This window comes from Flavobacterium sp. R1_16 (assembly GCF_057652095.1).
On sequence record NZ_JBYFCG010000007.1, the window covers coordinates 57672 to 115342 of the forward strand.

The following is a 57671-nucleotide window of genomic DNA, read 5'->3' on the forward strand; positions in this document are numbered from 1 at the left end:
AAGCACATAAAATAGAAGATGTTAAATGGCTTGCGCAAGGGACCATTTACCCCGATGTTATTGAGTCGGTTTCAGTAAAAGGGCCTTCTGCAACCATCAAGTCACATCATAACGTTGGTGGATTACCTGATTTTATGAAGTTAAAAATAGTGGAACCTTTACGAATGCTTTTCAAAGATGAGGTGCGAAGAGTAGGCGCAACATTAGGAATTGACCCAGAATTATTAGGTAGACATCCTTTTCCAGGACCAGGATTATCAATTCGAATTTTAGGTGATATAACTTTAGAAAAAGTTCGTATATTGCAAGAAGTTGATGCTGTGTTTATTGACGGATTAAAATCTTGGGGATTGTACGATAAGGTTTGGCAAGCTGGAGCAATTTTATTGCCTGTAAATAGTGTAGGAGTGATGGGAGACGAACGTACTTATGAAAAAGTAGTAGCACTCAGAGCCGTAGAATCAACAGATGGTATGACGGCCGATTGGGTTCATTTACCGTATGATTTCTTGATGAAGGTGTCAAATGATATTATCAATAAAGTAAAAGGAGTGAATAGAGTGGTGTATGATATTAGCTCGAAACCACCAGCAACAATTGAATGGGAATAAATTCCAGTTGTTACAAAAAGTGTAATTGCAAAATTGGGTAAAACAATAAATATCAATATATGAAGATAAAACTGTTGTTTTTTTTTGTAATTTGTGTCTCTCAATTCAGTCTTGGTCAGCATAAAGATCACGAGGTAGAAATTGTTAATCACGAGGTACAGTCTTATGACTCCGTTAGAGCACTCTCAAAAAAGTACTCTGTAGATCCAGCAGATATTTACAAATTGAATAGATTTGCAGTTAATGGTATATCTGAAGGTATGGTGTTGCAAATTCCTATCCGAAAAAAAGAATCTTTTTCCAAACAGGATACACCATCTGATAATTTGTCACAAGAGGTTGCATTTGTCAATAATGATGCAGAAGAAGATAAGAAGATTGCAATTGAGTTAGAAATAAATAAAGAATTGGAGAGTACTTCTGTTGAAAGTGAATCAGATGTAATTCAGCATATTGTTGAACCAAAAGAAACCATCTTTGGACTGTCAAAAAAGTATCATGTTACAGTTGAAGAAATACAGTCGGTAAATCCTAAAATTCAACAAACTGGACTGCAAACGGGAGAGGTAATTATTATTCCATCACGAGTTAAAAAAGATAAAAAAGAAACTCCAGTCACAATTGTAACTACAAATCAGAAACTAGAGGCAAAAAAGACAGAAGAATATATTCAGCATAAAGTTTTGCCTAAAGAAACGTTATTTGGTTTGTCTAAAAAATACAATGTTAGCGTAGACGAGATAAAAGAAAAAAACGAAGTAGTAGTAAAGAACGGTCTTCAAATTGGGCAAATATTGATTATTAGAAAGAATTAACTTAAAAATGATTTACATTGAATAATTTAATCGTTACTATGGCAAAAAATATAAATAGGAATGGAATTTTGGTTGCTTTTTTTGTCCTATTTTCTTTGTCTTGTTCTCTTTTTGCGCAAGATAAAAATTTCACAAAACATACCGTTTTAAAAGGAGAAACTATCAAGCAAATTGCAAGTAAGTATAAGGTCACTCCTTTTGATATTTACAAACTGAATCCAGATTCACAAGCTGGCATTGCCGAAAATGATATTTTACTCATTCCGGTTTCAATTCAGAAAGTTGAAGAAATAAAGCCAGCAGAAATCGAAAAAATAACCTCAAAGCCCAAAAGCACAATCGCCAGTACAAAGACTCATGCTGCTAAACCTAAAGAAACATTTTATAGTATTTCTAGAGAGTATAATGTTAATGTTGACGATTTAAAAAATCTAAACCAAGAGATTTTAAAAGAAGGTTTAAAAGTAGGACAAGTAGTTAAAATTCCTGCCAATGAAGGAACTTCTGTTGCCGAAGTAAAAGAAGCCAAAGCTACCCCAGAGCCTGTTGAAAAAGAAGTTGTCAAAAATGCTATTTCAAAATCTGATAAAGTAATTTATCATGTAGTTGAACCTAAGGAGACAAAATTTGGAATCTCAAAAAAATATGGTATTACAGTACAAGAATTAGAGCTAAATAATCCAGGTATAGTTGCCAATTTACCAATAGGGTATAAACTAATAATTAGTGGTAAAGGGCAAATAGAAGAACCGAGCACACCACAAGTTCAAAAACCAAAACCCGTTGTTAAAGAAATTGTTCAAGAAGAAACAGTAGTGACGGAGGTAATTAGGAAACCCGTTTTTAATGGATTTGCAAATTATGAAGTAAAACCAAAGGAAACGCTCTACAGTTTGTCACAATCATTTGGAATTACGCAAGAAGAGTTGATAAGTTTAAATCCAACACTAAAAGATGGAGTTAAAGTAGGAATGATATTAAAAGTTCCCGGAAAAGGCTCTATCAAAATGGTTTCAGATTCAGGAAGAAAGGTAACAGATTTGTCTCAAACCATAAAAAATAAAGATAAAAAACAGCTCGTTTTGTTGCTTCCTTTCAATGCTACAAAAATTCAAAACGACACTCTAAAAACTATTGCTGTTCGTTTGAAGAAAGATGCTTTTTTAAACATGACACTCGATTTTTATTCAGGAGCACTGATGGCAATAGATTCGGCAAAAACACTAGGATTAAATGTAGATGTTAAGATTTTCGATTCAGAAGAAAGTAAATTATCTTCTAATGTTGTCAACATTGTTAAAGACAATAATCTTCAGAATGCCGATGCTGTGATTGGACCTTTTTATCAACAATATGTAGAGAAAGTTGCAGAACTACTAAGTGATAAAAATGTGCCGGTAATTTCCCCATTATCAAAAGAGTTAGGAAAACCTTATAGCAATTTGTTTCAATCGATGCCGCCAAGTGATTACGCTAAAGCGGCGATGTTCGATTTTATGATGGCTAAAAACGGAAATATAATTGTGGTCAATGATCCTAAAAAGATTTCAAATAAAGAGTTTATAACTAAGAAATATCCTTCCGCTCAATTCGTTCCTTTTACTGAAAATGGAGCTATTGATATTTTAGCTTTAAAAGGACTTCTTGTTAAAGACAGAATGAATTATGTAGTCTTAGATTCAGAAAAAACAGGGATGATTCTAACAACTACCAATGCTCTTTTGAACGAATTGGCTAATTTTCAAATTCAGTTAGTAATAATAGAACCAAATGACACTCTTGATTTTGAAGAGATTTCCATGAAGCGATTAACGATTCTTAAAATGCTTTATCCTTCATTAACTAGAGACAATACCTCTTCAGAAGCCGCTATTTTTGAAAATAATTTTAAGGCTAAAAATAAAATTTTCCCGAATCAATTTGCTACTCGCGGCTTCGATATTACATTTGATACTTTACTGCGTTTGTCTCAAGGAAAATCATTTGAATCTTCTGCAAAAGAAGATAAAACGGAGCAAGTAGAGAGTAAATTTGAATATGTTAAAAAGAATGCTGAAGGATACATCAACAAGGGGATTTATATCATGGAATACCAAGAAGATTTATCAGTAAAACAAGTAAACTAAATGACCTCAAAAGTAACCTATCTCGGTGATTTAAGAACCACATCAACACATTTACAATCAGGCACTGAAATCCTTTCGGATGCACCTTTAGATAATAACGGTAAAGGAGAAGCTTTCTCTCCAACAGACCTTGTTGCCAATGCATTGGGAAGTTGCATGTTTACCATAATGGGAATCAAAGCGAGAGATATGAATGTTGCTATTGAAAACTCTACAGCTTCTGTTACCAAAATCATGCAGGCGGAACCTAGGAAGATAAGCGCTATCGAAATTGTATTTGATATGAATTATGCTCCAGATGATAAAACCAAAACCATTCTTGAGAGAGCCGCTATGACCTGCCCCGTTTTTTTAAGTTTGCATCCAGACATTGATAAGCGAATTACTTTTAATTGGAAATAAAGTCATTGCGAGGAACGAAGCAATCTAAAGTTTTCAAGAGGTATCCCAAATTTCAAATACAATTTATTATATTTGATTTACAAACAATTACAAACGACTATAAAGGTTGTAAGTAATTAAATGAGGGACATTCGCCAATAAGCGGGTTGGGCAAAAGGCGCAAAGCACCTATGCCCAATAGGTGAGCCCTTCGCCCATCTCCGCGTTTGAAGAAATCAAACAACTTCGTCAAGCGCGCGCCTATTACCTGCAACCCTATTACAGATCGCATAAACAATCAACTGAGAGACAAAACAAATGAAAGCAACTAAATTATTTAAAGATTTTTTCAACAGCGAAAAAGCAGGTGGACTTGTTTTAATTGCTTGTACAATTTTGTCGCTTTTACTTGCCAACTCAAATTTTGGAACAAGTTATCACGACTTTTTTCAAACTAAATTTGCAGAGCATAGTTTTGAGCATTGGATAAATGACGGACTAATGACAATTTTCTTTTTGCTCATTGGTTTGGAATTAGAAAGAGAAATTTATCAAGGCGAACTTTCAAATTTCAAAGACGCCTTGTTACCAATTTTTGGAGCATTAGGCGGAATGTTTATACCAGCAGGAATATTTTTACTATTCAATTATGGAACTATATCACAATCAGGAGCAGGTATTCCTATGGCGACAGACATCGCCTTTGCTTTGGGAATATTGTCATTGCTAGGCAACAAAGTTCCTACTTCACTAAAAGTTTTTTTAACAGCATTAGCAGTTATTGACGACTTGGGAGCAATTATCATTATTGCCATTTTTTATACCAAAACTTTGCTTTGGACAAATCTTTTTATTGCATTGGGAATTTGGCTTTTATTATTTATCATCGGAAAACTAAAAGTAAGAAATTTAATTCCCTACTTAATAGGTGGAGTTGCAATGTGGTATTTTATGCTTAATTCTGGCGTTCACGCCACCATTACGGGTGTTTTATTAGCTTTTGCTATTCCATTTGGAAATGGAGGAGAAAAATCAACTTCCTTTATATTACAACATTTTTTACATAAACCAGTTGTGTTTATCATTTTGCCAATTTTTGCCTTGGCAAACACAGCAATTGTTTTTAGTGGCGACATATCACAAACATTGACGGAAAACAATAGTTTAGGCATTGCACTTGGACTAATCGTAGGCAAACCATTAGGTATATTTATTTTTACTTTTTTAGCCGTGACGTTTGGTCTTTGTAAATTACCAACAGACCTAAATTGGAAATCAATTTTTGGTGTTGGTCTTTTAAGTGGAATTGGGTTTACTATGTCCATATTTATAACATTACTTGCTTTTGACAATGAACTAATAATAAACAACTCAAAATTAGTAATACTAACTTCGTCATTAATATCAGGATCATTAGGATTTTTTACATTGATACTAACATTAACAACTGAATATACAGAAGATGAAGAATAAGTTATTTGATTTTATCAATTTACATAATGGGGAAGAACAAAAAGAAAAAGTATTAGAAAACATTAAATCTAACATTTCTTTTAGAGGTTCTAACTTATGGATATTAGCTTGTGCAATTGTTATAGCTTCTGTTGGCTTAAATGTAAACTCAACGGCAGTAATAATTGGAGCAATGCTTATTTCACCACTTATGGGACCTATAGTAGGTGCAGGTTTTGCATTAGCAATTTATGATTTTGAATTGCTTAAAAAATCAGGAAAAAACTTATTTATTGCCACCATAGTAAGTTTATTTATAGCTACAATCTACTTTTATTTTAGTCCTTTTAAAGAAACTCAATCAGAATTATTAGCAAGAACTTCGCCAAATATATACGATGTATTAATAGCCTTTTTTGGTGGGTTAGCAGGTGTAATTGCACTTACTAGAGTAGAAAAAGGAAACCCAATACCAGGTGTTGCTATAGCCACTGCTTTAATGCCTCCACTTTGCACAGCAGGTTATGGTCTAGCCATTGGAAAAATGACCTATTTTTTTGGTGCATTTTATTTATACACAATCAATTGCTTTTTCATTTGTACTTCAACATTTTTCATTGTGAAATACTTAGAATACCAACCTGTAAAAGCATTAAATATAAAGTTTGAAAAACAAATACGATATAGTATTACCGTTTTAATTTTAATAATGATAATCCCGAGCTTTTACTTGGCTTATAATCTCCTACAAGAAAACAAATACAATCAAAAAGTTGAACAATTTTTAGCCAACGAATTTACGAATAAAGGTTACAACATAATTTATAAGCGAACAAAATTCAACACTAGTCCTAAAATAGTTGAAATAGGATGTTTAATGAAAAAATTTAATGAAAATGAGATAACATTACTTAACCAAAAACTTTCAACATACGGTATTAACAACACTTTAGTTGAAATTATTCAAGACACAAAAGATTTAAAAGGTGAAATTTTGAATGAAATAGGAATGCAAAACAAAGTACTAAACGAAAAGGATATTATAATAAACAATTTGCAGAAAGAATTGAATGAATATAAAGTCATAAATACTGAAACAATAAAAGAAATTTCAATACTATTTCCTGAACTAAGAAATGTTTCATTTGGCAAGCATCAAATAAATACCAATACAGACAGTTTAAAAGTCATAACAGTTTTACTATATCAATCTGACAATAAAATAAAAATTGACACCGAAAAAATTGAAAAATGGTTAGTCCAAAAACTAAAGACAAAGGACATTGAGTTAGTAAAAAAACAATAAGGGCAGCAGGTAACAGGGTTTGGAAAAAGTGGCGGTTCAATTCTCCGCAGACAGATTTGTGGTTAATCAAACATTGGTTCTCCTCATCAACATTAGTGGTAGTAATTACCACCTTCGCCAAGCTGCATTCCAAGATCAAATCCAAATTTTTAAGCACAAAATTTACTCATTTCTACATAAGGTGTTCCTCTGTTTACCGTTGCAAATACTCTTGATACAATTTTGTTTCTGATGATGTTTAAAACTACCATTTTAGGTTTGCCTTCTTCCACTCTTTTTTGATAATACAGTTTGAGTTCTTTGTCGTGTTGAATGGCGCTTATGGCTGACATGGACAATAGACTCTTCATCTTTCGATCACTAATTGGGTGAGTTTTATTACGTCCATTGATGCTTGTCCCTGATTGATAAGGATAGGGAACTAATCCACAATAGGCGGAGAACTGTCGAGGACTCTCAAAACGCGTGTAATTGTGCGTGTGCAGGAGCATTTGAACTGCCAGTACCATGCCTACTCCTTTGACTGTTTTGGAGAGTTTGTAGTTATTTATCATGGTTTCGTCTTGTTTTATAAGCTCATTAATGCTTTTTTCTGTTGTGAGAATTTGCTTTTCCAATTGGCTCATATTTTCTTTCAATATTCCCAAGGAAACATCATTTAATTCATCGATAACTATTTCTTGCATCCCTTTGTAAAGATTCTTGCTCGCGGTAAGCTGTTTGACTAATTGTTCACGTAAACTCATCATCCTTTGTAATTCTATTAGCTTCTTTGCTGGAGGGACGGATGGTATCAATTCTTCCCTTCTTAGCCAAGCATAGTTGGCTATTTCCCATGCATCTGCCTTATCACTTTTACCTCGCTTTAATCCCATTGAACGCTTAATCTCTATGGCGTTGATACAACAATAACGATGCTTGTTCTCAAACAAAAAATAACTTAATAGTATACAATACCAACCGGTATGCTCAAAGCAAAATAAGGCTTCTTCTAAATTGATTTTTTGCTTGATGGTCCAACTAATAATTTGTTTAAAGCCTTTTACATCATTGCTAAATTGTTTGTGAACTTTAGTAGTTCGTACATAAACATCTAGTGTTAATTTGGAAACATCAATTCCAATAGTTTCTGTTACTTTTTTCATACATTTGTTTTTAGGATAAATAAATACCTTGCTGTGCTATCGCCTTTAGCGGGTCTAAAAACCCATCATTCCAACTAGTACTGGCAAGTCCGAAAGTAGAAACGGGTCTTATGCAGCTTATAGGTCTCAACCCTACGAAACGTTTTAGTTCACCCGTTTCTTCTTCGGAAAAATAACTATTTATTTGATTATGCAAACTAAAGGCCGAACGTTATAATCCTTAATTTTTGCAAAAAAAAAAAACATTGTATTCTTTGCGATAAAACATCAACCTTGAATCCAGACCAAAAACAACTCATTGAACTTGCTCACACTAAAATGCCTTTTGGTAAATATGAGGGTAGGCATCTAATAGATTTACCCGAATATTATATGGTTTGGTTTAGCAATAAAGGTTTTCCAAAAGGCAAATTAGGGGAACAATTGCAACTCATTTATGAACTCAAATTAAATGGATTAGAGGAATTAATTCGCAACATCAGAAAGCAATATCCAAAGCCATAAGTTATTTCTAGGTAATTGTAAAATATCAATTTATAATCGTATTTTTGCCACGTTTTTTACAGAACCACGACTCAACAACAACACAACAGCAAACAACAACAAGTAATGAATCAAACGAAATATATTTTTGTTACAGGTGGTGTAACTTCTTCCTTAGGTAAAGGAATTATAGCAGCTTCTCTAGCAAAATTATTACAAGCAAGAGGTTATCGCACTACCATTCAAAAATTTGACCCTTATATTAATGTCGATCCAGGAACATTAAATCCCTATGAACACGGAGAATGCTATGTTACTGATGATGGTGCCGAAACCGATTTGGATTTAGGACATTACGAGCGTTTTTTAAATGTTCCCACTTCACAAGCTAATAATGTTACCACAGGTAGAGTCTATCTTTCTGTAATTGAAAAGGAGAGAAGAGGAGAGTTTTTAGGCAAAACAGTTCAAGTAGTGCCACATATTACCAATGAAATAAAAGAGCGCATGCAATTGCTCGGAAACTCAGGGGATTATGATATTGTCATTACAGAAATAGGCGGAACAGTTGGAGATATTGAGTCTTTACCTTACATTGAATCCGTTAGACAATTGGTTTGGGAATTAGGAGAAAACAATAGCATCGTTGTTCATCTAACTTTAGTGCCGTTTTTGGCTGCAGCGGGTGAGTTAAAAACAAAACCTACGCAACATTCCGTAAAAACTTTGATGGAAAGCGGAATAAAAGCTGATATCCTAGTTTGTAGAACAGAGCATGAACTTTCAGAAGAATTGCGTCACAAGTTGGCCTTGTTTTGTAATGTAAAACGTGAAGCTGTTATACAATCTATTGATGCTTCTACTATTTATGAAGTACCCAATTTAATGCTTGAGGAAGGTCTTGATGTAGTAGCACTGAAAAAGTTGAATTTATCCAAAAAAGCAGCGCCAGATTTAAAAAATTGGAATACCTTTTTACATCGATTAAAAAATCCAAAACATACCGTAAGCCTAGGATTGATAGGAAAGTATGTAGAGTTACAGGATTCCTATAAATCCATTTTGGAAGCTTTTATTCATGCTGGAGCTGCAAATGAAACCAAAGTTAATATTGTTTCTATACATTCAGAATTTGTAGATGGTGATAACGTTGCATCAAGATTATCTGGTTTAGATGGAATTTTAGTAGCGCCAGGTTTTGGAGAGCGAGGAATAGAAGGTAAAATTCAATCCGTTCGTTATGCCAGAGAGAACAATCTTCCTTTTTTTGGAATTTGCTTAGGAATGCAAATGGCTGTTATCGAGTATGCTAGAAATGTATTGGGCTTTAGCGACGCCAACTCAAGCGAAATGAATCAAGGTACATCTCATCCTGTTATTGATTTGATGGAAGAACAAAAAGGCATTACTGATAAAGGGGGAACAATGCGACTTGGTGCTTGGAAATGTTCGATTTCACCCAATTCGTTAGCGCATAAAATATACGGCAAAATCAATATTTTAGAGCGTCATCGTCATCGTTATGAGTTTAATGGTGATTATTTAGAACGAATGGAAAATGCGGGATTGAAAGCTTCGGGAGTTAATCCAGATACAGGTTTGGTCGAAATAGTTGAATTAGAAAATCATCCGTTTTTCATTGGAGTACAATATCATCCAGAATATAAAAGCACGGTTGCAAATCCACATCCTTTATTTGTTAACTTTGTCGCCGCAATGGTAAAAAATAAAAAAACTATAGTAAAATAATATTTGACTATCACTTTGAGAAAATTCAAAGGATAAAATTTTAAATAATGGAACAAAAAAAATTAGACCTCAATTCAATTATTGGATTCATATTAATCTTCGGAATTTTGATTTGGATCATGTATCAAAATCAACCGACTCAAAAAGAAATTGATGCTGAGAAAGCCAAGAAAGAACAACAAGCTAGTGCTAAAATACCTACAAAATCAACAGCTGTTGCGACCCTGGTTAGTAATGGCTCTGTGGTAAACGATTCATTACAGCTTACAAAATTGAAAACGGCTTTAGGAAGTTTTGCTTATTCGGCTTCGCTTCCTTCTGCAAAACAGGCTTTTACCACTATAGAAAATGACTTGGTACTAATTAAAGTTGCTAATAAAGGAGGATTTATTGTTGAAGCTACTTTAAAAAAACATCAAAAGTTTAGTAAAAATTCAGGTCAATTGGTGTCTTTAATTAAAGATAATAACTCGGATTTGAATATCAATTTATTGACTCAAGACAATCGAGTTCTTGAAACGAAGAATTTGTTTTTCGAACCTATATTGACTAAAGAAGGTGAAAATCAAGTCTTGTCCATGAAATTGAAAGCAGCAGATAATCAGTTTCTAGAGTACAGATATGTATTGAAACCAAATGATTATATGTTGGATTTTGATGTACGTTCACAAGGATTAAGTAAGGTCTTAAATACTTCAAAACCATTGGACTTAGAATGGAATTTGAAATCGTATAGAAATGAGAAAAGTGTTTCTTATGAGAACAGATATGCTGAAATCTATTTTGAGTATGAAGATGGAAAGTTCAATTATACTGGGCAAGGGCATGACAAGGAAGAAAATCCAGAAAAAGTTGGATTTGTGGCATTCAAGCAACATTTCTTTTCTTCAATTTTGATAACCAATAATCCATTTGCCAAAGCCAAATTATATTCTAACAATCTAGTAAATGATGAGAAAGTAGATACCATTTTCACTAAGCAGTTTAGAGCTAATTTGCCTTTAGTCTATACCAACGGAGAAGTAGATTATAAAATGAATTGGTATTTTGGTCCAACTGATTATGCTACTTTGAAGGCCTATGATAAAAATTTAGACAAGATAATTCCTCTAGGTTGGGGAATATTTGGCTGGATTAACAAGTTTATTTTTATACCTCTGTTTGGGTTTTTAAGCTCATACATAGCGTATGGAATTGCCATTATTGTATTTACAATTTTGATTAAAATTGCCATGTCGCCAATAACGTATAAATCATTTTTATCTCAAGCAAAAATGAAGGTTTTACGACCTGAAATAACTGAGTTGGGAGAGAAATTCAAAAAAGATCCGCTAAAAAAGCAACAGGAGACAATGAAATTGTACAACAAAGCTGGAGTGAATCCCATGGCAGGTTGTATACCAGCCTTGATTCAAATTCCGTTTATGTATGCTTCATTTCAGTTCTTTCCGTCAGCATTCGAATTAAGACAAAAAGGTTTTCTTTGGGCTGATGATTTGTCCTCTTTTGACCAAGTGGCAAAATTACCTTTCCACATTCCTTTGTATGGAGACCATATAAGCTTGTTTCCAATTCTTGCTGCTATTGCTATTTTCTTCTACATGCAGATGACTTCTGGTGACCAGCAAATGGCTACGCCACAACAAGAAGGAATGCCAGACATGGCTAAGATGATGAAAATCATGATATACGTCTCACCAGTGATGATGTTAATATTCTTTAATAGTTATGGAGCAGGGTTGAGTTTGTATAACTTTATTTCTAACTTAATCACTATAGGAATTATGTTAGTAATTAAGAATTACATTATCGACAGTGATAAAATTCATGCTCAAATTCAAGAAAACAAATTGAAAGAGCCCAAAAAGCAAGGTAGATTCCAACAAAAATTACAAGAAGTAATGCAGCAAGCTGAAGAGCAAAAAGCATTGCAACAGAAACAACAGAAGAAAAAATAAAAAAAGCTCCCAAATTTGGGAGCTTTTTTATGCTTTGTATTGAACTTAGTCTGCCAAATTAGGTAATAAGACTTTGTCAATAGCGTGTATAATTCCATTTCCACATTGCACATCTGTTAGGACGATGTTAGTGTTTCTTCCTTCTGCGTCAGTTATTACTGTACCTGCAATAGTAACGGCTTGTCCTTGAAAAGTGTTGATAGGCGTTGTAGGTATGCCACTTGATACTACATTTGCTCCAGTAACTACATGGTATTTCAAAACAGCTGATTTCCCATCAGAATTTAATCCTGTGTATAAATCTAGTGTAGCTGAATCAAAAGCAGAATTTAGAGGAGCAAATACTGTAAAAGGTGAACTTGCAGTTCCAGCTAAAGTAGGCACTAATCCTTGAGCTGTCAATAGGCTAGCTAGAGTAGAAAAATTAGGATTGGCTGTAGCGTGTGTTGCAATTGTAGGGATACCTATAATTGCATCAACAACATGAACAACTCCATTTGAAGCTTCAACGTTTGGAGTAACTACGTTAGCCACTCCATTGAAAAGTTTCGTACCCTCTGCAGTAGAAGTATTTACATACATATCTATATTGTTAGTTGTGGTTCCGAAAGTAGCAAGTGTTTTAATGTAACCAGTTGTCAATTGAGTTGATAATACTTTACCACTAACAACGTGATTTAGTAGAACTTGTTTTAGGGTCGCCTCAGGAACATCGTCTAGGGAGTCGAAACCATTAGCATCTAAAAAAGTATTAAATGCGTCATTTGTAGGGGCAAAAACGGTGTACGGACCACTGCCTTGTAGCGTAGATGCTAATCCAGCTTTACCTAAGGCTTGAACTAAAATAGACAAATTAGCATTTCTAGAAGCTAAACCAGTTATTGTATTGTCAACTGGTGTTTCTGTAGTGTCATCATCACTGCAAGAAGTACTAAGAATAGCAATAAATGCTATCAGCATAATTTTTGATAATTTTTTCATAAGTCTTTTAATTTAATTGTTTTTGTTTTGACATTACCCAAAATTATTAAACACAATTGATATTTTGTTTAAATTTTTATTAAAATTATTAAACAAAATAAAACTTTATATTCTTTTTAAGAGTTATTAAAACTTGAATTTTATTTTGCGTAATTGTCTTCTTAAAGATTATTGACTTATTCATTCTTTTTTTGGTAAATACAGATTTTATAAGTTAAACAAAATTTTGATGCATCAAAAATTCCTCATTTTATTTTCTACTAATCAAAAATTATACTTCAAAAAAAGAACTACATTTCTAGTTCTAATTAATAACTGTATTTTTGTAGAAATAAAATCAACCTAAAGCCGTTATCGTTATCAGTAAGTTTTTTTAATATGATAAAAAATAAAATGAGTTACCGTCTGCTATTTTTTGTTTTGATGTTTAATGTTGTAGTTACTGCTCAAACAAGTTTCAATCAACTGGATGACAAAGGGAAGAAGCATGGCGTTTGGAAAGGTTTTTATCCTGATTCAAAAAGAATACGTTATGAAGGGACTTTCAATCATGGAAAGGAAGAAGGTGTTTTTAATTATTATGATGATACAAAAGCTCAGTCAATAATAGCAACTAGAGATTTTAATGCAAAAGATAATTCTGTTTATACGATATTCTATGATCAGAGAAAAAATAAGGTAAGCGAAGGGAAACAACTCAATAAGTTATTTGAAGGGCAATGGAAATACTACCATAAAGAATCTAAGGAAGTAATGACTATTGAAAATTATAAAAACGGGAAATTAGAAGGATTGCGAACGGTTTTTTATCCAAGCACAAAGATTGCTGAGGAAGCAAATTATTCCAAAGGATTAAAGAATGGGCTGTATAAAAAGTATTCTGAAAAGGATGCTGTTGTTTTAGAAGAATCCAATTATAAAAATGGCGAGTACGACGGATGGGCTATTTACAGAGATCCATTGGGTAATATCGCAGCTCAAGGTAAATATGTTAATGGGAAAAAGAAAGGAATTTGGCAGTTTTATGAAAACGGAAAGTTGGTTAGTGAAGAAAACATGTCAAAGGTTAAGAAAGTTGTAAAACCAAAAACCAAATAAATTTAAAATTGTACTTTTGCACGTAAATTTTTTAAAATGAAACGTGTAGTTGTTGGACTATCAGGAGGAGTAGATTCTAGTGTTGCCGCATATTTATTGCAGCAACAAGGTTATGAAGTCATAGGTCTTTTTATGAAAAATTGGCATGATGATTCTGTAACTATTTCTGATGAATGTCCATGGCTAGAAGATAGTAATGATGCACTATTGGTAGCTGAAAAACTTGGAATTCCTTTTCAAACTATAGATTTGAGTAAGCAATATCAAGAAAAAATAGTTGACTATATGTATAGCGAGTATGAAAAAGGACGTACTCCCAACCCTGACGTTTTGTGCAATCGCGAAATCAAGTTTGATGTATTTATGAAAATTGCGTTAAGTCTAGGAGCCGATTATGTAGCCACTGGTCATTATTGCAGAAAAGATGAAATTAACGTTAATGGGGCTCCAGTATTTCAATTATTGGCAGGAATAGATGGAAACAAAGATCAATCTTATTTTTTATGTCAACTTTCACAGGAGCAATTAGCTAAATCACTATTTCCAATTGGAGAATTGACAAAACCTCAAGTTCGTGAAATTGCCTCAAAAATGGATTTGGTTACCGCTGATAAGAAAGATTCACAAGGGTTATGTTTTATAGGCAAAGTAAGATTGCCTGAATTTTTACAACAAAAGTTACAGCCAAAAGAGGGTTTAATCTTTGAAGTTGATGCCAATGAAAAAATTTACTCTTCTAAGCAACATAATTATAAGTCTCAAGACGAGACTCTTATAGCAGATGCAACCCCAATTCAATACACTCCAACCATGGGAAAAGTTGTTGGAAAACACCAAGGTGCACATTATTACACCATTGGACAAAGGAAAGGTTTGAATGTTGGCGGAACTAAGGAAGCATTATTTGTCATTGCTACAGATGTAGAAACCAATACTATATATACGGGTCAAGGAAATCGTCACCCTGGATTGTTTAGAAAAGCACTTTTTATAAAACAATCAGAAGTACATTGGATTCGTCAAGATTTGGCTATAAAAAATAGAGAAACTCTGAGGGTAATGGCTAGAATACGGTACCGTCAGGGATTACAAGCGGCTACTCTTTATCAATACGAGCAAGGAATGTATGTTGCATTTGATGAACTTCAATCTGCAATAACATCAGGGCAATTTGTAGCATGGTATCTTGATGATGAATTAGTTGGTTCAGGAGTAATTTCGTAAGTTTACTTCGACAGAAAGCACTATGAATAGAATCACCCAACTTTTCAATATTAAATATCCAATAATTCAAGGTGGAATGATTTGGAATAGCGGATATAAATTAGCAAGTGCAGTTAGTAATTCTGGGGGGTTAGGTTTGATAGGTGCAGGTTCTATGTATCCTGAAGTATTGAGGGAACATATTCAAAAATGTAAGAAAGCTACAAGTAAACCTTTTGGAGTGAATGTGCCTTTATTGTATCCCAATATTGAAGAGATTATAAATAGTATTGTAGAAGAAGGGGTGAAGATTGTTTTTACCTCTGCAGGTAATCCTAAGACTTGGACTTCATTTTTAAAAGATAAAGGGATTACGGTTGTACATGTTGTTAGTAGCTCCAAATTTGCAATTAAAGCCCAAGAAGCAGGAGTAGATGCAGTTGTTGCTGAGGGTTTTGAGGCAGGAGGTCACAATGGAAAAGAGGAAACCACTACATTTACTTTAATCCCTATAGTAAAAGAACAAATTTCGATTCCATTAATAGCTGCTGGTGGAATTGCTTCAGGAAAAGGAATGTTAGCCGCCATGGTTCTTGGCGCTGACGGAGTTCAAATAGGCAGTCGTTTTGCAGCTTCTTATGAATCTTCAGCACATGATAATTTCAAGAATAAAATTTTAGAGACCAAAGAAGGGGATACTCAATTAACATTAAAAGAATTAACACCAGTTCGATTGATAAAAAATAAATTTTATCAGGATGTTGAGAATTTATATGCAAAATGTGCCAAAGTTGAGGATTTGAGAGAATTACTGGGAAGAGGTAGAGCCAAAAAGGGGATGTTCGAGGGTGATTTGGATGAGGGCGAACTTGAGATAGGACAGGTCGCGGGATTAATCCATGAGATTAAATTTGTTGATGAAATAATGACTGAAATAATTCAAGATTTTGAATCGTCAAAGAATAATGTAAAAGATATATTTTTTTAATTTAATACTATATATAGCAAAACATGGATATGATGAAGTATTTTAGAAACATATTTATAATTGTAAGTCTGTTTGGAATTACCCAGCATGCATCGGGTCAGATGTATAAATTTCAAACAACTGGATTTACGGTTTCTGAGAAAGATGAAAAAGGGGCTTGGGGTAAATGGTCTGATTTTCAAGAAGCATCATTAGTAGTAACTTTGGATACCAACAAAAATAGAATCATAATATATTCTCAAGAAATTCAGTTGTATGAGATTGTAAATTATGAAGAAAAACAAGAAAATGAGAATGATGAAATATATCCTTTTTCTTGTAGGAATGATGATGGAGAACCCTTTTTAATTTCTATAATAACCAGAAAAAAGCAAGGCAATAGAAAACAGTTGTACATCAATCACAAAGATGCCATTGTTGCTTATAGCATCATTAATCTAAAATAAATATTTCTTTAGGACAATTTAACTATTCTTATCGTATCTTGAATTGCTATTTAAAGTGATTTTAAGTCTTTTTTAAGAAGATTTTCCTTATTTTTTTGTTCCTTACAGTTAGTTTATTAAAATCTTAAAAAGAGATGGTTTGAGTTTTTCAGCTATTCTCTTTTTAGTTTTAGTATATGTAAATCAGGTCGTTGGATTTTAAATTTTACGGTTTTTGACTATTAATAAATTGTTAATGATTTTGTTCATAATATTAAAACCATTCAAAATTTTATGATTGATTTATTAACTAATATTATCTATTAAATTTAGGCAAGTTTTTTTTGTTGAGTAAATAAATTTTCAGGTTACCGTAAAAGTTTTTATTCGCTGTTGTCTATTTTGTCTTGTTAATTTGTCAATATAGTTATGCTTATGAGAATTAGTACTCTTGGTAGAAAAAAAATATTTCAAGTCTTTGCATTTTTAGCTTTTTTTGCTGGCTTGACAAAATCCTTAGCACAGTGTCCTACTGTTACAAATCCGATTCAAACTTTTTGCGATATTCAATCTCCAACAGTTGCAAATCTTGTTGCGACTAATAATGGAGGAGGTGTTAGATGGTATGCAAATGCTACAGGAGGCGCTGCTTTATCAAATGCTTCGGGGTTGATTAATAACGAGGATTATTTTGCTGATGATAATACTGGTTCGTGTGGAGTTAGGCAAAAGGTTACGGTTACTATTTATTCTGCCCCAACTGGACAGAACTTTCAAGGAGTATGTGTTGATGTAGCTGCGGATGCAAAAATATCAAGTCTAATAGCAGCAGGAAATAATGTGAAATGGTATGATACTCCTAATGGGGTAGTGGCTTTATCTCCTTCGACTGTTTTGACTGATAACAAAATTTATTATGCAAGTCAGACAAACCCGAATACGGGTTGTGAAACTTCGAGACTTAATGTTTTTGTAAATGTTGGGGTGGTGCCTTTACCAACAGGTGACCCAACTCAAGAATTTTGTAATATACCTGGTAGTCCACCAACGCTTGCTGATATAGTAGCTACAGGTAGTAAAATATGGTATCCAACATCCTCATCAGCTTCGCCTTTGCCGCTATCGACGATTTTAGTTGATGGTCAGAGTTATTTTGCTACGAGTACAGATCCACCTTGTGAAAGTTTATCAAGATTTGAAGTTGCTGTTACCTTACTTAAACCTAATGATGCAGGTACAAATGGAAGCAGAAGTATTTGTGTGTCAAATTTAACAACAACTCCACCTTTTGATTTGTATAATTTGTTGGGTGGAACTCCTGACAAAACAGGTACTTGGTCGGGTCCATTGTCAACGGTAAATGGTTATCAGGGTACAGTAAATGTTTCATCGTTAACATTGGCAGGTAGTCCATACACTTTTACTTATACTGTTACTTCTGCTTCGTGTGCGCCTGCTACATCAACGGTTGTAATTACTGTACTTCCATTACCTACTGTGAGTATAGCTTCAAATTCAACGTTGTGTTCTGGTTCTAATGGCACAATAACCTTCACTGGAACTCCTAATGCGACAGTGACATATACGGTCAATGGTGGAGCAAATCAAACAATAGTTTTAAATGCATCAGGAACTGCAACCATAAATAGAACTTTTTCTTCTACAACGACTTATTCTTTAGTTAGTGTGGCTTCCTCAGGTTCACCTAGTTGTAGTCAAGTACAATCAGGTAGCGCTACAATTACAGTTTTACCCTTGCCAACAGTAACAATTTCTTCTAACTCAACAATTTGCACAGGTTCTTCGGCCTCAGTTACTTTTACGGGTACGCCAAATGCAACTGTAACTTACACTGTTAATGGTGGAAACAATCAAACAATTGTATTGAACAGTTCAGGTACAGCTACAGTTACAAATACGTATAATGCTACAACTACTTTTTCGTTAGTGAGTATTGCATCGGCTACAAACCCAATTTGTAGTCAAGTACAATCAGGTACTGTAGTAATTACAGTTATACCGCAACCTACAGTTACGATATCGGCTAATCAAAGTATATGTCCAAATGGCTCTGCAACGGTTACCTTTACGGGTACACCAAATGCTACTGTTACCTATACTATAAATGGAGGTAGTAATCAAACTATTTTGTTGAATGCTTCCGGTTCTGCAAGTATAACAAATACTTATGCGGTAAATACTGTTTTTAGTTTAGTTAGTATAGCTACAGGGACTACGCCTGTTTGCGCAAGACCTCAATCAGGAACCTCTACAATAACTATATTACCGTTACCATCTGTTGTAATTTCATCAAATTCGACAATATGTTCAGGGTCAAGCGCTACTGTAACATTCACAGGGACTCCTAATGCTACAGTAACGTATAAAGTTAATGGAGGAAATAATCAAACTATAGTTCTGAATGCTTCTGGTACTGCATCTTTAGTAAATACCTATAATGCATCTACAACTATTTCTTTAGTTAGTATAGCTTCTTCGGGTGTTCCTAGCTGTAGTCAACCTCAAGTAGGAACAGTAACAATTACGGTAATTCCATTACCAACAGTTACACTTTCTAATAATGTTAGTGTTTGTCCTAATGGTTCAGCTACGGTAACTTTCACTGGAACTCCAAATGCTACTGTAACTTATACAGTAAATGGAGGAGCTAATCAAACAATTGTATTAAATAATACGGGAACTGCAACTATCACAAATACATATTCTTCTACTACAACTTATAGTTTAGTTAGTATTACCTCTGCAACTAATCCGGTGTGTTCACAACCTCAAACTGGTTCTGTGACAATAACCGTAATACCTTTGCCTACTGTTGTAATTTCTGGAAACACGACTGTGTGTCCAAATGGATCTGCAACGGTTACTTTTACTGGTACACCAAATGCTACCGTAACTTATAAGGTTAATGGTGGTAGCAATCAAACCATACTTTTGAATGCCTCAGGAACAGCAACTTTAACTAATACGTATTCAACAACTACAGTATTTTCATTGGTAAGTGTCTCAACATCTGGAATTCCTTCATGCAGTCAATCTCAAACAGGTTCTGTGACGGTGACGGTAAAGAATTTGCCAATTGTTTCGATTGCAGCAAACACCGATATTTGTGTAGGAGGTTCAGCAACAGTGACTTTTACAGGAACTCCAAATGCCACTGTAACTTATACAGTAAATGGTGGAAATAATCAGACTATTGTATTAAACAATTTAGGAACTGCAAGTATAACAAATACCTACTCATCGACAACAGTTTTTGCATTAGTTAGTGTTGCTTCAAATGGTACACCAAATTGTAGTCAGCCACAAACAGGAACGGCAACAATTAGAGTTTTACCTTTACCCACAGTTACAGTATCCTCTAATGCAACAATATGTTCAGGTTCAAGTGCGACAGTAACTTTTAATGGAACACCTAATGCAATTGTAACTTATACAGTAAATGGTGGTAGTAATCAAACAATTGTATTAAATAATACAGGAATTGCAACAATTACAAATACGTATTCCTCGACTACGATATTTACTTTAGTAAGTGCTACTTCGCTTGGCTCACCAGGATGTGTGGTACCGCAAACAGGTTCGATAACAATTACTGTGAAACCTATACCAATAGTTAAAATTTCTTCAGATACAACTATTTGTTCAGGTTCTCCTGCTACGGTAACTTTCACTGGTACACCCAATTCAACTGTGACATATAATGTTAATGGAGGAGCTAATCAAATAATAGTATTGAATAATTTAGGAACTGCTACAATAACTAATACTTATTCTGTAACTACCACCTATAATTTGGTAAGTTCGACTTCTCCAGGTAATCCTGCCTGCCCGCAACCTCAATCTGGAAAAGTGACAATTACGGTTTCGCCTCTTCCTATTGTGACTATTTCTTCAAGTCAAGAAATTTGTTCAGGTTCAAGTGCCACTGTAACATTTACGGGTACACCAAACGCTACGGTTACTTATTTAGTGGATGAGGAAGATACAGCAACAATAGTTTTAGATGCTTCTGGTAAAGCTGAAATCACAAAAACATATACAAAAGGCTCTTCATACACATTAGTCAGTGTTGCCTTCTCTGGTGGTTTAGGTTGTACTGTGCCTGTATCAGGGGAAGTTATTATTGATGTTGTTCCTTTGCCAGTTGTTAGTATAGAATCTGATGTGACTACCATATGTTCTGGTTCTAGTGCAACCGTTACTTTTATAGGTACACCCAATTCAATTGTTACTTATACCGTTAATGGAGGAAGTAACCAAACGATAACCTTAGATGATTCTGGAACTAATTCAATTATAGGTACATATACAGCTACTACAACTTTTACATTAGTAAGTGCTGCTTTATCTGCAAATTCTAGTTGTAGTCAACCTCAAACAGGAGAAATTATCATTAATGTTGAACCTCTCCCTTTTGTAACAATCTCGTCAAACACAACAATATGTATAGGTTCAAGTGCTACTGTGACATTCACAGGAACTCCTAATGCTACAGTTACTTACACCGTTAATGGTGGAAGTAATCAAACTATAGTATTAGATAGTCAAGGTGTTGCTACTATAGTAGATACCTATTCTGTTAATACTGTATATTCTTTGGTAAGTGTGGCTTCTGCTTCTACACCAGTTTGTATTCAACCACAAACAGGTTCTATGACTATTACGGTTTCTCCTCCTCCAACAGTTAGCATTTCGTCAAGTCAAACAGTTTGTTCAGGATCGACAGCTACAATCACTTTTACGGGCACACCTAGTGCTACAGTTACTTATTTGTTGGATGAAGAAGATACTGAAACCATAGTTTTAGATGCCTCTGGTACAGCTACGATTACAAAAATATTTACAAAAGGTTCCTCATATACATTAGTTAGTGTTACCTCTGCGGGGAGTTCAGGTTGTACATTACCAATAGTTGGTGAGGTTATTATTGATGTTGTTCCGTTGCCAGTTGTTAGCATTGAGTCTGATGCAACAACAATATGTTCTGGTTCTAGTGCAACTGTTACTTTTATAGGTACACCAGATACAATTGTTACTTATACAGTTAATGGAGGGAATAGCCAAACGATAACCCTGGACGATTCTGGAATGAATTCAATTACAGGCACTTATACTGCTACTACTACTTTTACATTAGTAAGTGCCGCTTTATCTGGAAATGCAAGTTGTAATCAGCCTCAGTCTGGAGAGATTACAATTAATGTTGAACCACTTCCTACAGTTACGATAGCATCAAACAAAACAATTTGTTCAGGTGAAAATGCATCAATAACTTTTACAGGTTCGCCAAATGCTACGGTAACTTATACTGTTAATGGAGGGAGTAATGAAACTATTCTTTTAGACAATTTGGGTTCAGCAACCTTGAGCAATACCTACACATCAACTGTAGTCGTTTCTTTAGTAGCTATTGCCACTACTGGTACTCCAGGTTGTAGTAATCCTCAAATAGGCTCAGTAACAATTACTGTATTACCATTACCGATTGCTACAATTTCAGCTGATGCAAGCGTGTGTTCTGGTTCCGATGCGAAAATTACTATTTCTGGAACTCCAAATGCTACAGTAACTTATACAGTAAATGGAGGAAGTAATGAAACAGTAGTTTTAGATTCTAATGGTACTGCAATAATCAGTTCGCCAATAACAGCTACAACAATATATGGTTTAGTTAGTGTAAAGGATTCAGGAACTCCAAGTTGTAGTAAACCATTAACAGACGCTGTTACAATTTCTGTAAATCCGTTGCCTACTGCAACAGTTACTTCAAGTCCAACCGTTTGCTCAGGTACAAATACTACTGTAACATTTACTGGGACACCAAATTCAATTGTTACCTATACTATCAATGGAGGTAGTAATCAGACGATTGCTATAGGACCATCTGGTAGTGCTGTTTTAAATACTTCATTAAACGTAACTTCAACTTATAATTTGGTAAGTATCACTTTAGCAAGTCCTCCAAGTTGTACACAATTGTTGTCGACATCAACAACATCAACCGTTACACAACCTCCAGTTGCTGGTAGTAATGCTAGTCTTTCAATTTGTAGCGAAAGTAGTCCACAAGATTTATTCTTGTTATTAGGTTCAAATGCACAGCCAGGAGGAACTTGGTCTCCAACTTTAGCAAGTGGAACAGGTGTTTATAATCCATCACTTGATAGTGCAGGGTCGTATGTGTATACTGTAGCGGGTACTCCACCATGTGTGAATGATACAGCTTTAGTTACTGTTACTATTGTGCCTGCTGCAAATGCGGGAACCAATACACAAGTTGATTTGTGCTCAAATGCGGATAGTGTTGATTTAATAACCCTTTTAGGTGGTACACCTCAATCTGGAGGTACATGGTCACCAGCTTTGACAAGTGGAACAGGAATTTTTGATCCTTCAAAAGATAAAGCGGGAACATATACATACACAGTTGGTGGTTCGGCTCCTTGTTTGAATGCTTCTTCGACTGTTACAATTACAATTATTCCCGGACTGAATGCAGGAAATTCTGGAAGCGCTACATTTTGTTTAGATAGTACACCAAAAGATTTGTTTTTGAGCTTAGGTGGTACCCCACAAGTAGGAGGAACATGGTCTCCAGCTTTAGCTAGTGGAACAGGAGTTTTTAATCCAGCAATTGACAAAGCAGGAATTTACACCTACGCTTTTAGTGGTACTGATCCTTGTTCAAATGATTCAGCTACGGTAACTGTTACTGTGAATCCGCTTCCAGATGCAGGTGAAAATGCAACAGCTAGTATTTGTTCAAATAATGACCCACTGGATTTATTTACTTTTCTTGCAGGAACTCCACAAGTTGGAGGTACTTGGACACCCTCTTTGGCTAGTGGAACAGGAATATTTAATCCTGCAGTTGACAAAGCTGGAGATTATACTTATACGGTAGGTAACCCATTCTGTAACCCCGATTCAGCAGTTTTAACAGTAAATATTGTTCCTGGACCAGATGCAGGAGTTTCAGGAAATGTTACTTTTTGTGTTAATAATGCACCACAAGATTTATTTTTAAGTTTAGGGGGTATACCACAAGTCGGGGGTACTTGGTCACCAGCATTGGCGAGTGGAACGGGATTATTTAATCCTGCTGTAGATAAGGCTGGCGTTTATACCTATACTTTTGCTGGGAATCAACCTTGTGATGATGATACAGCAACAGTTACAGTAAAAGTAGACCCAATTTCAAATGCAGGAACTTTTGTTGGAACACAAAATGTATGTAATTCTGCAGGAACTTTTGATTTATTTACCTTACTTTCTGGAAATCAAACAGGAGGAGTTTGGACAGATGTTAATAATCAGACGATTTCAAGTCCTATAGATGTTTCAAAATTGAGTCCTTCTACTTATAGCTATACCTATACTGTTACAAATTCATGCGGGTCTGATAGTGAGACAGTGCAATTTACTATACTTACTAACCCAGTTTTAGCTGCTGCTAATATTGCCGTTTCTTCATCCAATTGTAAAGGGAATAATGTAACGGTTACCTTGTCTAATATGGTGGATGGTAACTATACTATTAATTACAATTTATCATTAGCGAATGTTTTAGCCAATCAAAATGCTAATGTAAACATTGTTAATGGTTCTGGTGCTTTTACTATCAATGCTACAGATATTCCAAATATTGGTACCACAAGAGTAACTTTTTTAAGTATAACAAATGTCACCACAACTTGTATTACTTTAATTAATCCGAATGTAAGTGCCGATTTTATATTAAAACCAAGTTCAAATTTGGAAAATAAAAACATAGTTATTTCCGATATATGTTTAGGAAGTCCACTAAAAGTTGATATTTCGGGAGCAACTTCCGGATTAGCGGATGGTAATTATCAGTTTGTTTATAGTATTCCTAATGCTACTCCAGCTACTGGAAATTCAGGAATAGTGACAATTGCAGGTGGTACAGGTCAATTTACGGTTCCAGCTTCTTATTTTACAAACGCAGGTGATTATACTTTTACGATTACTTCAATTACAAATCTTACTTCAGGATGTAATAATCTTAATGAAGACGCTACTACTGCTTTTCAAGTATTTCCAATTCCTGATGCATCCGGGGCAACACTTAATGCAGCTTCAGCTTGTTTGAATTTTTCTAATGAAGTATTCATTACAGGAGCTACTAATTTAAGTGATGGAATATATACCATTGCTTATCAGTTATCTGGAGCTAATAGTTCGAATTCAACTGCTACAGTTACTTTTGCGAATGGAAGAGGAAGTTTTATACTACCAGCTGCCGATTTGAATGCTTCTGGAAATGTAACCATTACTGTGACTCAGCTTACTTCAAATGTCAGTCAGTGTGGGTCATCGGCAAGTACCATTAGTCCATTTACTTTTGCTGTTACTGAATTAGAAACTCCTGAAATTGTTCCAAACGGTAATGAATTTTGTGACGCTGATAATCCAACCATTGCTGATTTATCTGACAATATTACTTCTGACGGAACGGTTGTATGGTACGATGCTCCTTCAGATGGACAACCATTTAATAGTACAGATTTACTAGAAGATGAAAATACCTATTATGGAGCCATACGCTCAGCATCAGGTTGTGAAAGTACAAATCGACTAGCAGTAACTGTTGACTTAAATAAATGTGATGATATTTTAATTCCCGATGGATTCTCTCCAAATGGAGATAAAGTAAATGACGAATTTGTAATTAAAAATATTGAAAATAAATATCCAAATTTCAGATTAGAGATTTACAACAGATACGGTGCTATTCTTTATAAAGGAAATAGAAACACACCAAATTGGGATGGAACTACCACACAAGGGGGAATTAAATTTGGAGATTCTAAAGTTCCAGTAGGTGTATATTTCTATATTTTAGAATTCAATGATGGTAGCACTAAACCAAAACAAGGCCGACTTTATTTAAGTAGATAAATGAAATACAAGATGAAAAGAAGAAATTTTAAATATTATTTTGTTCTCATAGGCATTTTTCTAGTTTCTACTCTAGTAAAAGCGCAACAAGATCCACAATATACACAGTATATGTATAATATGAATGTAATAAATCCTGCCTATGCTACAGATAATTCTGGAGTCATCAATTTGGGAGGATTATATAGAACGCAATGGGTAGGCGCTGTAGGTGCACCAAAAACAGCAACCTTATTTGCACATTCGCCTATTGCCAAAAAAGTTGAAATGGGAGTGTCTTTTATTAACGACGCTATCGGAGATGTAGTAAATGAGAACAATATCTACGTGGATTTTGCCTATGTGTTGCCTGTTTCTGATAAAAATAAATTATCATTTGGTTTAAAAGGAGGAGCAACTTTCTTCAATACTAATTTTAGTGGATTTCAATTTACAGATCCAGATTTTGATTTTGCTTTTGAAAATAATATCAACGAAGTTTTTCCGAACATTGGAGTTGGAACATTTTTCTTTGGAGAAAATTATTATTTAGGATTATCAGCTCCAAATTTGCTAACCACAAAACACATTAATAGTAAAAATGGAATTAAAACGACAGGGGTTGAAGAAATACATTACTTTTTTACAGGTGGTTATGTGTTTGATTTAAATTCCAATTTAAAATTCAAACCAGCATTCATGACCAAAGCAGTTTCAGGGGCTCCTTTATCTGTAGATGTAACAACTAATTTCTTGATAAATAATAAATTAGAATTAGGTGCGGGGTATCGATTTGATGATTCGGTTAGCGGATTAGTAAATTTTTATGTTATGCCGAATTTACGTGTTGGCTATTCCTACGATTATACTCTGTCTAATTTAGGAAGGTATAATTCAGGAACTCATGAGATATTTTTATTATTTGATTTAGATACGTCAAGTTTATCATCCAAAGGATTCGAAAAATCACCAAGGTTCTTCTAATAGCGAAAAAAATGAGAAAATACTGTTATATACTTTTTATATTTTGTTTTAGTTTCACCTTATTTGCCCAAAAAGCAACCGAGAAAAAAGCTAATGCACTATTTGAAAAAAGAGCTTACGTTAAAGCTGCAGAAATGTACGAGCAGCTAAAAGAAAGTCAGGAGATATTGCAAAATTTGGGGGATTGTTATTATAACAATTCTCAGATGATTGATGCCGTTCGTGTGTACGGGAAACTATTTTTAACCTATAAGGATAGTGTAGCCCCAGAATATTATTTCAAGTATGCTCATTCTTTATTAGGAACTGCTGATTATACTAAGGCTGATAACATAATGGGTGAATATTTGAAATATGAGATAAGCACTCCCAAGTTTATCGCCAATCTTGTTACTAATGTTCCTTACAACTATGAAATACAATTGATGTCTAAAAATACAACCAATGGTGATTTTGGAATGTCATTTTATGGAGATAAAGTAGCATTTGCTTCCTTGAGAAGCTCAGAATCTAAATCATTTGGTTGGAATGAAAAACCCTATTTAGATTTATTTAGTGCTAATGTTAGTGACAAAGGGTTATTGGCCAATGTCGAACCCTTTCCAAAGGAAATCAATACCAAAACACACGAAAGTTCAGCAACTTTTAGCTCCGATGGTAGAATTATGTATTTTAACCGTACAAATGATAAAAAAGTTAAGATAGGTGATGAAAAAATAGCTGTAATTAAAATTTTCAAAGCAGAATTTGTAGATGGAAAATGGACTAATGTAAAAGAGCTACCGTTTTGCAGTGATACCTATTCGACAGAGCATCCCGTTCTGAGCAAGGATGGAAAGAAATTGTATTTTTCTAGTGATATGCCAGGAACATTAGGTTCATTTGATATTTTCGTGGTTGATGTTAATGAAGATGGAACTTTTGGACAACCACAAAACCTTGGTAAAGCTGTGAACACGATTCACAGGGAACAATTTCCTTTTATATCAGATGACGGAACGGTTTTATATTTTGCCTCTGATGGACATCAAGGAATGGGAGGACTGGATATTTTTATGAGTAAATCCTATGATGGTGTTTTTGCAAAACCATTAAATTTAGGCGAAACAATAAATAGCAATCTTGACGATTTTGCCTACGTCGTAGATGAAAAAAAGAACAAAGGGTATTTGTCATCAAATCGCAAAGGAGGGGATAACTTATACAGTTTTACAAGAACAGAAAACGAAAATCGTTTTGTAGTTGAAGGTGAAGTAAAAGACAAAAACACACAAAATCCATTACCAGGTACTCTAGTGGCACTGTACGATGAAAATAACATATTAATTGGGCAGATGGTTGTAGGAGCTGACGCAGACTATATTTTTAGTACAGAGCCTAACAAAAAATACAGAATCGAAGCAGTAAAGGATTTTTACATTCCTCACAGTGAAGAATTTGTTACCAATGAAGATGGAAAACTTCGCTACACCATAGAATTATTCATGGAATGTTATGATGATGCCGAAGAGATTATAACCAAACGTCAAGATGGTAAAGTACAAATTGTACTTGAAAATATTTATTTTGATTTGAATAAATGGGATATTAAAGATGATGCTGCAAGAATATTAAATGTGTTAGTAGATTTATTAAATAAATATCCAGTGATGGAAATCGAAATTGATGCGCATACAGATTCACGTGCTTCAGATACTTATAATCTAATGCTTTCAAATAAAAGAGCTGCTTCATCATTAGAATATTTAGTTAAAAGCGGTATTAAACGAAAAAGACTGCGCTCTAGAGGTTTTGGAGAATCCGTTCCTCTAATCAAATGTGGTAAAACAAAAGTTTGTACAGAACAAGAACACTCCATTAATAGACGATGCGAATTCATAATCTTGAAATAAATAAAATGCCACTTTCAAAGTGGCATTTTAATTTTAATTTAACTTCGATAAAGCTCAAAGCAAATACTATATCATAATATTTCTATTATCTTTACAACCAATATTTCCTGATTCATATAATTTAAACTGTCTTATGAAAAAGTTTTTCATCTATTTTTTTTGTCTTACATTCTTAACTAACTATGCTCAAAATAAACCAAAACTGGTTGTCGGAATTGTAGTTGATCAAATGAAAATGGAATATTTATACCGTTTTCAAAACGATTTTTCAGAAGGTGGTTTTAAGCGATTACTGAATGACGGCTATACATTTCATAACATGCATTATAATTATATGCCAACGTATACTGCCCCAGGGCATGCTTCAATTTATACAGGAACTACACCTTCAGTTCATGGTATAGTAGGGAATGAGTGGTTCAGTAGAAAATTAGGTAAAGAAATGTATTGTACCGATGATGATTCTGTAAGTACTTTGGGTAATGCAAAAGAAAAAGAGGGAAAAATGTCTCCTAAAAACTTACAAAGTACCACCATTACTGATGAGTTGAGAATGGCGACAAATTTTAGAGGAAAAGTAATTGGAATAAGTATCAAAGATCGTGGTGCTATATTGCCAGCTGGACATTTCGCAAATTGGGCTTTTTGGTACAGTAAAACAGGAGATTTTATCTCAAGTACTTTTTATGGTGATAAATTGCCTGATTGGGTTACCGAATTTAATCAAGAAAAGCGTTACATGTCCTATATTAACAAAGGTTGGGATTTGTTAAAACCTAAGGCAACATACGATGAAAGCCTAGTTGATGATAATCCGTATGAAGGAAAATTATATAATAGTTCAGCACCAGTTTTTCCTTATAATTTAAAAGAAATGTACGAGAAAAATGATGCTGGAGTAATACGTACCACACCATTTGGGAATAATCTTTTAGCAGATTTTGCTGTAAAAGCTATTGAAAAAGAAGAGTTAGGTAAAGATGAGATTACTGATTTTCTTGCAGTTAGTTTTTCTTCCACAGATTACATAGGACATCTCTTAGGACCTCGTTCGATGGAGTTGCAAGACACCTATTTGCGTCTAGATCAAACTATAGCGGATTTTCTTATATATCTTGATAAAACAATCGGAAAAGGTAATTATCTTGTTTTCTTAACTGCTGACCACGCTGGAGCTGAAAATGTTACTTTTTTGAAAGATCATAAATTAAATGTAAAGAGTGTTGAGCCTAAAGAAATAAGAAAGGCGTTGAGGAAATTTTCAACTGATACCTTTGGAGAAGATGTGTTATTGAATTATTCTAGTTTTAATCTCTTTCTTAACAAAGAAATTATTAAGAATAAAGGATTAGACGTATCAAAAGTAAAAAGTGCATTCAAAGATTTTTTAATGACCCAAGAACAGGTAAAAAGAGTATATACAGAGGAAGAAGTTGTAGCTTCAGGTACTGATTTTTATCTTAATGCCATTTCAAATGGATACGATGTGACTCAAAATGGTGATTTGGTTGTACTCGATAAACCAGGCTATATCGAATATCAGGGAACGGGAACTTCACATGGAACGATTTATAGTTATGACACACATGTTCCTTGTATTTTTTATGGATGGAATATCAAAAAAGGAGAATCTCATGACAGAAAAGTAATTACAGAAATTGCTCCAACACTTTCACAATTGCTTAAAATTCCTTTTACTAACGGAACAGAAGCTAAGGTTATGACGGAGGTTTTAGGAAAGTAATTTAGATTTTTTTACTTCAATTCATTTCTTCATGAAAAAAATCGTAGTAGGTATCCTTTGTGTGCAATTCCAAATTACATTCGCCCAAAGTTGGCCTTCAGTGAGTTGGTCGTCGGCAGTCAATTTAACAAATATCTTGGGCTCATCTGCAGTTACAGATTTCAGTGGTTTGCATTGGAATCCTATTAACAATCGTTTGTATGGCGTTCAAGATAACGGAGTTGTAAGAGTTTTGCAATTAGACATCAATACGAATTGTTTTTCACAAATTGCGAGTAGGAGTATTTCTGGTGGTCCAGAGGGTATTACACAGGCAAATCTTTATGCAAATGAGTTTTATACTGTTGATGAAACTAATTATGAAATTAGACGCTATACCCATTCTTCTACTTTTTCAAATATATCTCTGTACAAACATTGGAATTTACTAGCTTTTCCCTCGCCAATGCAAGACACGGGAAATACAGGCCCAGAAGGTATAGTATTTATTCCTGATGCTATTTTGAGTTCTGCAGGATTTATAAGTGAACAAACGGGACAACTGTACACCTCCGTAAAAGGATTAGGCGGATTATTTTTTATAGCCAGTCAAGACGGAGGATTTATTTGGGTATATGATATTAATCCCAATTCTAATGATGATTTCGCATACATTGGTAAATACAGAACAAACAGAACAGAGAGTTGTGATTTATCTCTTGATAGAAGTACTGGTTTACTCTACATTTTGCATAATCTGTCAGGAAATAACAAATTAGAAGTTACTGATTTGTCAACTACTAGTGTTGATGGAAATGAAAGAAAGTTTATTGTTAAAAATGAATATTTTGTTTCTAATCCTGGAGATACAAATGATAACATTGAGGGTTTTGCCATCACATCAAAGTGCTCTAATCCTGATAGTGTTAGTGCGTGGCTTTGTAGAGACGTAAAAAGTAGTGAAAGTACAGCAATTCAACAAGACGTTTTGAGGTGGTTTAATCCATTTGTTGCTGACGGAAGTTGTACACCTCTAGCCACATCAGAGTTCAGTTCTAGTACCCTACAAATTCATCCTAATCCAGCCAATGATTTCATTGTTATTTCATCCGAGAAAACTACAATTTTGACAATTGAAATAAGCAATAGTTTAGGACAAAAAGTGATAAAAAAAGAAAATATAACCAATGTATCGGCACAAATTGATATTTCAAAATTACAATCAGGAATTTATTTTATAGAGGTTAATCACGGAGAAGGGATTACCAAAACTAAGTTTTTGAAGAATTAAAGTGCAAAGAATTATAGAACAGAACTAATTGATTTCCAAATCAAAAATCCCAAAACTAAGTGCTTTGGGATTTTTTGTTTGTTGTGTTTGTTTTGTTTAGTTAGGTGTTATGATAGTAATGCTTCTACTTCTGTGGGCAACATAATTTGGTTCTTTAATAAATCTTCGAATGTTTCACGTTCGCGAATTAAAATACCTTTTCCGTCTTTCCATAAAACTTCGGCAGGTTTGTATCTGGAATTGTAGTTGGATGACATGGAGAAGCAATAGGCTCCTGCGTTTCTAAAACAAAGTACATCTCCTTCATTGATTTCAGCAATTCTGCGATTGTTGGCAAAGGTGTCTGTTTCGCATATATAGCCTACTACGGTATAGAAACGCTCTTTCCCTTTAGGATTGGAGATGTTTTCTATATGGTGTTGAGAACCGTAAAACATTGGTCGTATCAAATGATTGAATCCACTATCAATACCTGCGAATACCGTTGAGGTGGTTTGTTTTACTACATTCACTTTTGCTAAAAAGAAGCCTGCTTCACTCACCAAAAATTTACCTGGTTCGAAAGCTAATGTCAATTCACGACCGTATTCTTTTTCAAAGGCAAGGAATCTTTTAGATAATTTTTTTCCTAGTTCTTCAATGTCAGTTTCAATGTCTCCTTTTTTGTAGGGAACTTTAAAACCACTTCCAAAATCAAGAAAATCCAAAGTTTTGAAATTTTTAGCAGCATCAAAAAGAATTTCAGCAGCATAAAGGAAAACTTCTATATCTAAAATATCAGAACCAGTATGCATGTGAATACCATTGATATGCATTTTAGTATTTTCTACTATGCGAAGAATGTGTGGCATTTGGTGTATCGAAATACCAAATTTACTGTCAATATGACCCACAGAAATGTTGGAGTTTCCACCCGCCATAACATGTGGATTGATGCGGATACAAACTGGAATATTAGGATGTTTTGTTCCAAAATGTTCCAATACAGAAAGGTTATCAATGTTGATTTGTACACCCAATTGTGCAACTTCCTCTAATTCTTCAAAGGAAACACCGTTTGGGGTATATATTATTTGTTGTGGTTGAAAACCTGCATGCAAGCCCAATTGTACTTCTTGAATAGAAACGGTATCTAAATTGGATCCCATTTGTTTCAACAATTGTAAGATGGCCAAATTGGATAAGGCTTTTACGGCATAGTTAATTCTCAAACGTTCTACTTTTGAGAATGCTCCTTTTAAACGAAGGTATTGTGATTGTATTTTTTCGGCATCATACACATATAGAGGGCTACCGAATTGTTCTGCTAATTGTACTAAATCTTTGGGTTGCATTTCGCTTATTTTTTTTGCAAATCTATTGTAGAAAACTGTTACATCAAAGAAAATAATGAAAACTAACAAAATGTAACATTGTGTTATATATATAACAATTAATTTTTAAGTTTACTACTAATAGTGAAGAGAAAGAATGTGGTTGTTGCTATTTAGTAAGAAATAATAACACAAATTAGGCATACAAGGCTGTGTATCCACATTTAATTATTATTTACAAACGACTTTAAACGGTTGTAAGTAATTATATAAGAAACATTCGTAAATAAATAATTTAGATGTGATTTTTCAGGAACATTTGGCTTTTATGAAGATATTGATAAGCATAAAAATAATTACCTTTATACAGAATCTACTGATGTTAAAATAATTGACTACCATATTGATTAATATTGAGAAAGTTATATATTTGCAGTATGAAAAAAAGCATCACAAAAGAATCAGTAATGAAATCTATAACCAAAATGGTTGCAGATAAAGCTATTGTTCGTTCTTTTTTGAAAGGAAACACTACTATTGAAACAGTAACTCAAAAAGGTATTAAGTTTGCTAAACCTTTATAACTACACTTTTAACGAAGTTACAAGCACTTACAATTTTACTACTAAAAACAATATCGAATATAAAGTTGTATTTATAATTGATGAAACTCTTGATTCTGTATCTGAAGATACTATTGAAAATGTATATCAAGTAATTATTGAAAAAGTTAGTGACACTATTGAACCTTTTGATAGTGCGGTAGCGAGAACAATTGACGACATAATTAAATCTTTCTTTGAAAATGCTCAAAATTCTTTAATTTATATTTGTTCAGAAGATGAAGAAAAGGCAGAAATTAGATTTAATGTATTTGATAGATGGTATTTAAATAGCACTTTCAATGAATTTGTAACTAAAATTGATAATGTTATTAATTGTGAAGCTAATGGAGAAGTTTACTTACTTTATACTTCTTTATTATACCATAATGACAACCCAAATATTGAATATGTTCTCACTGCATACAATAGTATTGAAGAAGTTTTAAATTCAAAATAAAAACCACGACTAATAGTTATTTCAAACCCAATAGTGGTTAACAATCCGTTCCCATAAAGTTAAACAATCAAAGACAACGCAAAATAAAAAGGATTGCTATAAAAGATTTACTAATTATTTCAGGCACGAAAACTATCTAGACAGCATACAACTACTAGTTCAAAATCCCTTCCCAATACTGAATTTGAGCGGCTAATCCCGCTTTTTTTTCTTCCAATTTTTGAATCGCCAATCTTGTTTCGCCAAGATCAAAGGTACTTCTGCGGGACAGTAAGCTACACCAAGATAGTAGGTTTTCTGAATTTTGTAAAGGAACAGGAAGGTATTTTGGATACTGTTCTGAAAGATGCAACCGTTGGAGTAATCGGGTTTCTTTTTGTTTGAGTTGATCTAATGCTAAATTGTTTTTTTGTGCAACAACCCGCAATTCCCGTAAGGCTTTTGTCTTTTGGGTTTCTAAAAGTATGCGGTTCTTGGTTTCCCATTTTGAATAAGTAGTTTTTAACTCTTCCGCATTTTGTTGCTGCTGATAGAGTTCTAATCCTGAGATATAACCAGAATACTCAGTAGGAATAGTACTTTGTCTAGCAAACCAAGAATATAAGGTTTGTTCCGGAACAAGAATCAAGTCTTTCAAATCAGCTACCCGAATACCTAAAAGTGATAGTAAATGGTTCATAGTAATTAAAATTTTCAGTCCCACTTTTTTATATCAATCGATGCTACTTTTCAATTGCATAATTTTATTATGCATAATTTATTTTTTATGAGTTGAAGAATTATGCAATTCAAGTCTAAAAAAAACACCAGAAAAATGGGCTGGTGTTTAAAAATTATTGGAGCTACTGCCTACAACGCTGCTTTTCTCAGTTCTAAGGCTTCTTTGAAACGGGTAAAATACAACAGGAGCAATTGTGCTTCGCCAGTATCTGTGTTTTTATCTACTAACGAAAGTGCACTTAGCGTTTCCGATTTGCGGAAATTTAATCGTCGCAAACTGGCTCTCGCACTATCGAGGTCGATGGCTACATTTTCGTGTGCTCGTGTGCCGGGTGTTAAGGCGGCAAGTTCTGTTTCTTTTGAGGTTACAATCGCTTGCACTTCGGCGATTTCTAGGTCTAAATTTTCGCTGCGGTACACCGATTTGTCCGATTGCAACTCGCGGCTTCCTAATTTTACTTCAAATCCTTTGATTTGAAGTGCTTGTTCCTCTAGCAGTTGATCCACTTCTGCTACTGTTGTCAAAGTGTCTACTTTGAAATCAAAATTGGCTAAGGTAAAATCCATGGTAATTCAATTTAATGGGTTAAAAACTTTAATAATAACAGCCATTCAAAAAATTTATTTTGCTAGTAGTGTACATTTATAGAATATTTAACATGGGTGACTTATAGTTGGCGTATTCTGATAATAGGATATGTTTTGCGTATGCAAAGAGGGTTTCGAAGATTTGGAAGATTTTTATATATATTTGTACAGCTATAAAGCGAAACAAACCCTCGATCTAAGCAGTTTAGAGAGTATATAACTAGGTTTCTTTCGCATAGATCAAGTTCTAGCAATTTTAGAAATCTAACAAAAATATATAATCAAAATAGCTGAAAATGTCGGATGATTTAAGAAGGGTTGTTTATTATTCTAATGATGATTTAAGTAGTGGAATAAATTTAGAAAATGCAGAAAAAATAATTCAATTATTTGATAAAAATAATTCTTTTTCAATAAATGATTTACTAGAATTATATAACATTCAATTATACTTTAAAAATAATCTTCGCTTACCTACTTGGTCTGATGAACAATACCAAAAATATAAAACTATAGTAAGCGGGTTTTGGGAGTTAATAAAAAACTTTTTTTTATCAATTGAAAACTCAAATTTCACTCAAGTTTTTACAGAAATAAATTTCCAGTATACCCATAATTTTTGGGAATTATTCAACAAATTAAATATATTTAAAAAAATTGATTCTAGTTTAATATCAACTTTATTGACTTCTAAAAAATATATATTCCAAGAAGTTTTGTATAACGAGCAATTAGTAAATTACTATTCAAAGGTAATTCTAGAGCATTTTGAAAAAAATCCCGAAACTGCCGAAATAATTTTATCTTACTACGAGGAAATTTCATTACGAGAAAAGAAAAAAATTTACATACCTAAAATCTTTTCTTTAGATAAAATTGAAATATTGATCAACCGCTATATTTCACTCTCGGAACCGAACTTAAATTACATTAATCTTATCATAAATTCTCAAAATTTAAAACTTGATTATAAAACTAAATTTCGAGCTTCTAAAAAAGAACGTGAAATTACAAAATCATTTTTCAAGAAAAACAATGGAATATCATATGGTATTGAAATTGGAATTTCTGGAGAACAATTAGAGCCTAAATCATTAAAATACAATGAAGAAAACAATAGATTAAGTTACATTTATAGTGAAAATTATCTTGATGAAACAAGAGATTTTTTTTCGATATTCAAAAACTTCACTTACTTATTTGAATATGTCAACTTTCAAGGTTGTATGAATTTAGTGCAACGAAATTGCGAGATGGACGCTATGGATATGATTTTTATGCGTTCTAAAGCAGAATATCTAAAATATATAAAATTTAATCAAAAAGAGCTTCTCTCTAATGGACAATTTGCTATATATAAGTACTATTTAAAAAATAATAATATTGACATTGAAGATGTTATTTCTTTTGTAGTATTAGAGACACTACAAAAAGTCTATGGAATTGGAGGACTAAAAATATCACTTCCCTCAAAAGAAACTGAATTTTTTGAAAAGGTACGTATTCTAGCACCTGAGTTAGAATTTCTACTAAAACAGTATAATGCATTTATAGAAGATGGAGAGATAGATTTTGAATTATTACGGTTTAACTCATCTCCTATCTATTTCAGCAAACTAAAAAGCAGAGTAGAGATTAAATATGTATATGCTAAAGGCGAAAATATTTATCGCATAAAAAATTGTTTGTTTTCGACACAATCATCTTTAACTTATATTGAACCATTTAAGAATAAATACAATAATCTGTATGAACTCCTTTTAAAAGAAAATGTCACTTATGATTTATTTGAAGGTTTTCAACAACGAGAAATTGATTATCTATTAGAGAAAAAAATCATTTTTTTTGATATCGAAAACTTTATTAGAGTAGATCGAATTATGTCTCTTATTTTTAGTTCATTTCATTATCAAGAGGTTATTAGTTTTTGGCACTTCCCTTTGGAAATAAGAAATATTTTAATTGATTTTGAAAAGCAGAATGAAGTAATATTTGAAAATTGTTTGTTTACTCGAGAAGAAATTCGCTATTTAAACTATAATTTAAATAAAAAAGAATTTTCCAACGGTTTAGATTTACGCAATAAATATATTCACGGCTCAAACTCTGAATCAAAAGATGTTCAAGAAAATGATTACAATATACTTTTGAAAATTTTGATATTAATTCTTCTAAAAATTGAAGACGATATATTAATAAGTTAAAGAGAAAACTAAAAGCAAAAACTGCTTTAACAATCGCTACAAGCAATTTGGGTATTAGGCTTAATTTAAAATTGGTGTTGTATTTGGTAAGATTTGGCAAATCCGAAAATAGGGCTTAATTTAGTACCAAACTCGCTTCTAGTGTCAGATTATAAGCGCAAGCCTAGTGAACCACAAAACAATCATCGAAAGACTGACAAAACATAGAAAAAAGAATGGCATTGAGTTGGAACGAAATAAAAGATAGAGCATTAAAATTCTCAAAAGAATGGGCGGACACTTCAAACGAAGAAGCTGATGCAAAGCCATTTTTAGTTGAGTTTTTTAATGTTTTTGGTATTAGTAGTAAACGTGTTTCGACCTTTGAACACAGAGTGAAAAAACTGGACGACAAAGACGGTTACATTGACTTGCTTTGGAAAGGCACCATTTTAATTGAAATGAAAAGTCGGGGCAAAAACCTTGATAGAGCTTACCAACAAGCTATTGATTACACCCACGGACTTAAACAACACGAATTACCTAAATACATTCTCATTTCTGACTTTGAAAACTTTCGGCTTTACGACCTTGAAGAAGATAAGACCGTAGAGTTTAAATTGAATGACCTTGTAAATAATGTTCAGCATTTTGGTTACATTTTAGGGTATCAAAAAAAGGTTTACAATGAACAAGACCCTGCCAACATAAAAGCGGCAGAGTTAATGGGTAAACTGCATGACAGATTGGAAGAAATAGGCTACACAGGACATCCCTTAGAAGTTTACTTGGTTCGTATTCTGTTTTTATTGTTTGCCGAAGACACAACCATTTTCAATAAACAACAATTTCAAGACTATTTAGAACAACGAACAGCCGAAGACGGAAGCGACCTCGCAGCAAAATTGCAAGAATTGTTTCAAGTTTTAAACACAGCAAAAGAGAATCGTTTTAAAAATCTTGACGAGCAATTGGCTGACTTTCCGTATGTGAACTGAAAATTGTTTGAAGAGAACTTGCCAACGGCAAGTTTCGACACCAAAATGCGACAAGCCTTGTTAGACTGTTGTTACATTGATTGGAGTAAAATTTCACCTGCAATTTTCGGTTCAATGTTCCAAAGTGTAATGAACCCAAAAGAACGCAGAAACTTGGGAGCGCATTACACCAGTGAAACCAATATTTTAAAATTGATCAAACCGCTTTTCTTAGATGAACTTTGGAAGGAATTTGAAAGCATCAAAGACAATAAAAACAAACTTCCTGAATTTCATAAAAAAGTAAGCACTCTCAAATTCCTTGACCCTGCTTGTGGTTGTGGTAACTTCCTTGTAATTACTTACAGAGAATTGCGTTTGTTGGAAATAGAAATTTTGAGAGCCTCCTACAAAGGTGGACAACAAGTAATGGACGTTAGCAATATCATTTGGCTTGACGTTGATATGATGTGCGGGATTGAATATGAGGAATTTCCTGCCCGAATTGCCGAAGTGGCAATGTGGCTTATCGACCACCAAATGAATATGCAAATTAGCAATGAGTTTGGGCAGTACTTTGTTCGCTTGCCATTAAAAAAAGCAGCTAAGATTGTTCACGGAGATGCATTAAAAATAGATTGGCAAAGTCTATTAAATCCAGTAAATGAGATAAATGTAGTTGCCAAACACGCCAATATTTATTTAGTTGAAGAGCCTCTTGAAGAATATAAAACAGTAAATGTTCAAACAGAAACATTTGAAATACACAAAGGCATAAAACCTAAAGAAAAACAAGAAATAAAATTTGATTTCATCTTAGGCAATCCACCTTTCATTGGTTCAAAAATTATGAGCCAAAACCAAAGAGATTCGGTTGTTAAAGAATTTGATAATATTCAAGGTAGTGGTGTTTTAGACTATGTAACTGCTTGGTATATTAAAGCGGCAAAATACATTCAAGGAACTAAAACTAAAGTTGCTTTCGTTTCTACAAATTCAATTGTTCAAGGCGAACAAACGAGCATACTTTGGGGTCAAATGCTTAATAAATACAAAATCAAAATTCATTTTGCACATCGAACCTTTAAATGGAGCAATGAAGCAAAAGGAAATGCAGCAGTTTATTGTGTGATAATTGGCTTTGCTAATTTCGACACTAATAATAAAAGTATTTTTGAATATGAAGATATTAAAGGCGAAGCACACGAAATAAAAGCAAAAAATATCAATCCGTATTTAGTTGATGCAAAAGATATTTTGATAAACAAAAGTTCTAATCCTATTTGTAACGTTCCGAAAATGAGTTTTGGAAATATGCCATTAGACGGAGGGCATTTGTTATTGACTGACGATGAAAAAAATGAATTGATTATAAGAGAACCACAAGCAGAAAAATTTATTAATTCTTTAATTTCAGCATACGAATTTCTTAATGGTTATAAACGTTGGTGCTTATGGCTTGTAGATGCTCAACCTAATGAGCTAAAGCAAATGCCAGAAGTTCTTAAAAGAATAGAATATGTAAAAAAGTTTCGTCTAAATAGCGTGGCGCCTTCTACGCAAAAGTTTGCTGAAACTCCAATGCTATTTCGTGATAGAAATCAACCAGACACATATATTTTGATTCCAAGCACAACTTCTGAAAACAGAAAATATATCCCTATAGGATTTTTTAGTAAGAAAGATATTGCAAATAATAGTTGTCATATTGTTCCTAATGGTAACTTATTCCATTTTGGGATTTTAATGTCTGTAATGCATATGGCTTGGATAAGAACTGTATGTGGTAGGCTTAAAAGTGATTTCAGATATTCAAAAGATATTGTTTATAATAATTTCCCTTGGCCAGACAATCCAACCGACAAACAAGTTAAAGCCATAGAAAAAGCCGCAGAAAAAGTCCTTGAAGTAAGAAATCAATTCCCGAGCAGTTCTCTTGCAGAATTATATGGTTCTTTAACAATGCCAGCAGAATTAACAAAAGCACATAATGAATTAGACAAAGTCGTTGACTTGGCGTATCGTTCACAACCGTTTACAAGCGACGCCAACAGAATGGAGTTTTTATTTGAACTCTACGAAAAATATACGGCAGATTTGTTTACAAAAGAGAAACTGAAAAAGCAAAAAAGACAGCTTGACAATGACGACAAACGCACGGGCTTAAAGAATGACAGTACTTAACAATTTTTACTGTTGCACAACCTCAATAAAAAACTGTCCCGAAGCTTCGGGATAAAAATAGTCCTAAAAAGTGACCTCTTTAAAAGCGATTTAATTGTTTAGAAGGCTGTGAGTTTTTATACAGTCTGACGTTACCTGCAAGCGTATGACACCTGATAAACAATGACATTTAGTTAAAAAAAGGAGCCGAAATTTTAATCAAATAACAAATATTTAGAGTATTTTTGAATTTGAATAACAGTTAGTTTCTTATGAAAAGTATTGATGGAAAAAGTATAGAAAATGCCTTTCGCTTGTTCGAATCTAATGACATTGAAAAAATCGAAATTGGAACCACAAAGGGTTTATTACAAATACATCATTACCTATTTAATGGATTGTATGATTTTGCTGGAAAGATTCGAACAGTGAATATCTCTAAAGGCGGATTTAGATTTGCAAATGCTCTCTATTTAAATGAAATTTTAATTAAGATTGAACAAATGCCAGAAAACAGTTTTGAAGAAATAATCTCAAAATATGTTGAAATGAATATCGCTCATCCATTTATGGAAGGGAATGGCAGAACTATGAGAATATGGCTTGATTTGATTCTAAAATCAAGACTGAAAAAATTAGTTAATTGGCAGTTTGTAGATAAAACACTTTATTTACAAGCTATGGAAAGAAGTCCGATCAATGATTTGGAATTACGAACTCTATTAGGACAAAACTTATCAGACGAGATTGAAAATAGAGAAGTCATCTTCAAAGGGATAGAGCAATCATATTATTATGAAGGTTATAAGAAAGAAGATGATGAAGAATAAATTGCTATTAAAAAACGCCTGCTGGTAACAGCCGTAGCTGTTACACAATCTCTTCAAAAAACTGTCCCGAAGTATAGGGACTTTTAAAGGAGGTTTGTTTTTTTAGTTCATGCTCAAAATCATGAATTTTTCGAGGTTAATAAATGCGTTTTTTATGTTATATGGTTTTTAAAAAAGTAGTATTCTTACTATTTTCATTGATAACTATTGCTTTAAAACATTTTGCTATATTTGTTCATAGGGCTGTGAGGTTTTTTTTATAGTCTGACGTTAGGAGAAAGCTTTTTAGAAACTTTTTCGTAGATAGGAAAAGATTAATATATTTGTAAAAAAAAAAACATCAGTTATGGAAAATCAAATTAAGCTATTGACATCGCTCGCGAAAAAAATTAAAGCCGAAAAGAAAGATAAAAAAACTGTTGTTGTAACTCTTCAGTCTGCAAAGATTTTAACCAAGTCAGAAAATTTTACTGGAAATTTCAGTAATTTGAATAGACTTGTTTCTTCTAAATAATGTATAGCAGTAGGCCAAATTTAATGATTGGCTTCCACGGTTGTGATGAAACTGTACGTGATGCACTAATAACAAAACCTAATGTTGTTAACAAAAGTCAGGAAATATTTGACTGGCTTGGTCACGGATTTTATGTTTGGGAAAATAATTATGAAAGAGCCTTAAAATGGGCTCAATATAAACAATCAAGAGGTAAAATCAAAACTGCATCGGTAGTAGGAATTGTTTATCAATTAGATTACTGCTTAGATTTTACAGATTCTCAATACACTGAAATACTTTCCGAATATTATGAGTTAATGAAAGATGATTTACTGGTAGCAGGAAAGAAAATACCCGAAAATAGAGACTTGCCTAAAGACCAACACAATGATAAAATACTCCGTGAACTAGATTGTGCCGTAATTGAATATCTTCATCAAAAAATAGATGAAGCAATAAAGCAAGATTTGTCAACAAAAAGTTATAGTGAGTTAAGACAGTTTGATACTGTTAGAGGTGTATTTACTGAAGGTGGACCAGCATTTGATGGTGCAGGTATTCAATTAAAAAATCATATTCAAATTTGTATTAGAAACTTGAACTGCATAAAAGGTTTTTTTATTCCGCGCAAGAAAGTGAGATTTCCATAGAAGCCTTCAACTAACAGCTGTAGCTGTTACACAACCTCAATAAAAACTGTCCCGATACTTCGGGATAAAAATGGTTATAACAAAGCTCTTATAAAGAGATTTAAATTTTAGTTCACGGTAGTGTTGTTTTACTAACAAAAAGCCTCTAAAATCACTTTTAGAGGCTTTTAAATTCAATATAATTTTATTTACAAACTTGGTAAATCTCCATTTCCTTTTGTTGGTAAATTTGAAGACCCCATCAAATACAAATCTACTTGTCTTGCCGCCTCGCGACCTTCAGAAATGGCCCAAACAATCAAGGATTGTCCTCTACGCATATCTCCAGCGGTAAAGATGTTAGGAACATTGGTTTGATAATTATTTGCTTTGTAATTGTTTCTGGCATCTATTTCAAGACCTAATTGTTCGCTTAAAGTTTTTTCTGGTCCAGTAAATCCAAGCGCTAGAAGTGCCAATTCGCAAGGCCAAATTTTTTCAGTCCCTGGTTTTTCTATCAATTCAGGTCTTTGACCAGGTTTCATTTTCCATTCTACTTCAACTGTTTTTAAGCCAGTAAGTTCCCCTTTTTCATTAGCAATAAACTCTTTAGTATTAATCAGCCAATTTCTATCGCAACCTTCTTCGTGTGAAGAAGAGGTTTTGAGTTGTAAAGGCCAAAAAGGCCAAGGAGTGGTCTCACTTCTTCCAACTGGTGGTTTTGGCAAAATTTCAAAATTAGTAACCGATTTAGCACCATGTCTGTTTGAAGTCCCAACACAGTCTGAACCTGTATCACCACCACCAATAACAATTACGTTTTTGCCAGTTGCTTTTACTTGATTGTCGATTTTTTCTCCGTATAAAACTTTTGTTTGTTGCGAAAGGAAATCCATAGCTTGAACTACACCTTTGCTTTCTATACCCTTGGTAGGCAAACTTCTTCTTTCAGTTGCTCCACCACATAATACAATAGAATCAAAGGCTTTTAATTCGTCAACGCTAAAGTTTACACCAACATTTACATTTGTTTTAAAAGTGATTCCTTCTGCTTCCAGAATAGCAATACGTCTGTCTATGATGGCTTTTTCCAATTTAAAATTAGGAATTCCATAGCGCAATAATCCTCCAATAGCATTATCTCTTTCAAAAACAGTAACAGTATGTCCTGCACGATTCAGTTGTTGTGCAGCAGCCAAACCAGCTGGTCCTGAGCCTACAACAGCTACAGTTTTTCCAGTTCGAGTTTGCGGAGGCTGTGGTTTTATCCAACCTTCGGCAAAACCTCTTTCAATAATGCTTTTTTCGATATTTTCGATAGCTACAGGTTCGGCAATAATACCCAATACACATGATTTTTCGCATGGAGCAGGGCATAAGCGACCAGTAAACTCAGGGAAATTATTTGTCGATTGTAATATTTCTAAAGCACTTTGCCATTCTTCCTGATGCACCATATCATTGAAGTCAGGGATTAAATTCCCTAGAGGGCATCCACTATGGCAAAATGGAATTCCACAATCCATGCATCGGGAACCTTGTTCCTTTATTTTATCTTTTGATAATGGAATTGTAAATTCATTATAATTTTTGACACGTTCTACAACTGCAACATTTTCTTCGTCAGTTCTAGTATATTCTTTAAATCCACCTATCTTTCCCATAACTATTGTGCTATAAGTTCTTCTATTTGCTTTTCTTCTGCTAATCGTTTCAATGCTTTTTTGTAATCTGTTGGCATTACTTTTATGAAATGTTTCAGATTATTGTCCCAGTCAGCTAAAATTCTTTTTGCCAAAGGACTATTGGTATACATAGAATGATTTTTTACTAAACGTTTTAATTTAGTGATGTCTTCTTCTTCTAATGGATCAAAAGCAACCATTTCCATGTTACACAATGTTGCATCGAATTTTTTATCAACGTCATATATATAGGCAACACCACCACTCATACCAGCAGCGAAATTTCTTCCTGTTTTTCCAAGTATTACGACAGTACCTCCAGTCATGTATTCACATCCATGGTCGCCTACACCTTCTACAACAGCAGTTGCTCCAGAATTTCTAACACAAAAACGTTCACCAGCCATACCATTGATATAAGCCTCTCCAGTGATAGCACCATAAAGAGCAACGTTACCAATGATGATGTTTTCTTCAGGTTTGAAAGTGGCTGTTGGAGGAACTTTTATAATCAATTTTCCACCAGAAAGTCCTTTTCCTAGATAGTCATTACAATTACCATGAATTTTAAATGACAAACCATTAGTAGCAAAAGCTCCAAAACTTTGACCTGCAGAACCTTCAAAGTCCACCAAAATGGTGTCTTCTGGAAGTCCCTGGTCTCCATATATTTTTGAAATCTCATTACTCAAAATAGCACCTACGGAACGGTCTGTATTTTTGATTTTAAAAGTAACTCTCGTTCTTTCTTTTCTGTAGATTGAAGGTATTGCTGCTTTAATAATATCAAAATCAAGTACATTTTCTAAGGCATGATCCTGAGTTGTTGTGTTGTGATTAGGAACGGTTTTGGCTTTCTCAGGTTTGTATAAAATAGTAGATAAGTCTAATCCATTAGCTTTGTAGTGTTCGATAGCTTTATTTACATTCAATTTTTGAGATTGACCTACCATTTCTTTCAAGGTTCTGAATCCTAACTGCGCCATAATTCCTCTTAGTTCTTCTGCAATAAAATACATAAAGTTGATTACGTGTTCAGGTGTTCCCTTAAAGTTCTTTCTTAATTCAGGATCTTGAGTTGCGATACCAACTGGGCAAGTATTTAAGTGACAAGCTCTCATCATGATGCAACCTGATGCCACCAATGGAGCTGTTGCAAAACCAAATTCTTCAGCACCTAATAAAGCTGCAATAGCTACGTCACGACCTGTTTTTAGCTGTCCGTCACACTCTAGTACTACGCGACTTCTTAAGTCATTTAAGATTAAGGTTTGCTGTGCTTCAGCAAGTCCCAATTCCCATGGAATTCCAGTATGTTGTAAAGAAGTTAGTGGTGCGGCACCTGTTCCACCATCATATCCTGAAATCAGAATAACATCTGCTTTTGCTTTTGCTACTCCGGCTGCAATGGTTCCAACTCCAACTTCTGAAACTAATTTTACATTAATTCGAGCTTCACGATTGGCATTTTTTAAATCAAATATCAATTGAGATAAATCTTCAATGGAATAAATATCGTGGTGTGGTGGAGGCGAAATTAATCCAACATAAGGTGTTGAATTTCTCGTATCTGCAATCCAAGGCACTACTTTTTCTCCCGGAAGCTGACCACCTTCACCAGGTTTAGCTCCTTGAGCCATTTTGATTTGTATTTCTTTGGCATTGGTCAGGTAATTGATGGAAACTCCAAATCGACCTGATGCTACTTGTTTGATAGCACTGTTTCTTGAGTCTCCATTTAATTCTTTTTGGAAACGTCTTTTGTCTTCACCGCCTTCTCCAGAATTACTTTTGCCACCTATTCGGTTCATAGCAATAGCTAAATTTTCATGCGCTTCTTGACTTATAGAGCCATAGGACATAGCTCCTGTTTTGAATTTTTTTACAATTTCTGTCCATGGTTCTACCTCGTCAATAGAAATTGGATCTAGATTATTAAATTCAAATAATCCTCTGATAGTCATTAAGTTTCTACTCTGATTATTAACCATATCAGAGTATTCTTTATAACTTTCAGGACTGTTCAATCGAACGGCTTGTTGTAATTTTGAAATTGTGGTTGGATTAAACATGTGTTTTTCTCCATTTCGTCTCCATCTGTAAATTCCACCGATTTCTAGAGGCAATAAACTAGCCACTTTTGCATTCGGAAATGCTTTTTGATGTCTTTTCTTTACTTCTTTTTCAATTTCCATCAAACCGATTCCTTCAATACGGGATGGAGTGTATGGGAAATATTTGGATGTAAAAGTTTTGTTCAAACCTAAAATCTCGAATATTTGTGCAGCTCTGTAAGAATGTAAGGTAGAGATACCAATTTTATTCATGATTTTAATAATTCCTTTGGCTATCGCTTTATTGAAATTTTTAATAGCATAATCTGCATTCACATTGGTTATAAAGCCTTGGTTTACTTGGTCGTAAATGATTTCGTTAACCATATAAGGATTTATAGCGCTAGCTCCGTATCCAAAGAGTAAGGCAAAATGATGCGGCTCTCTTGGTTCAGCAGATTCAATTATAATTCCAAATTTTGAACGCGCTTTTAAAATATTTAAAGAATGGTGTATGTAAGAACAGGCTAACAACATCGGAATTGGCGCCATTTTTTCGCTGACACCTCTATCAGAAAGAATAACGATATTACAGCCTTCTTCAGAAACGGCTTTGAAAGTAGCTTGTACACATTTTTCAAGTGCACGTTCCAAACCATTCACCCCTTTCTTAATTTCGTATAATGTAGAAATAGTAACTGATTTAAAATCAGCGTGATTGATATTTCTTATTTTATCTAAATCTTCATTAGAAATTACGGGGTTTTGAATTTTTAACTTTTTGCAATGCTCGGGAACAATATCAAAAATGTTATAATCACCTCCGATTGCCAAACTTATATCTGTAATTATTTCTTCACGAATACCATCTAGAGGCGGGTTAGTAACCTGCGCAAATAATTGTTTGAAATAATTATACAATAGTTGAGGTTGATCTGATAGAACTGCTAAAGGTGTATCATTACCCATGGAACTTATCGCCTCTGCACCACCTGAACCCATAGGGTCAATGATTGTTTTTAAATCTTCGATAGTGTAACCAAATAAACGTTGTCTGGTTTCAAAATCCACATTTTCTGTTGGAATTGCATTATCGGTGTAAGGTATCTTAGCCAATTGCAAAAGGTTTTCATCCAACCATTTTTTGTAAGGGCGTTTGGTGACAACTGAATTTTTTACTTCATCATCTTCTATAATTCGTCCTTCATTCATATCAACCAAGAACATCTTTCCAGGTTCAAGTCTACCATGTTGAACCACATCTTCTGGATTGACATCCAAAACTCCAATTTCAGAAGACATAATTACAAAACCACTTTTGGTAAGTGTATATCTTGAAGGGCGTAAACCGTTTCTATCCAATAAGGCTCCAATAACATTTCCATCAGTAAAAGGAATAGAAGCAGGGCCATCCCAAGGTTCCATAATACAAGCATTGTATTCATAGAACGCTTTTTTGTCTTCGGACATGGTTTGATGCTTTTCCCAAGCTTCAGGCACGACCATCATCATTGCTTCTGGTAAAGATCGACCTGTCATTAACAACAACTCAACCACCATATCCATAGAAGCTGAATCAGATTTACCTTCAAGTACGATTGGAAATAATTTTTTGATATCATCACCAAAAACATCACTCTTCATCAATTCTTCTCTAGCACGCATTCTGTTGATGTTACCACGAAGTGTATTGATTTCTCCATTGTGACACATGTATCTAAAAGGCTGTGCTAATTCCCAAGAAGGGAAAGTATTTGTAGAGAATCGTTGATGTACAAGAGCTAATCTAGTGACTAAATCAGTATCCAATAAATCAGTATAGTATCTGCTAATGTCTTCTGGCATTAACAATCCTTTATATATTATAGTAGTAGTAGAAAAACTAGAAAAATAGAAGCGGTGACTTTCAGAAATTCGAGACTTGATAACCTCTTGTTCTGCAATTTTTCTTGCAGCAAACATTTTAGCATTAAACTGTTGTTCAGTAAGGTCTAATCCGTTTTTGCCAACAAAAACTTGTTTAATTGTAGGCTCTTTTTCAGCTGCAATTTGTCCTAAATTAGAAACATCGACAGGAACATCTCTCCATCCTAAAAGTTGTAAATTTTGATTTTTCAGCGCCGTTTCAAAAGCAGTTTTACAAAAATCGATTTGATTTTTTGCTTTTGGTAAAAAAACCATTCCTACACCATATTCTCTCGGTTCAGGTAGTTCGAAATCACAAACTTTTTTAAAAAAATCATGAGGGATATCAAAAAGAATTCCTGCACCATCTCCCGTTCTCCCGTCAGAGCTAACAGCACCACGATGCTCTAATTTTATTAAGATATCAAGTGCTTTGTGAATAATATCATTAGACTTAATTCCATTCAAATTGCAAATAAAACCTGCACCACAGTTATCGTGTTCAAATTCTGGCAAATAAAGGCCTTGTTCTTCTATTTTCATTCGTAATAATTTTTTACAAAATTAAAGATTTCATAACATATAATGAATTTTAAAGTCTTAAATGGTCTATTTTTGCAATAATGACAATATTGACCGTCAAAAAAAATGATAATGATAGTTTAGCGAGCTTGAATTGCTTAATTGATAAAAAATAATAACAAAAAGATACTTGAAACATATAATTTTATCATGTATTGATTCAATTAAAGAAATTTAACAAATTAGTGAATATTTTTTATATTACTAATTTCTGTATTCGTTACTCAATAAATTTACTTCATAATAAATGGAAAAATAATTTCTGTTAATCTTAAATTTCTTATTTTTGTGGCACTTTAAAAAAAGTCAAAAATTTCAAACATGGATATACACGAATACCAAGGAAAAGAAATATTAGCCAGCTACGGTGTTAAAGTTCAAAGAGGTTATGTTGCCAATAACTCTATTGAAGCAATTGCTGCTGCAAAAAAATTAACTGCAGAAACAGGTACAGGATGGCACGTTATTAAAGCACAAGTTCATGCTGGTGGAAGAGGAAAAGGTGGAGGAGTAAAACTAGCCAAGAATTTACAACAAGTGGAAGAATTAGCGGAGCAAATTATTGGAATGCAATTGATTACGCCACAAACTTCTGCTGAAGGGAAAAAAGTGCACAAGGTGCTTGTAGCAGAGGATGTGTATTATCCAGGTGAGAGTGAGACTTCTGAATTCTACATGTCTGTTCTTTTAAACAGAAGCAGAGGACGTAACATGATTATGTATTCTACTGAAGGAGGAATGGATATTGAAGAAGTGGCTGAGCATACTCCTCATTTAATTTTTACGGAAGAAATTGACCCTACTACAGGTCTTTTAGGTTTTCAAGCCAGAAGAATTGCTTTCAATCTGGGATTATCTGGGAACGCATTCAAAGAAATGACACAATTTGTGACTGCTTTGTATGATGCCTACATAGGTTCGGATGCTTCAATGTTTGAAATTAATCCTGTTTTGAAAACATCGGATAATAAAATTATAGCTGTTGACGCCAAAGTAAATTTAGATGATAATGCCTTATACAGACATCCTAAATTAGCAGAGATGAGAGATGTTCGCGAAGAGAATCCAATTGAAGTTGAAGCAAAGGAAGCAGGCTTGAATTATGTAGACCTTGACGGAACCGTTGGTTGTATGGTAAATGGGGCTGGATTGGCTATGGCAACTATGGATTTAATAAAATATGCTGGTTTTGAACCTGCAAATTTCTTAGACGTAGGTGGAACTGCTGATGCAAAACGTGTGGAATTGGCCTTCCGTATCATTTTGAAAGATCCTAACGTAAAGGCGATTTTAATCAATATTTTTGGAGGAATTGTTCGCTGTGACAGAGTAGCGCAAGGAGTTGTTGATGCTTACAAAAATATGGGTGACGCCATTAAGGTGCCTATCATTGTCCGTTTACAAGGTACAAATGCAGAAATTGCTAAAGAATTAATAGACAATTCGGGAATGCCAATTTTATCAGCTGTTGAGTTTCAAGAAGCAGCAGACCAAGTTAAAGTGGCTTTAAAGTAAAAGTGATCATAAATAATGAAAAAATCCTGAATGAAAATTCAGGATTTTTTGTTTTTGAGATTGTAATGCACTCGAGTCGTTGCTAGTGATTTTTTATTATTTTTAGCAATTATTAAAACGTTTAAGAAAATTAAATGAATAAAATTGATTTTTCAACGAAGAGAATTACTATCTCGATTATACTTATCTCATCATTAATGATGTTGATTGTTTTGAATTTACCTTTTAAGGCTAAACCTTTGGGAGATATTACTTTTCATGAGGAATCAAAAAATTTAGCATTATTTATCAAAGGAAAAGTTCCCTTAGACAAAGTAGCGATTACAGCAGCTCCAGGACCAATTATTTTTTATACACCAGCTTATTTATTGGCGCCTTCAGATGCTACCGACAATCAATTATGGAAATATGGTGTTGTTTTTACGTCTATTATCATTACAATCAGTTTGCTTCTTGTTTTTAGAATTGGGAGCAGTTTTTTTTCTAAAGAGATAGGTTTTTTAAGTATTTTACTTTTTTTTATTTTTCCGATACATTGTTATTATTCTTTAGGAATATTAGCAGAAGCTCCTGCTTTTTTTTCTTTGACGCTAGCAATTTATGGTTGGACTATTGCTTACGCTGAACCACAAAAAAAAGGCGGTTGGATTATCATGACACTCGGAATTTTATTCCTGATTTTAAACAGACCAAACACCATGTTACTTTTGGGTTTAGGTTGTATTGTGATTTTGTATTCTTTTTTTAGAAATAAATCCTTTTTCACAGAATACGGTAAAAAAATGGGAATGGCCTTTATTAGCGTAGCCATTTTAGGTTTTTGTATTTTACAGTTGGCAAAAAATACAACTGCTAATACATTGGATAGTAGTCAGGATAAGCTCTTGTATTATGTAATTCATGAAGGAAGATTTCAATTTCGAGAAGAACCTTTAGATTTTCGTTATTGGAGTACTTCAACACGATCAGATAGTAAAGATTTTATTAATTGGAAGAAAAGTATTCAAGATTTATCATCAGTTGTTAAAACCACAAATCATTCTTTCAATGAAGTTTACAGAGAATTTTTAATTGAAGATGCATTGAACCATCCGATTTGGTTTACGAGACAATTTTTTATAAAATGCGGATATGGACAACTTTATTTCATCAACAGTATAGTGCCTGAAAAATTTAATATGGGACCGTTTAAAGGGGCTCTAGGGTATTGGAGTTTTATGTTTATAATTAATGCGGTTAATTTGATTATTTTAGCGGGAGCATTAATTTTTGTATTCAAAGAAAAAGATTTAATTCGCTATTGGATTTTTTGGGGAATAGTACTTTCGTTACTTGTTTTTCATGGGTTTACCTATATGGAACCTCGGTATATTTTCCCTTCAAGAGTAGCTTTATATTTAATGAGTGCTGCTGGCTTGTATCGGATTAATTGGGTAAAAAAAAATGTAAACAAAATGGCAGCTTTTATATTTCCTATTTCAAATTCGCTTGTATCATGAATCTGAGTTTACAACCAAGAATCGGAATAATTTCACCTTGCTATAATGAAGAGCAAGTTTTGAATGAAACTATCAATCAACTTCAGGATGTAATAGTTGATTTGATAGAAAAAGGTGCTATTTCAAATCAAAGTTTTGTAGCCTTAGTAGACGATGGAAGTAAAGATAGTACATGGAAAATCATTGAAGAGAGGGCTCATCAAAACAAATACATAAAAGGACTAAAATTAGCAGGAAATGTAGGTCATCAGAAAGCCTTGTTAGCGGGTTTACTCACTTTTAATGACGATGCTGATGCATTAATTTCAATTGATGCTGATTTGCAGGATGATATTAGTATAATTGAAGGCATGATTGAGAAATACAAATCGGGTGTAGATATTGTTTATGGAGTAAGAAAAGCAAGAATTTCTGATACTTTTTTTAAAAGAAATACAGCATTGTTTTTTTATTTTTTAATGAAAAAAATGAAAACTAATGTTATTGATAATCACGCCGATTACAGATTATGTAGCAATAGAGTTATTAAAGCATTATCTGATTTCAGTGAGGTTAATTTGTTTCTCAGAGGTATCATTCCGTCAATGGGTTTCAATAAAGAAATCATTTATTATGACAGATTAGAACGTTTTGCAGGAGAATCCAAATACCCGTTACGTAAGATGCTTTCTTTTGCTTGGAATGGGATTACCTCATTCAGTAATTATCCTCTAAAATTAGTAAGCGCAATAGGTTTTATTATCTTTTTTGTTTGTTTACTTTTGAGTGGATATGCTATTGCAGCAATTTATACAGGCGATGTAGTACCAGGTTGGCTGTCAACGGTTTTGCCTATGTATTTCTTGGGAGGTATTCAGTTGTTTTGTTTCGGAATCATTGGCGAATACATCGGAAAAATATACTCAGAAGTAAAGCAACGACCGCGCTATATTATTGATAAAAGAATTGACTAAATAAAAATCCTGAATTAAATTCAGGATTTTTTATTTTTTCCGTTATTGAATTTTACTTTTTCTACCACCTGAATTTTAGGAGCTGTTTTTTTGTTTTTTGAATTCGAAGTCATTTTACCTTTGCTCCGTTCGGCTGCGCCTTGGGTCTTTTTAAACTCCGCTTTTGGTTTTTCAGACGATAAAGATTTTTTGAATTCTTTTGGTTTTGCTTCCGCTCTATGAATTGCGATTATATCATTTGGATTTTTGGGATTTTCTTTTGTGCCACGTAAATGTATGACCAAACCATTCAAGAAATTACGCAATACTTGGTCACCACATTCCATATAATTGGGATGGTCTTGATTACGAAAAAAGTTTCCAATTTCGCCTTTAGACATTCTGAAATCTACTAATTCTAGAATTTCTATTATTTGATCGTCACGAAGCATTAAAGCTACTCGAAGTTTTTTGAATATATCGTTGTTGTTCATAATCAGTTTATTGTTTTGAGTTTGTTGTTTGTGCTTGCAACTATAAGCTACAAACTTTTCAACATTTACAATAGCCAAAGATACGCTTTTACAAAACCATCTCGCCACAATTTTTCATTATGTTGCCCGCCTTTGACAATTACTTTTTTATTAAGCTTCATGCAATCACAACGCTTGCTGTTTACAATATGTTCAATGGAGTTGAGGTCAGCAATCATGTCAGCGTCGCCTTCATTATCTCCACACATGAAATAGATTTTGGTTTTTAGTTTTTTCGTATTCTCAGCCAACTCGAAAATTTCTTTTCTATTAATCCAAAAAGCTGGTGAAAAAACTCCTGCTTTTCCAAAAACTTCAGGATATTTCAAAATAGCATAAAAAGCGGTCAATCCGCCAAGGGAACTTCCCATAATAGTTGTGTTTTTTGCATTTGGTTTTGTTCGGTATTTTTTGTCAATTTCAGGTTTTAAGGTTTTGACAATGAACTCCAAATAATTATCTGCTTTTCCGCCACCGTATTTTTCATTTTTGTAAGGTGTTAATTCTTCTAATCTTTTTTCATTGCCATGCTCGATTCCCACAACAATTACTTGGGCGTTTAAGCTATCTAATTTTTCGTCGATATTCCATTCGCCTACATAAGATATTTGTGCGTCAAATAAATTTTGGGCATCATGCATATAAATGACAGGGTATTTTTTAGTTGAGGTTTCATAATTCTTTGGCAAATACAACCAAATTTTCTTTTTGCTGTCTAATTGTGGTGCGTCAATGGTAAAAGTAGACACTTGTTTTGATGCTGTACTTTGTTGCGCATTTATTTTTACAGTTGAAAAAAGTAGTAGAAAAATCAATACAATTTTTTGAATCATAAGGAGAATTTTGAGATGTACTATTAAAATAATATTTTAGCTAAAAATAAGAATTAGATGCATACCCACGAAGATAAAATAAGTTTATTATTAGATATGATTGCATTTTCTGTTGTTGATGGGCGCTTACACCAACGGGAATATGATTTTTTATTAATAGTAGCCTCGGAATTGAAAATCAGCAAAGCTGATTTTGATGATTTATTTCATCAGGAATTACCCAGTAGTAGTATCAAATCTGAATTTGAACGCATCAAACAGTTTTATAGACTAGCACTACTTATGTTATGTGATGGCGTTTTGCATGAACGCGAAAAAACAGCCATTCACGAAATAGGAATTAATATGGGATTAAACCCCTATAACATGAAACGAGTTTTAAAAGCCATGGAAGCGTCTCCAACAACTACAATTTCTGCTGAGTTTTTGTTAAGTGTTTTTCAGGAACAAAACAATTAATTCGGTGTCCTAACTACTGAAAATTAGTCATCCCCAAGCGACCAATTTCATGAAAAAAATGTCAAAATGACTTTTTTGAATCACTTCAACTTGTCAAAATGACTTTTTTATAGCATGGTATACTTTTTGTTTTTTGGTAAACAAATTTGTGAATGTTTAACTTAAAATTTTATTTATCATGAATGTTATAAAAAGAAACAACAATGTTATTTTTCCGTCAATTATTGATGAGATGTTCAAACCAGATTGGTTAGGTGGTGTTCAAAATTTTGGTGCTAACGTGCCTGCAGTTAACATTAAAGAAACAGATACTGTTTTCAGAATTGAAGTAGCAGCTCCAGGAAAGAAAAAAGAAGATTTTAATGTTGAAGTCGACCACAATGTTTTGACAATTTCTTCTGAAGAAAGATCAGAAACTAATGAAAAAGATACTGAGGGGAAATATACTCGCAAGGAGTTTAGCTACAACTCTTTCAGAAGATCTTTTACACTTCCGGAAACTGTGAATTTAGATACCATTAACGCTTCATACGAAGATGGTGTATTGCATGTAACACTGCCTAAAAAAGAAGAAGCTTTGCCAAAACCAAAGCGATTGATAGAAATTGCTTAATAAAAAAAACGCACTTCAAAGTGCGTTTTTTATGCTATTTTATTTTGCAATACTTTAATCTCGTCTCTCAATTTTGCTACTGGTATAAAGTGTAAAGATTTTTTAGTTTAGTACTATATTTCTCATGAATGTGATTTCAATTTTGATTGTTTAATGATTAAAATTTAAATTGAAAAAGATAGTTTTCAGGGAGTTATTACTCTAACATTTTCGTTGCTTACAACAACAAAATTATTTTCAAGTTTTTCTGAATAGTTCAACAGTAGTTTAGATAAAATAGTTATTTTTTGTTTAAAAGTATTTGGGTTGCAACGTAAAAGTATTATGCCTTTGTGCTTTTTTTGATTTTTAAATATCAACTCTCCAAAATCTTTGTCAGAGGTGATTAGGATATAATTTTCGGAATAACATTTCTGCAACAGTTCGTCATCTGAAGCACCTCTAAATTCCTCAAATACTGAAAAAACAGTGTGTTTATTTGATTTTAAGTATTCGGCTACAGATGTTCCAACACATTCATCTACCAAAAAGCGCATCAGGAAGCAATTTTATCTAAGTCGAAAGTAGCAGTTTTTTCCAATATATTTTCAGCATATTGCAAACAAGCCAAAATTTGCTGTTTTTCAAGCCCTTTATATTCAACAAGAATTTCTGCTATACTTATGTCTTGAGAAAGTAAAGATATAATATGTTCAACAGTAATTCGTGTACCTTTTATAACTGGTTTGCCGAGCATTATTTTAGGATTTATTTCTATAAGTTCCATAAGTTTGTATTTATGTAACAAATTTATAAAAAATTAGTTACTTAATCTTCTCTTGCAATACTTTAATCTCGTCTCTCAATTTTGCGGCTTGCATAAAGTCTAAATCTTTAGCAGCTTTTTCCATCGCTTTTCGTTTTTCGCGAATGCGTTTTTCAATTTCGGGTTTAGATAGATATTCCGTTTCGGGTTCAGCAGCAATAGGAGTAGTGTATCCTAATTCGTAATCTATTAATGGATTTTTAGTAAAAGCACTTTCTATTTTTTTATTTAATGCCTGAGGAACAATATTATTTGCAGTGTTAAAGTTGATTTGTTTAGTTCTTCGGTAATTGGTTTCATCAATCGTTTTTTGCATGCTATCCGTAATCTTATCTGCATACATAATAGCTTTTCCATTCAGGTTTCTAGCGGCTCGACCAATAGTTTGAGTCAACGAACGATGACTTCGCAAAAAACCTTCCTTATCTGCATCTAAAATAGCTACCAAGGAAACTTCGGGTAAATCCAAGCCTTCACGAAGTAAATTAACACCAATCAAAACATCAAAAATTCCTTTTCGCAAATCCTGCATAATCTCGATTCGTTCTAGCGTATCCACTTCGGAGTGGATGTAGCGACAACGAATTCCAACTTTAGCCAAATATTTTGCCAATTCTTCCGCCATTCTTTTGGTTAAGGTCGTCACCAAAACACGTTCGTCAATTTCTGCTCGCTGCTGAATTTCTTCAATTAAATCGTCGATTTGGTTCAAGCTTGGTCGAATTTCAATTACAGGGTCTATCAATCCAGTTGGACGAATAATTTGCTCCACATAGACGCCATCTGTTTTTTGTAATTCATAGTCTGCTGGTGTTGCAGATACATAAATCACTTGATTTTGCATGGCTTCAAACTCTTCAAACTTCAACGGGCGATTGTCCATGGCGGCAGGTAAACGAAAACCGTATTCTACAAGGTTTTCTTTTCGGCTTATATCACCTCCATACATCGCATGTACTTGTGAAAGGGTTACGTGACTTTCATCGACTACCATTAAAAAATCTTTTGGAAAATAATCAATCAAACAGAAAGGTCTGGTACCTGGCAAACGACCGTCGAGATAGCGAGAATAGTTTTCAATGCCAGAGCAATAGCCTAATTCGCGAATCATTTCCAAATCGAAATTGGTTCGTTCTTCCAAACGTTTGGCTTCGAGATGTTTCCCTATTTCTTTAAAATAATCAACTTGTTTCACCAAATCTTGTTGAATTTCCCAGATAGCATTTTGCAATACATCGGGCGAAGTCACAAACATGTTGGCAGGATAAATTGTTAGTTTTTCAAACGTTTCTATAACCTGAGAATTCTTGACATCAAAACGTTCGATTTCTTCTATTTCATCTCCAAAAAAGTGAATACGATACCCATCATCAGCATAACTAGGATAAATATCTACTGTATCACCTTTGATTCTGAAACTTCCGGGGTTAAAATCGGCTTCGGTTCTTGAATACAAACTTTGCACTAACTGGTGTAATAATTTGGTACGAGAAATGATTTGACCTTTTTCTATTGGGATTACATTTTTTTGAAATTCTATAGGATTACCAATACCATACAAGCAAGAAACTGATGCCACAACTAGGATATCTCTTCTTCCCGAAAGTAGAGAAGCAGTGGTACTCATTCGCATCTTTTCCAACTCGTCATTAATAGATAAATCCTTTTCGATAAATACTCCAGTAACTGGCATAAAAGCTTCGGGTTGGTAGTAGTCGTAGTAGGAAACAAAGTATTCCACTGCATTATTCGGGAAAAATTG

42 protein-coding genes and 1 pseudogene (2 of these 43 cut by a window edge) are annotated in these 57671 nt (G+C 33.6%); 30 read left to right on the forward strand and 13 right to left on the reverse strand.

Going from position 1 to position 57671, the window contains the following annotated elements:
* The 6 genes from guaA to AC23L6_RS11345 all read left to right on the forward strand — a co-directional run.
* Positions 1–611, forward strand: the 3' end of a protein-coding gene (guaA, locus tag AC23L6_RS11320) for a glutamine-hydrolyzing GMP synthase (RefSeq protein WP_487562543.1). 919 nt of this gene lie to the left of the window's left edge; the window shows 611 of its 1530 coding nt (coding positions 920–1530); its start codon lies beyond the left edge, outside the window; the stop codon is at positions 609–611.
* A gap of 59 nt (positions 612–670) precedes the next feature.
* Positions 671–1426, forward strand: a complete 756-nt coding sequence (locus tag AC23L6_RS11325) for a LysM peptidoglycan-binding domain-containing protein (RefSeq protein ID WP_487562542.1) — start codon at positions 671–673, stop codon at positions 1424–1426.
* 38 nt (positions 1427–1464) lie between these two features.
* Entirely contained in the window at positions 1465–3552 is a 2088-nt protein-coding gene (locus AC23L6_RS11330) for a LysM peptidoglycan-binding domain-containing protein (protein ID WP_487562541.1), read from the forward strand.
* Entirely contained in the window at positions 3553–3954 is a 402-nt protein-coding gene (locus AC23L6_RS11335; RefSeq protein ID WP_487562540.1) for an OsmC family protein, read from the forward strand.
* Between the two features lie 297 nt (positions 3955–4251).
* Positions 4252–5406, forward strand: coding sequence for a Na+/H+ antiporter NhaA (gene nhaA / locus AC23L6_RS11340; RefSeq protein ID WP_487562539.1), 1155 nt, complete (start codon positions 4252–4254; stop codon positions 5404–5406).
* Positions 5396–6691, forward strand: coding sequence for a TIGR00341 family protein (locus AC23L6_RS11345; protein ID WP_487562538.1), 1296 nt, complete (start codon positions 5396–5398; stop codon positions 6689–6691). Before nhaA ends, AC23L6_RS11345 begins: the two co-directional genes overlap by 11 nt.
* Before the next feature lie 149 nt (positions 6692–6840).
* Here AC23L6_RS11345 and AC23L6_RS11350 read toward each other — a convergent pair whose 3' ends face one another.
* Positions 6841–7836: an IS110 family RNA-guided transposase gene (locus AC23L6_RS11350; protein ID WP_487562537.1), complete on the reverse strand. Its 996-nt coding sequence runs from the start codon at positions 7834–7836 to the stop codon at positions 6841–6843.
* Positions 7837–7846: 10 nt separating this feature from the next.
* Positions 7847–8032: a hypothetical protein gene (locus tag AC23L6_RS11355; RefSeq protein ID WP_487562536.1), complete on the reverse strand. Its 186-nt coding sequence runs from the start codon at positions 8030–8032 to the stop codon at positions 7847–7849.
* A 77-nt stretch (positions 8033–8109) separates the two neighbouring features.
* On the opposite strand from AC23L6_RS11355, the gene AC23L6_RS11360 reads away from it, so the two are divergent.
* From AC23L6_RS11360 to yidC, 3 genes are all read left to right on the forward strand, one after another.
* Entirely contained in the window at positions 8110–8340 is a 231-nt protein-coding gene (locus AC23L6_RS11360) for a DUF3820 family protein (protein WP_487562535.1), read from the forward strand.
* A 105-nt stretch (positions 8341–8445) separates the two neighbouring features.
* A complete protein-coding gene (gene pyrG / locus AC23L6_RS11365; RefSeq protein ID WP_487562534.1) occupies positions 8446–10068 on the forward strand; it encodes a CTP synthase in 1623 nt (540 codons plus the stop codon).
* Positions 10069–10115: 47 nt separating this feature from the next.
* The gene (gene yidC / locus AC23L6_RS11370; RefSeq protein ID WP_487562533.1) at positions 10116–12026 is read left to right on the forward strand and encodes a membrane protein insertase YidC; all 1911 of its coding nucleotides are present in this window, start codon (positions 10116–10118) and stop codon (positions 12024–12026) included.
* A gap of 45 nt (positions 12027–12071) precedes the next feature.
* Here the strand turns inward: yidC and AC23L6_RS11375 are convergent, their stop codons facing one another.
* The gene (locus AC23L6_RS11375) at positions 12072–13007 is read right to left on the reverse strand and encodes a fasciclin domain-containing protein (RefSeq protein ID WP_487562532.1); all 936 of its coding nucleotides are present in this window, start codon (positions 13005–13007) and stop codon (positions 12072–12074) included.
* Between the two features lie 378 nt (positions 13008–13385).
* Between AC23L6_RS11375 and AC23L6_RS11380 the strand changes: the two genes are divergently transcribed.
* The 9 genes from AC23L6_RS11380 to AC23L6_RS11420 all read left to right on the forward strand — a co-directional run bounded on the left by AC23L6_RS11380 (position 13386) and on the right by AC23L6_RS11420 (position 31533).
* Positions 13386–14105, forward strand: coding sequence for a toxin-antitoxin system YwqK family antitoxin (locus tag AC23L6_RS11380; RefSeq protein WP_487562531.1), 720 nt, complete (start codon positions 13386–13388; stop codon positions 14103–14105).
* Between the two features lie 36 nt (positions 14106–14141).
* Entirely contained in the window at positions 14142–15329 is a 1188-nt protein-coding gene (mnmA, locus tag AC23L6_RS11385) for a tRNA 2-thiouridine(34) synthase MnmA (RefSeq protein ID WP_487562530.1), read from the forward strand.
* A 22-nt stretch (positions 15330–15351) separates the two neighbouring features.
* Positions 15352–16296 carry an NAD(P)H-dependent flavin oxidoreductase gene (locus AC23L6_RS11390; protein WP_487562529.1) on the forward strand — a complete coding sequence of 315 codons (945 nt, stop codon included), beginning with the start codon at positions 15352–15354 and terminating at the stop codon, positions 16294–16296.
* 29 nt (positions 16297–16325) lie between these two features.
* On the forward strand, positions 16326–16742 hold the full coding sequence (locus AC23L6_RS11395) for a hypothetical protein (RefSeq protein ID WP_487562528.1): 417 nt from the start codon (positions 16326–16328) through the stop codon (positions 16740–16742).
* 414 nt (positions 16743–17156) lie between these two features.
* The gene (locus AC23L6_RS11400; protein ID WP_487562527.1) at positions 17157–25664 is read left to right on the forward strand and encodes an Ig-like domain-containing protein; all 8508 of its coding nucleotides are present in this window, start codon (positions 17157–17159) and stop codon (positions 25662–25664) included.
* A 12-nt stretch (positions 25665–25676) separates the two neighbouring features.
* The gene (locus AC23L6_RS11405; RefSeq protein ID WP_487562526.1) at positions 25677–26627 is read left to right on the forward strand and encodes a PorP/SprF family type IX secretion system membrane protein; all 951 of its coding nucleotides are present in this window, start codon (positions 25677–25679) and stop codon (positions 26625–26627) included.
* A gap of 11 nt (positions 26628–26638) precedes the next feature.
* On the forward strand, positions 26639–28519 hold the full coding sequence (locus AC23L6_RS11410) for an OmpA family protein (RefSeq protein ID WP_487562525.1): 1881 nt from the start codon (positions 26639–26641) through the stop codon (positions 28517–28519).
* Positions 28520–28652: 133 nt separating this feature from the next.
* Positions 28653–30263, forward strand: coding sequence for an alkaline phosphatase PafA (pafA, locus tag AC23L6_RS11415; protein ID WP_487562524.1), 1611 nt, complete (start codon positions 28653–28655; stop codon positions 30261–30263).
* 31 nt (positions 30264–30294) lie between these two features.
* On the forward strand, positions 30295–31533 hold the full coding sequence (locus tag AC23L6_RS11420) for a T9SS type A sorting domain-containing protein (RefSeq protein ID WP_487562523.1): 1239 nt from the start codon (positions 30295–30297) through the stop codon (positions 31531–31533).
* Positions 31534–31640: 107 nt separating this feature from the next.
* Here AC23L6_RS11420 and lysA read toward each other — a convergent pair whose 3' ends face one another.
* A complete protein-coding gene (lysA, locus tag AC23L6_RS11425; protein WP_487562522.1) occupies positions 31641–32867 on the reverse strand; it encodes a diaminopimelate decarboxylase in 1227 nt (408 codons plus the stop codon).
* Between the two features lie 416 nt (positions 32868–33283).
* Here lysA and AC23L6_RS11430 point away from each other — a divergent pair, with 416 nt between their 5' ends.
* Together AC23L6_RS11430 and AC23L6_RS11435 are read left to right on the forward strand one after the other, a co-directional pair.
* Positions 33284–33430: a hypothetical protein gene (locus tag AC23L6_RS11430; protein WP_487562521.1), complete on the forward strand. Its 147-nt coding sequence runs from the start codon at positions 33284–33286 to the stop codon at positions 33428–33430.
* Positions 33414–33908 carry a DUF6169 family protein gene (locus AC23L6_RS11435; RefSeq protein WP_487562520.1) on the forward strand — a complete coding sequence of 165 codons (495 nt, stop codon included), beginning with the start codon at positions 33414–33416 and terminating at the stop codon, positions 33906–33908. The genes AC23L6_RS11430 and AC23L6_RS11435 overlap by 17 nt, the downstream gene beginning before the upstream one ends.
* A gap of 154 nt (positions 33909–34062) precedes the next feature.
* Here the strand turns inward: AC23L6_RS11435 and AC23L6_RS11440 are convergent, their stop codons facing one another.
* Together AC23L6_RS11440 and AC23L6_RS11445 are read right to left on the reverse strand one after the other, a co-directional pair.
* Positions 34063–34587 (reverse strand): hypothetical protein, encoded by a 525-nt coding sequence (locus AC23L6_RS11440; protein ID WP_487562519.1) that lies wholly within the window; start codon positions 34585–34587, stop codon positions 34063–34065.
* 170 nt (positions 34588–34757) lie between these two features.
* Positions 34758–35135 (reverse strand): hypothetical protein, encoded by a 378-nt coding sequence (locus tag AC23L6_RS11445; RefSeq protein WP_487565534.1) that lies wholly within the window; start codon positions 35133–35135, stop codon positions 34758–34760.
* Positions 35136–35512: 377 nt separating this feature from the next.
* On the opposite strand from AC23L6_RS11445, the gene AC23L6_RS11450 reads away from it, so the two are divergent.
* From AC23L6_RS11450 to AC23L6_RS11470, 5 genes and pseudogenes are all read left to right on the forward strand, one after another.
* Positions 35513–37420, forward strand: a complete 1908-nt coding sequence (locus AC23L6_RS11450; RefSeq protein WP_487562517.1) for a hypothetical protein — start codon at positions 35513–35515, stop codon at positions 37418–37420.
* Between the two features lie 215 nt (positions 37421–37635).
* Positions 37636–40560: pseudogene (locus AC23L6_RS11455) on the forward strand (class I SAM-dependent DNA methyltransferase).
* Positions 40561–40811: 251 nt separating this feature from the next.
* Positions 40812–41369, forward strand: coding sequence for a protein adenylyltransferase Fic (gene fic, locus AC23L6_RS11460; RefSeq protein WP_487562516.1), 558 nt, complete (start codon positions 40812–40814; stop codon positions 41367–41369).
* A gap of 346 nt (positions 41370–41715) precedes the next feature.
* Positions 41716–41883 (forward strand): hypothetical protein, encoded by a 168-nt coding sequence (locus AC23L6_RS11465; RefSeq protein ID WP_487562515.1) that lies wholly within the window; start codon positions 41716–41718, stop codon positions 41881–41883.
* Between the two features lie 23 nt (positions 41884–41906).
* Complete coding sequence (locus tag AC23L6_RS11470) at positions 41907–42515, forward strand: hypothetical protein (protein WP_487562514.1); 609 nt, start codon at positions 41907–41909, stop codon at positions 42513–42515.
* A 188-nt stretch (positions 42516–42703) separates the two neighbouring features.
* On the opposite strand, the gene AC23L6_RS11475 is transcribed toward AC23L6_RS11470, so the two are convergent.
* Together AC23L6_RS11475 and gltB are read right to left on the reverse strand one after the other, a co-directional pair.
* Positions 42704–44158: a glutamate synthase subunit beta gene (locus AC23L6_RS11475; RefSeq protein WP_487562513.1), complete on the reverse strand. Its 1455-nt coding sequence runs from the start codon at positions 44156–44158 to the stop codon at positions 42704–42706.
* A 2-nt stretch (positions 44159–44160) separates the two neighbouring features.
* A complete protein-coding gene (gltB, locus tag AC23L6_RS11480; protein WP_487562512.1) occupies positions 44161–48681 on the reverse strand; it encodes a glutamate synthase large subunit in 4521 nt (1506 codons plus the stop codon).
* A gap of 360 nt (positions 48682–49041) precedes the next feature.
* Between gltB and sucC the strand changes: the two genes are divergently transcribed.
* The 3 genes from sucC to AC23L6_RS11495 all read left to right on the forward strand — a co-directional run bounded on the left by sucC (position 49042) and on the right by AC23L6_RS11495 (position 52687).
* A complete protein-coding gene (sucC, locus tag AC23L6_RS11485; RefSeq protein WP_487562511.1) occupies positions 49042–50235 on the forward strand; it encodes an ADP-forming succinate--CoA ligase subunit beta in 1194 nt (397 codons plus the stop codon).
* Between the two features lie 134 nt (positions 50236–50369).
* The gene (locus AC23L6_RS11490) at positions 50370–51734 is read left to right on the forward strand and encodes a hypothetical protein (RefSeq protein WP_487562510.1); all 1365 of its coding nucleotides are present in this window, start codon (positions 50370–50372) and stop codon (positions 51732–51734) included.
* Positions 51731–52687, forward strand: coding sequence for a glycosyltransferase family 2 protein (locus tag AC23L6_RS11495; protein ID WP_487562509.1), 957 nt, complete (start codon positions 51731–51733; stop codon positions 52685–52687). Before AC23L6_RS11490 ends, AC23L6_RS11495 begins: the two co-directional genes overlap by 4 nt.
* A gap of 20 nt (positions 52688–52707) precedes the next feature.
* Here AC23L6_RS11495 and AC23L6_RS11500 read toward each other — a convergent pair whose 3' ends face one another.
* Both AC23L6_RS11500 and AC23L6_RS11505 read right to left on the reverse strand, forming a co-directional pair.
* On the reverse strand, positions 52708–53160 hold the full coding sequence (locus AC23L6_RS11500) for a DUF1456 family protein (protein ID WP_487562508.1): 453 nt from the start codon (positions 53158–53160) through the stop codon (positions 52708–52710).
* A gap of 65 nt (positions 53161–53225) precedes the next feature.
* Complete coding sequence (locus AC23L6_RS11505; protein WP_487562507.1) at positions 53226–54032, reverse strand: alpha/beta hydrolase; 807 nt, start codon at positions 54030–54032, stop codon at positions 53226–53228.
* A gap of 57 nt (positions 54033–54089) precedes the next feature.
* Between AC23L6_RS11505 and AC23L6_RS11510 the strand changes: the two genes are divergently transcribed.
* Both AC23L6_RS11510 and AC23L6_RS11515 read left to right on the forward strand, forming a co-directional pair.
* On the forward strand, positions 54090–54491 hold the full coding sequence (locus AC23L6_RS11510; protein ID WP_487562506.1) for a tellurite resistance TerB family protein: 402 nt from the start codon (positions 54090–54092) through the stop codon (positions 54489–54491).
* 178 nt (positions 54492–54669) lie between these two features.
* Positions 54670–55104 carry an Hsp20/alpha crystallin family protein gene (locus AC23L6_RS11515; RefSeq protein WP_487562505.1) on the forward strand — a complete coding sequence of 145 codons (435 nt, stop codon included), beginning with the start codon at positions 54670–54672 and terminating at the stop codon, positions 55102–55104.
* A 185-nt stretch (positions 55105–55289) separates the two neighbouring features.
* On the opposite strand, the gene AC23L6_RS11520 is transcribed toward AC23L6_RS11515, so the two are convergent.
* The 3 genes in view from AC23L6_RS11520 to uvrB are tightly spaced (at most 37 nt apart) and all read right to left on the reverse strand, a layout consistent with a single transcriptional unit that may run on beyond the window.
* The gene (locus AC23L6_RS11520) at positions 55290–55640 is read right to left on the reverse strand and encodes a DUF5615 family PIN-like protein (RefSeq protein ID WP_487562504.1); all 351 of its coding nucleotides are present in this window, start codon (positions 55638–55640) and stop codon (positions 55290–55292) included.
* The gene (locus tag AC23L6_RS11525; protein ID WP_487562503.1) at positions 55640–55870 is read right to left on the reverse strand and encodes a DUF433 domain-containing protein; all 231 of its coding nucleotides are present in this window, start codon (positions 55868–55870) and stop codon (positions 55640–55642) included. The genes AC23L6_RS11520 and AC23L6_RS11525 overlap by 1 nt, the downstream gene beginning before the upstream one ends.
* Positions 55871–55907: 37 nt before the next feature.
* Positions 55908–57671, reverse strand: partial view of an excinuclease ABC subunit UvrB gene (gene uvrB, locus AC23L6_RS11530; protein ID WP_487562502.1) — the 3' portion only. The gene runs 228 nt beyond the window's last position; 1764 of the gene's 1992 nt are visible here — the last part of the coding sequence; its start codon lies off the right edge, out of view; it ends in the stop codon at positions 55908–55910.

What these genes read in the sequence shown, in the direction of transcription:
- AC23L6_RS11380 (WP_487562531.1), top strand. Translation starts at nt 13,386, where the DNA reads ATGATAAAAAATAAAATGAGTTACCGTCTGCTATTTTTTGTTTTGATG.
- AC23L6_RS11335 (WP_487562540.1), top strand. Translation starts at nt 3,553, where the DNA reads ATGACCTCAAAAGTAACCTATCTCGGTGATTTAAGAACCACATCAACA.
- AC23L6_RS11470 (WP_487562514.1), top strand. Translation starts at nt 41,907, where the DNA reads ATGATTGGCTTCCACGGTTGTGATGAAACTGTACGTGATGCACTAATA.
- AC23L6_RS11510 (WP_487562506.1), top strand. Translation starts at nt 54,090, where the DNA reads ATGCATACCCACGAAGATAAAATAAGTTTATTATTAGATATGATTGCA.
- AC23L6_RS11465 (WP_487562515.1), top strand. Translation starts at nt 41,716, where the DNA reads ATGGAAAATCAAATTAAGCTATTGACATCGCTCGCGAAAAAAATTAAA.
- AC23L6_RS11440 (WP_487562519.1), bottom strand. Translation starts at nt 34,587, where the DNA reads ATGAACCATTTACTATCACTTTTAGGTATTCGGGTAGCTGATTTGAAA.
- AC23L6_RS11450 (WP_487562517.1), top strand. Translation starts at nt 35,513, where the DNA reads ATGTCGGATGATTTAAGAAGGGTTGTTTATTATTCTAATGATGATTTA.
- AC23L6_RS11375 (WP_487562532.1), bottom strand. Translation starts at nt 13,007, where the DNA reads ATGAAAAAATTATCAAAAATTATGCTGATAGCATTTATTGCTATTCTT.
- AC23L6_RS11405 (WP_487562526.1), top strand. Translation starts at nt 25,677, where the DNA reads ATGAAAAGAAGAAATTTTAAATATTATTTTGTTCTCATAGGCATTTTT.
- AC23L6_RS11505 (WP_487562507.1), bottom strand. Translation starts at nt 54,032, where the DNA reads ATGATTCAAAAAATTGTATTGATTTTTCTACTACTTTTTTCAACTGTA.
- pafA (WP_487562524.1), top strand. Translation starts at nt 28,653, where the DNA reads ATGAAAAAGTTTTTCATCTATTTTTTTTGTCTTACATTCTTAACTAAC.
- AC23L6_RS11325 (WP_487562542.1), top strand. Translation starts at nt 671, where the DNA reads ATGAAGATAAAACTGTTGTTTTTTTTTGTAATTTGTGTCTCTCAATTC.
- AC23L6_RS11410 (WP_487562525.1), top strand. Translation starts at nt 26,639, where the DNA reads ATGAGAAAATACTGTTATATACTTTTTATATTTTGTTTTAGTTTCACC.
- AC23L6_RS11525 (WP_487562503.1), bottom strand. Translation starts at nt 55,870, where the DNA reads ATGGAACTTATAGAAATAAATCCTAAAATAATGCTCGGCAAACCAGTT.
- AC23L6_RS11500 (WP_487562508.1), bottom strand. Translation starts at nt 53,160, where the DNA reads ATGAACAACAACGATATATTCAAAAAACTTCGAGTAGCTTTAATGCTT.
- pyrG (WP_487562534.1), top strand. Translation starts at nt 8,446, where the DNA reads ATGAATCAAACGAAATATATTTTTGTTACAGGTGGTGTAACTTCTTCC.
- fic (WP_487562516.1), top strand. Translation starts at nt 40,812, where the DNA reads ATGAAAAGTATTGATGGAAAAAGTATAGAAAATGCCTTTCGCTTGTTC.
- yidC (WP_487562533.1), top strand. Translation starts at nt 10,116, where the DNA reads ATGGAACAAAAAAAATTAGACCTCAATTCAATTATTGGATTCATATTA.
- AC23L6_RS11390 (WP_487562529.1), top strand. Translation starts at nt 15,352, where the DNA reads ATGAATAGAATCACCCAACTTTTCAATATTAAATATCCAATAATTCAA.
- sucC (WP_487562511.1), top strand. Translation starts at nt 49,042, where the DNA reads ATGGATATACACGAATACCAAGGAAAAGAAATATTAGCCAGCTACGGT.
- nhaA (WP_487562539.1), top strand. Translation starts at nt 4,252, where the DNA reads ATGAAAGCAACTAAATTATTTAAAGATTTTTTCAACAGCGAAAAAGCA.
- AC23L6_RS11330 (WP_487562541.1), top strand. Translation starts at nt 1,465, where the DNA reads ATGGCAAAAAATATAAATAGGAATGGAATTTTGGTTGCTTTTTTTGTC.
- AC23L6_RS11495 (WP_487562509.1), top strand. Translation starts at nt 51,731, where the DNA reads ATGAATCTGAGTTTACAACCAAGAATCGGAATAATTTCACCTTGCTAT.
- AC23L6_RS11520 (WP_487562504.1), bottom strand. Translation starts at nt 55,640, where the DNA reads ATGCGCTTTTTGGTAGATGAATGTGTTGGAACATCTGTAGCCGAATAC.
- gltB (WP_487562512.1), bottom strand. Translation starts at nt 48,681, where the DNA reads ATGAAAATAGAAGAACAAGGCCTTTATTTGCCAGAATTTGAACACGAT.
- AC23L6_RS11350 (WP_487562537.1), bottom strand. Translation starts at nt 7,836, where the DNA reads ATGAAAAAAGTAACAGAAACTATTGGAATTGATGTTTCCAAATTAACA.
- AC23L6_RS11400 (WP_487562527.1), top strand. Translation starts at nt 17,157, where the DNA reads ATGAGAATTAGTACTCTTGGTAGAAAAAAAATATTTCAAGTCTTTGCA.
- AC23L6_RS11490 (WP_487562510.1), top strand. Translation starts at nt 50,370, where the DNA reads ATGAATAAAATTGATTTTTCAACGAAGAGAATTACTATCTCGATTATA.
- lysA (WP_487562522.1), bottom strand. Translation starts at nt 32,867, where the DNA reads ATGCAACCCAAAGATTTAGTACAATTAGCAGAACAATTCGGTAGCCCT.
- AC23L6_RS11475 (WP_487562513.1), bottom strand. Translation starts at nt 44,158, where the DNA reads ATGGGAAAGATAGGTGGATTTAAAGAATATACTAGAACTGACGAAGAA.
- AC23L6_RS11515 (WP_487562505.1), top strand. Translation starts at nt 54,670, where the DNA reads ATGAATGTTATAAAAAGAAACAACAATGTTATTTTTCCGTCAATTATT.
- AC23L6_RS11395 (WP_487562528.1), top strand. Translation starts at nt 16,326, where the DNA reads ATGATGAAGTATTTTAGAAACATATTTATAATTGTAAGTCTGTTTGGA.
- AC23L6_RS11345 (WP_487562538.1), top strand. Translation starts at nt 5,396, where the DNA reads ATGAAGAATAAGTTATTTGATTTTATCAATTTACATAATGGGGAAGAA.
- AC23L6_RS11420 (WP_487562523.1), top strand. Translation starts at nt 30,295, where the DNA reads ATGAAAAAAATCGTAGTAGGTATCCTTTGTGTGCAATTCCAAATTACA.
- AC23L6_RS11430 (WP_487562521.1), top strand. Translation starts at nt 33,284, where the DNA reads ATGAAAAAAAGCATCACAAAAGAATCAGTAATGAAATCTATAACCAAA.
- mnmA (WP_487562530.1), top strand. Translation starts at nt 14,142, where the DNA reads ATGAAACGTGTAGTTGTTGGACTATCAGGAGGAGTAGATTCTAGTGTT.